The sequence below is a fragment of the Shewanella sp. 10N.286.51.B2 genome (assembly GCF_041469265.1).
In the GTDB taxonomy this organism is placed as follows: Bacteria; Pseudomonadota; Gammaproteobacteria; order Enterobacterales; family Shewanellaceae; genus Shewanella.
Genome location: NZ_JBFRKH010000067.1, coordinates 1 through 49,635 on the forward strand (window position 1 = coordinate 1; position 49,635 = coordinate 49,635).

The window sequence follows — 49,635 nt, forward strand, 5'->3', positions numbered from 1 at the left end:
ACAAAATTAGTTACAGCCTCGATGATAGATCTGATATCACGAGCATTCACTTGTTCAATTTTCATATCACCAATTGATGGCTTTATGTCTTTTACATAAACACGCATAGGGATGCGTGGGTGCTTTAATCGCTTACCAATATCGTTGTCATACCAATCCTGAAAAAGGTCATCGACTAAACGAATAGATTGTTCTTTGATGCGCCTTCTTGCAATAAGTGGGTCGGCTCCAGTCTTTACTTCACGTTTTTGAATTGCTGCATCGGCTTTGGCATCTGCTAGCGAAAGATCTGGATACTGACCAATTGTCATTTCTTTACGCTTGCCGTTCGATGTGTAGCGTAGCATCCAGTATGGAGTAGCATTATTTCTAACGACTAGATAAAGCCCGCCTCCAATAGGGTGGCGCTTGGGTTCACCTTTAACGAATGATTGAATTTGCTTTGCCGTGATAGTTGCCATACAGTCCTCTTGCCCACCATTGGTATTTTTTGTGATGTAAATGCCCACCACATTGCCCACCACAAACTATACAACTAACGGAAACGGATGGAAATGGATAGAAACAAAAAAGCCCCAATAATCGGGGCTTTATGATTTTAGATGTAGCGAGGAAAAGCTTGGAAATATTATTCTACGTTCTGAATTTGTTCTCTCATTTGCTCAATCAAGACTTTAAGTTCTACCGCTGCGGCGGTGACTTCTGCACTGATTGATTTAGACGCTAGGGTGTTAGATTCGCGGTTAAACTCTTGCATCATGAAATCTAAGCGGCGGCCTTGTGCGCCACCTTTTTTGAGGATTAAGCGCGTTTCTGCAACGTGTGCATCAAGGCGATCCATTTCTTCTGCGACATCCATCTTTTGTGCAAGTAGCACCATTTCTTGCTCCATACGAGCAGGATCAAGTTCGCCGGTGATTTCTGCTAAACGGTTGGTTAGCTTGTCACGTTGCCATTGCATCACGGCTGGCATGTGCTCGCGCACGATGGCCACTTGTTCAACAATTTGGTCTAGGCGGGTTTGCAACATAGTATTGATTGCTTCACCTTCACGGCCGCGAGCTTCGATAAATTGCGCTACAGCGCCATCAAAAGCCACCAGTAAGTCTTTATTGATGTCGCCCATGTCTTGCTCGGCACCTGCCATTACACCAGGCCAGCGTAGAATGTCGGCTAAGTTAAGCTCGCCATGGCTAGATTCTTTCTTTAACCAATCTGCTGCGTTAAGTAGTTGCTTGGCTAAGTCTTGGTTTAGGCGCATTTCACTGCTGCCAGACTCAGAAAGTTCATAACGTAAGTTGACCTCAACCTTGCCGCGGTTTAATCGCTTACGAAGGCGATCACGCAATACTGGCTCAAGGCTTCGCATTTGTTCTGGTAACCGTAAGTAGGTTTCCAAGTAACGTTGATTGACTGAGCGAAGTTCCCACGAGGCAGTGCCCCAATCGGCTTTGTGCTCGATACGAGCGTAGGCGGTCATACTTTGGATCATTGTGAACCCTGATTAATTAGCAACGTAATAGTGTGTCGATTATAGTCTGCTGATTGTGAAGGTCAAAGCTTAGCAAGTTTTATCAACTGGCTTTTGGGCTATTTATACAAGTTAGTGTGCAACTTAAGCGGCTTTTATCAGTCACAGCATTGCGATTAAGGCACGAGTGTCGTCTACCTATCATGGAAATAGTCTGCTGTGGTGACCATAGTCATCGAATTAAGCGGATGAATTGTTTATAGTAGCGGCAATTATTTGCTCACGCCTGCTGCGTGAGTTGTTGTTAATGTTTGGAGTAGTCAATTGGACCATTTTGTGTGGAATCTCGACCCAGTATTAATTTCATTTATGGGTTTACAAGTACATTGGTATGGAGCTTTGTTTGCGTTAGCCATTGCCAGTGGTTTTCAAGTCATGAAGCACATGTACAAAAAAGAAGGTTTGGATGTCGCATCGTTAGATAATCTACTGACTTATAGTGTGGTTGGGATTATTGTTGGCGCCCGTTTAGCCCACTGTTTCTTTTACGATCCAAGTTACTATTTTGCCAATCCAATGAAGATTTTGGCCATTTGGGAAGGCGGCTTAGCCAGCCATGGCGGCGGTTTAGGTGCCATTTTAGCGCTTTACTATTACAAGCGTAAAACCGATATGCCGTTTTTGTTTTTACTTGACCGCTTAGCCATTGCCACTGCGATATTTGGCTTTTTTGTACGGATGGCGAACTTTGCGAACTCAGAGATTTTAGGGCTGCCGACCACCAAACCGTGGGGCATTATTTTCGAACGTATTGATATGCTGCCGCGCCATCCGGCGCAGTTATATGAGGCCATTAGCTATTTAGTTATCTTTATTGCTTTGTTTGCTGTGTATAAATTTACCAACTTAAAACAAAAGCACGGGGTTATTTTTGGACTGTTCTTGTGTAGCGTATTCAGCGCACGTTGGGCCATCGAAATGGTCAAGGTTAAGCAAGCCGCTTATGCCACAGATTGGACCATGAGTGCAGGGCAGTTATTGAGTATTCCATTTTTAGTGGTAGGTGTGGCGCTGTTGGTGCTGCCTATGATTAAAAAGACTAAGTAGATTTAGCGAGACTATTTACGACTATTAATTGTTTTAAGGCGTTAAAAAGCCGAGTTGGTTGCTGCATGCAGTGATGAGTTCGGCTTTTTTGTATCTAGCTGAAAGCAATGCTAGCGGTATATCAGGGCTAACTTTCTGTAAGTGCTGGCGCTATATAGGTGCGAGTTAAGCTCGGATCATGCGGTAAATCTCATCGATACTGATTGTCTTGCCTTGCTCTAATTTTTTAATTCCTGCGACTATGGCGCTGTTTACTGGGGTTGCCACTTGGTGGTTGAGCCCAAGCTTTACGACTGCGCCATTTAGGTAATCAATTTCTGTGGGGCGCTGTGCGTGTATATCTTGCCACATCGATGAACGTGCGTGAGGGTCGATTGCCAACATGGGTTTTGCTATCACGCTAAATAAGCTATCAGGTAGCGATAAAATCAGCGGTAGCAAGCAGGGTTTAACTTTGGCGAATTGGGCCAGTGGTAAGTGTGCTTGTTTGCAGACCTTAAGCCACTCTTGCATTGACATGGCCAGCAGTTTTCGAGTTTTACGCTGGGTTAATTGCTGCTTTATCGGTACATCACATATGGCGTTTAAGGCGTTATTGAGGTTGAGCAGTAATTTACCATTAATAATGGCCGTCATATCGGTTGCTAATGTGCAGCTGATATTTGCCTGTGCATTGTTCATCGCGGTTTCAATGGCGTGAGTTTGCGGGCATGTTTCGAAGGTAAATACGCCTTCAGTGCCTTTATGAAAGCTGGCGTTATCTTGCTGCAATACATTAAACGGGGTGATGCCCTGAAAGATTTGCCTTACTTGATTGCGGTCTTTAAAAGCTTGCTGAAGAATTTCAAGGCTACCTAGGCCATTTTGCATTAATACGATGGCGCTTTGCTGGGTTGATATTGCTAATAAGTCATCGATGATACTGGCGAGCTGATGGCATTTTAGGGTGACAAAGATGACATCGAATTTAGCGGTTTGCTCATTATCGCCGCTCTTATTAGCACTTTTATTACGGCTCTTATTAACAGACGGGTTGATATCGGTCATCAGTGCATCTGGCATGACGCGTTGATCTAAGCCTTGATAGTCGGTAAGCCGAATACCGTTATTTTCAATAATGCTGTGTTTAATCCGTGGCCGGCAAATAACACTGACATCAAGCAGAGCGAGTTTGAGTTCACCTGCTAAATAACAGCCTGTTGAGCCGGCACCAAAGATGGCAATTTTCATGTGTCTCACATCATTTAAACAATATTTAATCCCTCAGTGTGCCGTTTTGTTAATAAAAATCCAATAAGGGTTTTGTTAAGCGTGGCATCCACTGAAACAAGTCACTATAATATGCTGCGAAATTAAGTCATCAATTCCACACTATAGGAAATGCATATGCGTCCAAGCGACAGAACACCTGCACAATCTCGTCCAGTTACGATTACTCGTCAATTTACAGCTCACGCTGAAGGTTCGGTGTTGGTTGAATTTGGTGACACAAAAGTTTTATGTACTGCCAGTTTTGAAGAAGGCGTACCACGTTTTCTTAAAGGCCAAGGCCAAGGCTGGGTAACTGCTGAATACGGTATGCTACCGCGTTCGACTCATAGCCGTATGCAACGTGAAGCTGCTCGTGGCAAGCAATCTGGTCGTACTCAAGAAATCCAACGCTTAATCGGCCGTTCATTACGTGCAGCTGTTGATATGAAAGCATTGGGTGAAAACACTATCGTTATCGATTGTGACGTGATTCAAGCTGACGGCGGTACACGTACTGCTGCTATTACTGGTGCTTGTGTTGCATTAGTTGACGCGCTGAACTGGGCTCGTGGTAAAGGTATTTTAAAAACTAACCCGCTTAAGTTCCTTATTGCTGCTGTTAGTGTTGGTATTTATAAAGGTGAGCCAATCTGCGATTTAGAATATATCGAAGATAGTGCTGCTGAAACTGACATGAACGTAGTTATGACAGAAACCGGTAAGATGATTGAGATCCAAGGTACTGCTGAAGGCGAGCCATTCAGTCATGAAGAGCTATTAAGCTTACTTGAGTTAGCCAAGCACGGCATCCGCGAAATCGTGGACATTCAGAAAGCGGCATTAAGCTAAAAATTGATTTGAATTAAGGGCCCATTAGGGCCCTTTTTTAAAATGTATTCTACAAAAAATGATAACAGTATAAAGGAGATAATGTGAAAGCATATCAACGTGAGTTTATTGAATTTGCGCTTGAGCGTCAGGTATTACGCTTTGGTGACTTTACCCTGAAATCAGGCCGTACTAGCCCATACTTTTTTAATGCGGGTTTATTCAATACGGGTCGTGATTTAGCACGTCTTGGTCGCTTTTATGCTGCTGCATTAGTTGATTCTGGTATCGATTACGATTTAGTGTTTGGTCCAGCTTATAAAGGCATTCCAATAGCAACGACCACAGTGGTTGCCTTGTGCGATCATCACGATAAAGATGTGCCATATTGCTTTAACCGTAAAGAAAAGAAAGAGCACGGCGAAGGCGGTTCATTAGTTGGTAGCGAGCTGACGGGCAAAGTGATGTTAGTGGATGATGTGATCACCGCTGGCACCGCAATTCGTGAATCAATGGAAATCATTGCTGCACATGATGCAAGCCTTGCAGGCGTATTGATTGCCCTAGACAGACAAGAAAAAGGCAAAGGCGAGTTATCAGCGATCCAAGAAGTTGAGCGTGACTTTGGCTGCGCCATTGTATCAATCATCAAACTGGGTGATTTGATTAACTACCTTTCTGAGAAGTCAGGAATGGAAGCAGAACTTGCTTCAGTTAGCGCTTATCGTGAGCAATACGGTATTTAATCTGTTTTGTATTAATAGCTAAAAAGCAAAAGCCAGACATCATGTCTGGCTTTTTTGTGTTTCTCTTGCAGTGAGCAGAGTTAATGATTGCTTACTAACACTTTGACTGATGTAAAAACTCTGCGCGGGTAGCAGGATTTGATTTGAACACCCCACCTAACGCTGTGGTGGTGGTTGAACTGGTTGAGTCCATTACGCCACGGGATTTAACGCAGTAATGCACAGCATCCATTTTTACCGCCACATCTTTGGTTTCAAGCAAGGTTTGTAATGCCACTAACACTTGCTGGGTCAGCCTTTCTTGCACTTGAGGGCGCTGGGCAAAAAAGCGCACAATGCGGTTGATTTTCGATAAACCAATAATCTTAGTGTGCGGTAAATACGCCACGGTGGCATAGCCATCAATGGTCACTAGGTGGTGCTCACAGGTACTGGTGAGGCTGATATCTTGTACTCGCACCATTTCATCAACGCCCATCTTATTATCGATGACAGTGATTTTAGGGAAGTTCTGATAATCAAGCCCTGAGAAAATCTCATCAACATACATTTTGGCAATGCGGCGTGGTGTGTCCATCAAGCTATCATCAGAGAGATCCAATGACATTAATGTCAGGATTTCTTTCATGTGATGCTCAATTTTCTGTTTACGCTCTTCTGGTGTGCGAGTTTGAGGCAACATGGGGGTTTCAAGCCCTTGCTCAGTAAGTGCTGCTTGAACTTTTAACGCGGCTTCACTTAGTGCCATCTTATCCTCCAACCACAGGGGTAATACTTAATGAGTGTATGCTAAAAATGACGTTAACGCTTTATGGGCAAGCGCTGAGTCAAAGATCAGGGACAGGATAATAACGTGATTTAGATCAAATTAATATTATAGAAATGAAAAAAGCCGACCTTTTTAGTCAAGTATCGGCTTTGCTAGGGGCGATTAAAATTACAACTTGAGATTATCTTTCAAAAAACTCATCATCTTATTGTAATACTTGGCTCTATGTTCATCGTTATAAAAACCATGTCCTTCATCATCCATCACCAGTTTTTCATAGGGATAATTGTGTTGCTTCAAGCCTTTTTCTAATGATTCTAACTGCTCAATGGGTGCTCTCTCATCATTGCCGCCATGAACGAGTAATAAGCTGGCTTTAAGCTTATCGGTATTAAAGGCGGGTGACATGGCTTTAAGTTGTTGAGGGTTTTCCCCAAGCACATCTTTTAAATAGCTAGTGCCACTTCGAGATTCTTGTACATCACCTTCTTCAAACATCATTTCTAAATCGTAAACACCGGCAAAGCCAATGGCGCACTTAAATAAATCAGGCTCAATAATGGCACTTTGTAGGGCGCTGTAGCCGCCAAAACTGCCGCCCACAATACAAATGCGATCTTTATCTGCAAAACCTTGGTCAACTACATATTTGGTGCCATCAATGATGTCGTATTGAATCTCAGAGCCCCACTTTTGATAACCGTCTTGTTGAAATTGTCCACCAAAACCACCTGAACCTCGAAAGTTAACCTGTAATACCGCCATGCCTTGATTCGCCAGTAACTGATTTTGTGGGTCAAAGCCCCAATTGTCGCGGATATAATGTGGGCCGCCATGGGGGTTAACAATCAGAGGCAAATTTTTAGCTTCTTTGCCTGCGGGTAAGGTGAGGTAACCAGAAATCGTTTTGCCATCACGACTGGTGAAGCTGATAGGTTTCACTTCAGCCATGGCATCAGGATTTAGCCAGCTTTTCTCAGACAAAAGATATTCAAGTTTGGTTTTTTCGGTATCAAATAAGTAGTAATCACCAGGGTTGCGGTCATTAAAGGCTTTAACTATCGAGAGTTTAGCATCGTTAGTTTCACTGACTATTTGGATTTGATGTCCAGGTAGTGATGCCAGCAATTGTTTAACTAGTTTGGAGTGGGGATCTTGTTTATCTACAAAGGCATAAGTTGGATATCCGCTATCGAATTCGACGGCATAAAGCTGTTTGGTTTTTTTATTAATCCAATAGTTGCTTGGGTCAACATCTTCATCTTGAACAACCAGTTGCTTTTCGCCGCTAGTTAAATCAATTTTATACACCCCCAAGGTGTGATTGTCTTCTCTGCCTGCGGCAAAAATGGTGTCAGGGTTATTGGCGAATGAAATGGGATAAAAATCAGTCAAACCAAGATTAAGCTTGCTACTGTTCAGCCAATCGCCTTCATGGCGATAAAATATTTGGGTTTTATTTTGACTATCGATACCTGCTACAAATTTTACTTCGCCTGTATGATTGGTTAAAAAGCTAGCTTTACCTATGGGAGAGGTAACGATTTTGCGTCTTTTACCAGTATAGAGATCGACACGATATACATCTTGAAGGCTATCATAACCTCTCGAAAGCGCACTGCTCCATGGTATCGCATTGACCAGCATGTGTTTATTGTTTTCTGGCATTGGATCAAGTATGAATGCAGTGGCATTAATAGCGGTGTTTTTCTTTATATGGGAACCGGTTTGTTGCTCGCCACTGTTATAGCCAAATAAGTATTTTTTGCGTGAGCCATCAGCGTTAATAGCAAATAATTCGCCATAATATTGTGGGATGTCGGACCAACCTTTTAAATAGACTTTTTGTAGCACAATACGTTCATGGTTTGCCCATACATAATTGCCGACTTCGGCATTACCTGGAAAGTTGAGCGCATTGAGCAGTTTTTTGGTTTTTGTTTCTAAAATAACTAAGGTTTTTTTGCCATTGTGGCTAGTTAATGCACTGAGGTAATCACCTTCTGGAGAAATTTTGACATCGCTAAACTCTGCCCCTTTACTGAAAAGGCTCGCATCAGATAATGATGCCGCATGAGATATTGAGGGAATAAAGGCCAGCAGACAGGCTGCAATAACAGCAGTGTGTTTCATAAACATCCTTGTTAATTTTTGTAGTGGTAATATTTATCGATAGCTATCGATAAACTAAACCTAAAGTACGACATTTAATTAACAAATACAATTTATTGGCAATAAAAAACGCACCGAAGTGCGTTTTAGATATGTTGTTGTTTTGTGTTAATTCAACGACCATAATAAGCGATATTAGCAATGCTAATAGGTTAGCTTCTCAACAGTTGCTGCTGAATAAACTGCCACTGTTCATCGAAGTGCTTAGTGGGCTTTTGTTTGAACTCACTACGCACAAACTGAGCGATTCTTCCTTCTGCTACTGCAAGCAGTAGGTTGGCAAGTATGGCTTCGTCGATATTAAAACCTTTGCCTTCACGTAAGGTTTTTTCACGCAGTATTTGTTTGATTTGGGTTTCAATTTTGGCAAACAGTGCGCTAATGCGGCTGCGTAAACGTTCATTTTCACCTAAAAGTGCATCACCATTGAGGACTCGTGAAATCCCCGGATTACGCTCTGAAAACACCAGTAATAGTTGCAGTACTAGCTCACAGCGTTTCATGGTGTCTTTTTCTTCATCCATGATGATATTCAAGCGCGATAAAATCGCATCTTCAATAAACTCGATCAAGCCTTCAAACATTCTCGCTTTACTTGGGAAGTGGCGATATAACGCCGCTTCTGAAACACCAACTTCAGCTGCCAACTTAGCAGTGGTAATACGTTGACCAGGGCTGGTTTCCAGCATATGCGCAAGGCACTGTAAAATGTGCTCACGACGATTTATTTTTGGGCTAGCCGCCATTATTTATTCCTAGGATTGTGACTACTTGTAAAGGTTATTTGGTGCCAGAATGACCAAATCCACCTTCACCACGTTCTGAGGTGTCAAACTCATCGACTAAGGTAAACTGCGCCTGTACTACAGGCACAAAAACTAACTGCGCTAAACGATCGCCTATTTCGATGCTGTAGGCTTTATCGCTGCGGTTCCAGCAAGACACCATTAAGGGGCCTTGGTAGTCTGAATCAATTAAGCCGACTAAATTGCCTAATACGATGCCATGTTTATGACCTAAGCCTGAGCGCGGCAAGATCACGGCAGCTAAGCTTGGATCGGCAACATGTACAGCTATGCCAGTTGGGATTAATACGGTTTCACCTGGCTCGATAACCATAGTGGTATCAATCATGGCACGTAAGTCCATACCTGCACTGCCTGGGGTGGCATAAGCAGGTAAAGGAAACTCGCTGCCAATACGCGAGTCGAGAAGTTTAAGTTCTACAGGTGTTTTCATGATGTTTTAATCTTTGCTGCTATCAAAGTAAGTAATTGCGTTGCCAGTGTCAGTTTGTCTGTTGCGGGTAGTTTTTCACTACCGTCTTTCCAGAACACCTGCAGCGCATTGTTATCGGCGTTAAACCCTAGACCTGCAATTGATACGTCATTGGCAGCAATAAGATCTAATTTTTTGCGTTCAAGCTTGCCACGGGCATATTCTTCTACGTTATCGGTCTCTGCAGCAAAACCTACAGTGAAAGGTCGATTTTTTAGCGCTGAAACGCTGGCTAAGATATCAGGATTGCGAACGAGCGCAAGTTGCATATGCTCAGCCGACTTTTTGATTTTAGATTCAGCGACGGTGGCGATGCGGTAATCGGCCACTGCAGCGCAGCCGATAAAAATTGCTTGGTCTTCAATGTTTTCCATGACGGCATCTAACATCTGTTGTGCTGATTCGACATTGATGCGCTTAACGCCTGAAGGTGTGGCCAGATTAACAGGGCCGCTAATGAGGGTGACTTCAGCACCCATTTGGGTTGCGGCTGCGGCTAATGAAAAGCCCATTTTACCTGAGCTATGGTTAGAGATGTATCGAACCGGATCGATTGCTTCACGGGTTGGGCCCGCAGTCAGGATCAATTTGTAACCGTTTAATGGTTTTTCAGCTGGGGCGAAATACTGCACCAGTTGCTCAGCAATGGCCAAGGGCTCTTGCATTCGACCTGGGCCGACTTCGCCACAAGCTTGATCGCCACTGGCAGGCCCCCAAACGGTGATGCCTTTACGTTTAATGTTGGCAAGGTTCTCTTGGGTTGCAAGGTTGCGATACATTTGCTGGTTCATGGCTGGGCAAACGATAATTGGCGATTCAGTAGCAAGGCAGGTGGTGGTTAACAGTTCATCTGCCATACCTGCATTAATACGCGCAATGAGGTTAGCGGTCGCTGGTGCGACGATAACCACATCAGCCCATCTGGCGAGCTCAATATGTCCCATTGCGGCTTCAGCTGCTGGATCGAGTAAATCTGAGGCCACAGGATGACCTGATAGCGCTTGAATTGTCAGTGGGGTAATAAACTCCATGGCGCTTTGGCTCATGACCACACGAACATCAGCACCGCGCTCTTTAAGGCGGCGTATTAAGTCGGCACTTTTATAGGCAGCAATACCACCACCTATGCCTAGAAGGACTTTTTTATTTGTCAGCATGTTTTGCTCAATCCTGCTCATCGCGATATTGCGGCTAAGATATCACAATCTAAATAAGGATGATGATCCGAAATTAAAAATATAGACCATAATGATGTGCTAAGGGTCACAACAACTAAGGGTCACAACTCGCTATTTACAAAAAGTTATTGCTACCCACTATCTATAACTTACTCATACAAGTATGAGTGCCCCCACCACGGATGACATTAAACAAGGAGTGTTTATGGCGATTAAAGACTGGCCTGAAGGAGAAGGGCCAAGAGACAAATTATTACATTTAGGTGCAGGGCATTTATCGGATGCCGAGTTACTGGCGGTTTTACTGCGAAATGGCATAGCAGGTCAAAATGCGGTCGATCTTGCCCGAGATATGATTGGTCAGTTTGGCGGATTAAGGGCTTTATTTTGTGCACCGCGTAGTCAAGTTTGCCAATTGTCGGGTGTTGGGCCGGTAAAATATGCCCAATTACAGGCGGCATCGGAGATTTCTAAGCGAATTTCGCAAGAAAATCTGCGTAGAGGGCAAATTTTGGTAAATCCTGATTTAACTCGGGACTATTTAATGAGACAATTAGCAGACCGATCCTATGAAGTGTTTGCATTACTATTGTTGGATAGCCAACATAGAGTGATTCAATTTGTAGAATTATTCCGCGGAACGATTAATTCTGCATCAGTCTACCCACGTGAAGTGGTGAGCTTGGTGTTGGAAAAAAAAGCTGCGGCAGTCATAGTGTGTCATAATCACCCGTCTGGCATTGCAGAGCCAAGTCAGGCAGATCGGCAAATTACTGACAGATTAAAAAAAGCCTTATCTACTATCGATGTTTCTCTTTTAGATCATATGGTTGTAGGCGATCAGGAGATAGTTTCTTTTGCTGAACGCGGGTGGATAAATTAAACAACGCTTGACCTTATTTTTGTTATCGTGTATAAAATGCGCCCTCTTTGTGCCTCGGGCGACGGCCACACGAGGCACATAAATGCTCGAGCGTTTTAAAATTGTTTTTGGAGAAGATTGACATGTCAAGAGTATGCCAAGTTACTGGCAAGAAGCCTATGGTTGGTAACAACCGTTCGCACGCTAAAAATTCGACTCGTCGTCGTTTTTTACCTAACCTACAAAACCACCGTTTTTGGTTAGAAGAAGAAAAACGCTTCGTGCAACTACGTGTATCTACCAAAGGTATCCGTATCATCGACAAAAAAGGTATTGAAGTTGTTGTTAAAGAACTTCGTGCCCGCGGCGAGAAGGTATAATAGAAAATGGCTAAATCTAAAGGTAATCGTGAGAAGATCAAATTAGTATCTAGTGCTAAAACTGGTCACTTCTACACTACTGAAAAAAATAAACGTAACATGCCTGAAAAAATGGAAATCAAGAAATTTGATCCAGTTATTCGCCAGCACGTTATGTACAAAGAAGCTAAAATCAAGTAATTGATTTTGTTCTTTTAAAAAAGTCCCTTTATGGGGCTTTTTTTTTGCCTGTCAAAAATGTAATCCAGATCTCCGCGTTATCAATTTCAATCAGTTATGCTTTTCTCTTGCTTTATAAACAACGCCTTACAGTGATAGAGGTCGTTACGCTTATTTTGTCTTCATTATTCACTTATTGACGCTATATTGCCGCCTTATGCATAAACGCCATTTGAACTATTTGGCGGTTATGTGAGCTTATTTACTGCTTTATAGGCACTATTTATGGTCTAAAACTATTACTAATGCGATAAAATGCTTTTAAAGTGAATTTAAATGCAATATTATTGCGTAATTATATTTGTTGGTGGTTTTATCACTGACTGTTCTGATTGATTATTTGTTTAGGGGTTAATGTGCCTTTAAGAACCACAGAGCTGGTTGATGGTTTCCGCCATTCAGCGCCATACGTTAATGTTCATCGCGGAAAAACCTTTGTTGTCATGCTTGGCGGCGAAGCCCTGCTGCATAATCAATTTAGAGGCATCTTAAACGATGTCGCCTTGTTGCACTCCTTAGGGATTAAAGTGGTGTTGGTCTACGGCGCAAGGCCGCAAATTGATAGCGCCATGCACAGTGCGGGTATTGAACCGAGTTATCACAACGGCGTGCGCATTACTGATGAAGACTCATTAAAAGTGATTAAACAAGTTGCAGGCTCAGTGCAATTTGATATTACAGCAAGGCTGTCAATGAGCCTTGGCAACACCCCAATGCAAAATGCACAAATCAACCTTGTCAGTGGCAACTTTGTTATTGCTCAGCCTTTGGGAGTCGATGACGGGGTGGATTTTTGCCTAACGGGCAAAGTGCGTCGTATTGATACTCAAGGTATTGAACGCCAGCTGGAAAAAAATTGTATTGTATTGATGGGGCCTATTGCGGTTTCTGTCACTGGCGAATGTTTTAACTTAACCGCCGAAGAAGTGGCCACCAAAGTGGCTATAAAGCTTAAAGCCGACAAAATTATTGGTTTTAGTAATACCCACGGCATTTTGGGCAAAGACGGCGAGGTGATTGCTGAGCTGATGCCAAATGGCGCGCAGTCCATCTTGGATGAAATGCAAACGGCGGGTAAATCCTGTGTGGGCACCATGGCATTTTTAAAGGCCAGTATTGATGCTTGTCGTAATGGCATTCCACGTTGTCACTTGGTGAGCTACCTTGAAGATGGCACTTTGCTACAAGAGTTGTTCTCCCGTGAAGGTATTGGTACCCAAATTGTTACTGAAAGCGCTGAGCGCTTAAGACGCGCCACCATTGGCGATATCGGTGGAGTATTAGACCTTATTCGCCCATTAGAGGAGCAAGGGGTGCTAGTGCGCCGCTCCCGTGAGCAGCTGGAAATGGAAATTGAGCAGTTTATGTTGATTGAGCGCGATAGCTTAGTCATTGGCTGCGCGGCGTTATATCCCTTTGAAGAAGACAATGCCGGTGAGTTTGCCTGTTTAGTGGTGCATCAAGACTATCGTGATGCTGACAGAGGCAGTGTGTTGCTGAACAATATTATTGGCCAAGCACGGGTTCGAGGTTATTCGAAACTGTTTGCCTTAACCACCCGCAGTATTCATTGGTTCTTGGAGTTCGGCTTTAATATTGTTGATGTTGAACAGCTGCCTAACGCAAAAAAGAAGCTGTATAACTTCCAACGCAATTCAAAAGTTCTGGCGTTGGACTTGTAAGCTGTATTGCGATTGTGCCGTTATAGCAATGCCACCGTGGAGGTTACTTTACGGTGGCATTTTTGTGTATTTCAGATGTTAACTCATCATGGTTACTGATTTTTAGGCAAGATTTGGGGTGATAAAACTATGCCGGTCAGCATGTTATGAAGATTATGATAATATTGAAAAATGAATAAAGATGTATCCTTATAAAAACACATCACTAAGTAGGAAAAATGACTGAAATAGCATTAGCAGGATTAAGCAGTCACGGCATGTTCAATTTTGTCGGGGTGCTGGTTGGGTTAGTAGGGCTAACGGCGCTGATTTGGGTAAAGAAATTACCGAGCACTGCGTTGTATGTTAGCTACGGGATTATTTTATTCCTGTTTATGCTGTTCTCATGGACCCTGTATTAAACCAATAGTAGCCAGTTGACGCTAAAGCCTGACAATAAGCCTTTGACGTTATCGATCCCCCTTTACAGTCAGGATTTCAACACGGATGAATTACTTTGGCAGCAAGTGAGAGTAGTGGACTTAACAACTGAATTAGAATTAACGCCACAGTGGCGTACAAACGGCATAGGCATTGCCGGATACTCACTAGGATGGTTTACCCTTAAAAACGGCGATAAGGCGCTGGTGTCACTCACAAGGGACGATGCCTTGCTACTGCCAACCACTAGAGGCTATGTAATGCTAGTAACCCTAGAGGATAACGAGGCCGCAATGAAAGCCATTGCGGCAATGAAGCATTGAAAAGGCGATAGCTATTAGCTTTGCTTTAAGCGGCGACGGCGCTGCAGCGCCATATCAGCGGTAAACAACACTAATGCACTCCAAATAAAGCCAAATGTGACCCCTTTTTCAATATCAAAAGGCTCTTTGAATAAAAATATTGCCAACATGAACATGATACTTGGGCCAATATACTGGAAAAAACCCAGCATGGATAATGGGATACGAATGGCTGCCCCTGCAAAGCACAATAGTGGAATGGTGGTAACAATACCTGCGGCCACTAAGGTTAAGTTCATTCCAATATCGTTAGTGAGCATATTTGCCGATGCGGTATCAAGCGTTAGGGCTAAATAAGCTAATGCCACAGGCAGTAAAATAGCGGTTTCAACCAATAAACCCGCTTTAGCATCAATGTTGACTTTTTTACGTAATAAACCATAAAAACCAAATGATGCTGCCAGCGCTAAAGACACCAATGGGATAGAGCCAAAGGAGATGAGCTGGATGAGCACCCCGATACAGGCAAGCGCCACCGCAAACCACTGTAATTTTCGTAACCGCTCAGATAAAAATACCATTCCAAGCAATACGTTAAATAGTGGATTAATGAAATAACCTAAACTGGCATCGAGCATGTGGCCGTTGTTGATCGCCCAAATGAAAATCAGCCAATTAAGTGCAATCAGTACCGAGGTCAGCGCCAACACCAGTAATTGTTTTGGCTTTTTCAATAACAGTGTTAGGCGTGAAAATCCGCCAATAAACTGCATTAAAATGATGATAAAGATAAAGGACCACACCACGCGGTGAGCCAAGATTTCGAAGGCTGACACATCAGCCAGTAATTTAAAATACAGTGGTGCTATGCCCCATAAGCAATAAGCACAAATGGCGAGGATAATGCCTTTACGTGTTTCAATATCTTGCATGAATTTCCACAAACAACTGACAAAGAGAGGGCGATTGTAGGTTGCCTTTGCCGATCTCTCAAGCTAATAGCTGGATCATTTTTCAATAAGATCCACTAATTAGCCTCAGCATTATCGCAGTTGGTATAAATCGGCAAGCTAAGATGTTTTAAGTTTATGTTTATGTTCGTTTTTTATGGATTTAGTCCTAATGAGTTAACCCACCATATAGGTCCCAGTACCGAAGGCGATATGGGTACCTTGTTCGTTATGTAATTCCATGCGACAGACTGACACCCGATTGCCTGAACGAATGACGCAACCAGTGCCAGTAAATATTTCTCCACGTCCAGGGCGCAAAAAATCAACCCGCATATCAATAGTGCCTAAGGTGGTTAGACGTTGTTGTAATTGCTCCAAGGTCCAGTCGTCTCTGCTTGATACTAAGCCGGCAAAACAGGTCAGCCCGCCAACTACATCGAGCAAGGTTGCCGTCACTCCGCCGTGTAAAATATTTTGATGAATATTACCAATAAGCTCAGGCTTCATTTTAATCATCACTTCAACACCACTCTCATCATAGCGCTTAATCTCTAAGCCTAATAAATTATGAAATGGCACATGTTGGTCAAATATTTCAGCAACTTGCTTCAATGCTTGCAGTTGGACGTCAGTGGTCATATGCGGTCTATTCTCTATTGTTATTATTGTAGAGTATTTAATCTAGCCTAATAGCCTTGCTAAAATCAATGCTGCATATTTGAGCAGTTGTTGTTTGTGTGCAGACATAAGCGGCTCAGTGCTTTAAAATGCTGCATCAGATCTCAAGCCTTATTGATGGATAATCTTATTTCTAGCCCAGTCGAGTCTCAAGTTCCAGCGCAAGCTATTGTTTCTGCAACTCCTGTTGTTGAGGATGTGCTTGGACAGCAATTACAGCAAATTTTTGGTTATCGTGACTTTCGTGAAGGTCAGCGTGAGATCATTGAGCAGACCTTAAGTGGCCAAGATACCCTAGTGATTATGCCTACGGGTGGTGGTAAGAGCATGTGTTATCAATTACCGGCTTTGGTGCTTCCAGGATTAACCATTGTGGTATCGCCGCTGATTTCATTAATGAAAGATCAGGTTGATAGCTTGACTCAGTCAGGCGTTGCCGCCGCTTATTTGAATTCTTCTTTGCCTCGCGATGAAACCGTTGAGATTCTAAAACGTTTACACAAAGGTGAAATTAAACTGCTTTATGTATCACCAGAGCGTTTGCTACGGCCTGATTTTATTGAGCGAATGGAAGAATTGCAGATATCATTATTTGCCATTGATGAGGCTCACTGTATTAGTCAGTGGGGTCATGACTTTAGACCTGAATATGCCGCTCTTGGTCAACTAAAGCAGTTATTCCCCTATGTACCACTGATGGCATTAACGGCAACGGCCGATCAGGCCACCCGTGAAAGTATTTGTCAGCGCCTACAAATCAGTCCTTTTTGTTTATTATCCAGTTTTGATCGCCCCAATATTCGCTATACCGTAGTTGAAAAGCTTAATGCGGCTAATCAGCTTAAGCAGTTTTTACAGTTACAAAAAGGCAGTAATGGCATCATTTATTGCAGTAGCCGTAGACGAGTCGATGAAGTTGCCGATCGTTTGAAACTGCAAGGTTTCAGCGCCGCTGCTTATCATGCGGGGATGACCCAACAAGAGCGCGGCACGATTCAAGATAAGTTTTTAAAAGACAAAATCGATATTGTGGTCGCCACTGTGGCATTTGGTATGGGGATTAACAAATCCAACGTCCGCTTTGTGGTGCATTACGATATCCCCAAAAGTGTAGAGTCTTATTATCAAGAAACAGGCCGCGCCGGCCGTGATGGTTTAGATGCCGAAGCTTATATGTTGTTTGATCCTGCCGATATAGGCCGCGTTAAGCACTTGATTGAGCAATCAGAACCTGGCCCACAGCAAGACGTTGAATTACATAAAATGAATACCATGGCAGCCTTTGCTGAAGCGCAAACCTGCCGTCGACAAGTATTACTGCATTACTTTGATGAAAGTGGCTCAAAACCTTGTGGTAACTGTGATATTTGTCTCGACCCTCCTAAGCGTTATGATGGCAGCGAAGATGCCAAAAAAGTGCTGTCGTGCATTTTTAGACTCAATCAATATTTCGGTGTTAACCAAGTCATTGATGTATTGCGGGGCTCAAAAGCTGCCAACGTGATGGATCGCGGCCATAACAAGCTGTCCACTTGGGGCATTGGTAAAGATCACAGTCATGAATATTGGCTCAGTGTGATTAGGCAACTTATTCATTTAGGTTTAGCTAGCCAAGATATTACTCGCGGCTCTTCAGTAAAGCTAAATGAATCAGCACGACCAATATTACGCGGGGAAGCCAGCTTACAGCTAGCTGAACCTCGCATTCAATTAGTGACTACTAAGCGCCGCACCAGTTCATCACGTGCACCGCAGCAATATGATCGTAAATTGTTTGCCAGGCTCAAGCTACTGCGTCGTGAACTGGCTGAAAAACATGATGTGCCACCATACTTGGTGTTCAATGATGCCACCTTAGCGGAAATGGCGGCGATGGTGCCCACCAGTGCCGGTGAAATGCTGGCAGTAAATGGTGTCGGTGAGCGAAAGCTAAGTCGCTTCGGCGGTGATTTTCTTGATGAAATTAGTCAGTATTTGATTGAGAATTAACTCACTCGCCTTCAAGGCTATGTTAATTGCTTTAGCTTAACCTGCTTATCTGCAGCATTGGCGGTGACTACTTAGCCGCTAATGCTGGTTCTAGTTCCTTATAAACACTCCTACCTAATCATTTGATGGCTTTGATTGCCCTAGTCTGTTTGCATTTTAAAACAAGCATGTCATGGTTTATCTTCCTCGCTTAGCCTCGTAAAGAGCTAAGCTTCTTTGTGCTTAGATATAACTAAAGCCTTCCTTTAAACAGATTAATATTAGAAATTTCAAATCCATTTTTTTGCATATTAATAAAGTCAAAAATAAACGATAAATTACGTGTAAACAGCAGTGTACGGGCATGTGGGGATTTATTTGTGCTTAAAAGCGATGAGTAAATCAGGCTTTTAAGCTGCAGTGTTGCACAAAAGATGAATAAATTGGGGTTGACACAGCCAGCTGGTCAGGATAAAAAGTGGGTATAGATAAATTAATCGCAGAATAATTAGTTAAATAAAATGAATATTTATAGTGGTAACATTTTACTGGGTCTCCTTCTTCTCTTACGCAATATTTGCGCGGAGTCCTTTGTGTTACAAGCTAAATAAGTTTACTAGTATTCACAAACCCCGCGCTAATAGCCGCGGGGTTTTTTGTTTCTGCCTCTGATTGATTTATATAACAAACAAAAAGTCTAATGAACTAAATGAGCAAAGCACTCAAATCCATTAGCAAAGCGAACAAACTTTAACGTGAATAACCAGGTTCGATGGAGAAAAAGATGTCCGATAGAGTCATAATATTTGATACCACATTAAGAGACGGCGAGCAGGCGTTAGCAGCCAGTTTAACGGTTAAAGAAAAGCTGCAAATTGCATTGGCTCTTGAGCGTTTAGGTGTTGATGTTATGGAAGTGGGCTTTCCTGTGTCATCGCCTGGTGATTTTCAGTCAGTGCAAACCATTGCAAAAACCATTAAAAATAGCCGAGTGTGTGCCTTATCTCGTGCATTAGAAAAAGATATCGATGCCGCAGCGCAAGCATTATCTGTTGCTGATCAGTTTCGAATTCATACCTTTATTTCAACCTCAACCATTCACGTTGAAAGCAAATTAAAGCGTTCATTTGATGACGTATTAGAAATGGCAGTGAGTGCGGTTAAATATGCCCGCCGCTTTACTGACGATGTTGAGTTCTCTTGTGAAGATGCTGGGCGTACCCCCATTGATAACCTTTGCCGTATGGTAGAAGAAGCTATTAAAGCGGGTGCTAGAACCATTAATATCCCAGATACCGTGGGTTACACCGTCCCAAGTGAGTTTGGCGGCATTATTCAAACCTTATTTAACCGAGTGCCGAATATCGATCAAGCGGTGATTTCGGTGCATTGTCATGATGATTTAGGTTTATCGGTAGCGAACTCAATTACTGCTGTTGAGCATGGTGCTCGCCAGATTGAATGTACGGTTAATGGTATTGGTGAGCGCGCTGGTAATTGTTCATTAGAAGAAATAGCGATGATTTTGGCAACCCGCAAGAATTTACTCGGGCTTGAAAACAACATTAATGCCAAAGAAATTCACCGCACTTCATCCCTTGTAAGCCAGCTATGTAATATGCCGATTCAGGCTAATAAAGCGGTAGTGGGGACTAATGCATTTTCGCATTCATCGGGTATTCACCAAGATGGCATGCTAAAAGCTAAAAATACCTATGAGATCATGACGCCTGAAAGCATTGGCCTTAATCGTAATAACTTGAATATGACTTCGCGCTCAGGTCGCCACGTGATTAAGCACCGCATGGAAGAAATGGGCTATAAAGAAACCGATTATGATATGGACAGTCTTTACGATCAGTTTTTGAAATTGGCAGATAAAAAAGGCCAGGTATTTGATTATGATCTTGAAGCCTTAGTGTTTATCGAAGCGCAATCTCAAGATGATGATAAGTACTCACTGCAACATTTAATGGTGCACTCAGATTCAACTGAAGGTGTAGCCACTGCCACGGTGCGTATAGTGGTTGATGACAAAGAAATAACCGAAGCGGCAACCGGTAATGGCCCAGTCGATGCAGCATACAATGCTATTGCCCGTGCAACTGGTCGCAGCATCAATATTACTAATTACAAATTAAGCGCTAAAGGCGAAGGGCAAAACGCCTTAGGCCAAGTGGATATTACAGCTGAATACAATCAGCAAACATTCCATGGTGTCGGCTTGGCAACAGATGTTGTCGAGTCATCGGCTCAAGCGTTAGTTCATGTCATGAACTTAACCTATCGCGCCGATAAAGTGGCTGATTTTAAACAACAGATTCATAAAGAAAGGGAGTTAGGTGGAGTATGAGTTATCAAATAGCTGTATTGGCCGGAGATGGTATTGGGCCAGAAGTCATGGCTGAGGCACGTAAAGTGCTTAATGAAGTTGAAGCCCGATTTGCGCTGGACATTGAATATGCTGAGTACGATGTGGGTGGTATTGCCATTGATAACCATGGTTGCCCGCTGCCTGATGCAACCTTAAAAGGCTGTGAAGCCTCAGATGCCATTTTATTCGGCAGTGTTGGCGGGCCTAAGTGGGAAAACTTAGCCCCCAATGATCAGCCAGAGCGTGGCGCATTATTACCGCTACGTGGTCACTTTGAACTGTTTTGTAATTTACGTCCGGCAAAATTACACGCAGGGCTTGAACATATGTCACCATTGCGAAGTGATATATCTTCACGTGGCTTTGATGTGTTATGTGTGCGTGAATTAACGGGTGGCATTTACTTTGGTAAGCCAAAAGGTCGTCAAGGCGAAGGCCTGGATGAAGAAGCCTTCGATACCATGCGCTATAGCCGTCGTGAAATAGAGCGTATTGCCCGAATTGCGTTTCAGTCTGCTCAAGGTCGCCGCAAAAAAGTCACCTCAGTAGATAAAGCTAACGTATTAGCCTGTTCAGTGTTATGGCGTGAAGTGGTTGAAGAAGTGGCTAAAGACTACCCTGATGTGGAGCTTGAACATATCTACATCGACAATGCCACCATGCAATTATTACGTCGCCCAAATGAATTTGATGTGATGCTGTGTTCGAACCTATTTGGTGACATAGTGTCAGACGAAATTGCCATGTTAACCGGCTCAATGGGGCTATTATCTTCAGCAAGCCTTAACAGCAGTGGTTTTGGTATGTATGAACCTGCTGGTGGCAGTGCACCTGATATCGCAGGCCAAGGCATTGCTAACCCTGTGGCGCAAATTCTATCTGCAGCCTTATTACTACGTCATAGCTTAAAACTTGAAGATGCCGCGAGTACGATAGAACGCGCAGTAGGTAAAGCCTTATCAGCTGGCTATTTAACTGGTGAGCTATTAAGTAGCGATGAGCGTCATAATGCAAAATCAACCAGTGAAATGGGTGACTATATCGCTAATGCTATTAAGGAAGGTGTCTAATGGCAGCAAAAACCTTATATGAGAAAGTATGGGATGCCCATATTGTCGCATCACCTGACTCAGAAGCGCCGATTGTTTATGTTGACCGTCACTTGGTTCATGAAGTGACATCACCACAGGCTTTTAGTGGTTTAAAAACAGCGGGTCGTAAATTACGCGCCCCTGAAAAAACCTTTGCCACTATGGATCATAATATTTCGACCTTAAGTGCTAGCCTTGATGCCATGAGCCCAATGGCGCGTATTCAGGTGGAAACCCTAGCGCAAAATTGTAAAGAATTTGGCGTGAAGCTATATGACATCCATCATCCAAATCAAGGCATAGTCCATGTCATGGGGCCAGAGCTTGGTATTACCTTGCCCGGTACTGTGATTGTTTGTGGTGATTCACATACAGCAACCCACGGCGCTTTTGGCGCATTAGCATTTGGTATTGGCACCTCTGAAGTTGAGCATGTGTTAGCCACCCAGACGTTACGTCAGTTAAAAGCTAAAACCATGAAAATTGAAGTCCGTGGTCATGTGGCTGAGGGCATTACGGCTAAAGATATTGTATTGGCTATCATTGGCCGTTTGGGTATGGATGGCGGTACCGGTTACGTGGTTGAGTTTTGCGGCGAAGCCATTGAAGCTTTATCAATGGAAGGGCGCATGACCTTATGTAATATGGCCATTGAAATGGGCGCCAAAGCTGGCATGGTCGCACCTGATCAAACTACTTTTGATTATCTTGAAGGTCGTGAATTTGCCCCTAAAGCTGATGCTTGGACGCAAGCAGTTGCAGATTGGACCGCACTTAAAACGGATGCTGATGCAGTATTTGATGCCGAAGTGGTACTTGAAGCTGCAGAAATCGCGCCGCAGTTAACTTGGGGCACTAATCCAGGCCAAGTGGTATCTATTGATGCACAAGTGCCTAACCCTGAGTCTGAGCCCAATGCAACTGTGCGTGACAGCATGGAAAAAGCGCTTGAGTATATCGGCCTGACTTCTGGCACCAATATGGTGGATATTGCGGTTAATAAAGTCTTTATTGGCTCATGTACTAACTCCCGTATTGAGGATTTACGTGCCGCAGCCCATCATGCTAAAAACCGTAAAGTGGCCGAAGGCGTCACCGCTATTGTGGTACCGGGTTCTGGACAGGTGAAACTGCAAGCAGAAGCGGAAGGTTTAGATAAAATATTCCTAGAGGCAGGGTTTGAATGGCGCTTGCCTGGTTGCTCAATGTGCCTGGCAATGAACGATGACCGTTTAGAGGCTGGCGATCGCTGTGCATCTACTAGTAATCGTAACTTTGAAGGTCGCCAAGGGCGTGGCAGTCGAACTCACTTAGTGAGCCCTGCTATGGCTGCAGCTGCAGCGATTGCCGGTCACTTTGTTGATATTCGTAAGCCTTATTAATTGCCAACCCACTAGGAGAAACAGATGCAAGCTTTTACAGCACATACGGGTTTAGCGGTTGCAATAGATAGCGCAAATATTGATACCGACCAAATTATCCCGAAGCAATTTTTATCAAAAGTCACTCGTGATGGTTTTGGGGTGCACTTATTTCATGATTGGCGTTATTTAGATGACGCGGGCGAGCAGCCTAACCCGACTTTTTCACTTAACTTACCGCGTTATAAAGGCGCGTCTATATTGCTAGCACAAGAAAACTTTGGCTGTGGATCAAGTCGAGAACATGCACCGTGGGCATTAGCTGACTTTGGGCTACGGGTGATTATCGCGCCAAGTTTTGCAGATATTTTTTACGGTAACTCCATTAACAATGGCTTATTACCTGTGAAGTTAACCGCAGCGGAAGTGAGCCAATTAATGGCTGAAGTTGATGCTCAAGAAGGAGCTGAAATCAGTGTTGATTTGCAAGCTCTTACTGTAACGTCACCACAAGGCAGTACATTTAGCTTTTCATTGGCAGAGTCAGCAAGGCACAAGCTGCTTAATGGTTTAGATGCCATCGGCTTAACGCTGGAATTTGCTGCGGCAATTAGCGACTATGAAGCCAATATTCCTGCTTGGCGTGGCTGATGTAAGAGTGACGAGTCAATTGTAAGTTCAACATTGGCGATTAACATTTAAGCTTACACTTGTACCAACGTGGTATTAAATAAAGCCTTCTAGCTAACCCTAGAAGGCTTTTTTATGTGTCTCAACAATAATTTACTATATATCACATTGTATTTATTGGTTTATTTATTCATAAGATTTGGCGGTTTATATCGGTAGTTAAAAAAACTATAAAATTCAGCGCAGGTTTGTGAGTTGTATATTCTTTAGTAAGTTATTGAATATCAATATTAAAAATATTTTGGTTAACTATTTTTAATATGCTTCAGCGAATCAATTAGTGTAATTGACGCTTTTTTCTCGCTTGGTGTGTGATCCTTATCACTTAAAAATATTGCAAACACCGAAAAGGTAGTTATTTCTTCTGTTTTTAGGCATTTAGTTGTAAATATATTCTGCATCAGTACACTTGCCCCGATTTCAAATTGAGCTATTGCTCTAATGATGTAAGAGATTAAGCAAATAATAAATTTGCATACCCGGGGACAAATGATGAAAAAGAAATTATTAACCGTGGCAGTAAGCGCCATGCTTTTAGGGGCAACGACTCAAGTAAGTGCAGCAGGCTTTCAATTAGCTGAATATTCTTCTACAGGTTTAGGCCGTGCTTTTGCTGGTGAAGCTGCGATGGCAGATAATGCTGGCGCCCAAACTAAAAACCCTGCCATGTTGACTTACCTTGAAGGTCGCCAATTATCTGCAGGTGCTATTTATATTATGCCTAATGTCGATGTGCTGGGTGATGTTAATCTTCATTTGAGCGGTGACCCTATCGTGATCCCGAGCAACGCCATTGATTTTGCTGGTGATGCACTTATCCCAAATTTTTATTACTCGAATCAGTTAAACGATAACTGGACGTGGGGCCTGGCTTTTCATTCAAATTACGGTTTAGCGACAGAATTGGATGCAACTCATTCAGCAGCGATATTTGGTGATGATACTGCAATCACCACCGTAGAATTTAACCCAAACATTGGCTATAAAATCAATGATGCGGTTAGCATTGGTGCGGGTCTGCGTATTGTTTACGGTGAAGGTAATGTTGGCGCATCAATGCCAGGTTGGATTGATGGTATTAAAGCTCAGTTGCCTGATTTAGCACCTATGCTTCCGGCTGCTGGCACAAGTCTTAAGTACATGGAAGGTGATGATATTGCCATCGGTTGGAAAATTGGTTCTAGCTGGCAGATTAATGACAAGCACCGTTTAGGTTTTGCTTATCACAGTGGGGTAGAGCTAGAACTGGACGGCCATGCGTCTGGGCTACTTTATGACGGTGGTCAAAATGTTAGTATTGAAGGTTACTTACCGATTGAGATCCCTGCATTTGCAGAGCTTGCATCTCATCACCAATTAACTGAAAACTGGGCCATGCACGCCAGCGTTAACTGGACTCAGTGGAGTGTTTTTGATGAGTTGGTAGCATACTTCCCTGGCGAAACTAAGCCAATTGACTCAACAACGGGTTTACCATTGGAGTCTGATTTAGTTAAAGAAGAAAACTTCAAAGATAACTGGCGCTTTGCACTAGGTACCACTTACCAGCTCAATGACAAGTGGTTAGTTCGTGGCGGTATGGCACTAGATCAAGGTGCTGCGCAAGACGAATACCGTTCAACAACAATCCCAGATTCAGATCGTTTATGGTTTAGTGCCGGTGCGGGTTATCAAGCCAGTAAAAACCTTACGGTTGATTTTGCCATCACTTACATCAAAGGCATTGGTGATGCACCAATTGATGAGACTCAAGACTTATTAGGTTTAGCGTCTGTGAACTACAGCGGTGATGTTGAAGCCGATGTGTGGTTAGCAGGTGTGCAGTTTAGCTACAAAATGTAGTCGACAGTATTATTAATACATTTAAAGCCTCGCAATTGCGGGGCTTTTTGTTATTTGAAAATCATAAGACTAATATCGATACGCCAGCTATATTTGACAAGCCAAAGTATGAAGTAAAGCCATCGTCATATGCTAAGTTATTAGGTGCTTACTGGCTTTACCCCAAAGTGACATAGCATGTCTAGGTAGAATAAACCCTTATAACTGTGATGACAGCACAAGCATTGCAATGTAAAGCATGATAAATCACATAAATAAACGGGTAGTTGATTCACTACTTTCAGTTTATGTGAACAAACTAAAATAAATAATATGAGATAGTGATATGCAAGCTAAGAAATACATTATTGCATTAGATCAAGGCACAACCAGCTCTCGTGCCATTGTATTTGACCATAAAGCCAACATGGTTGCGGTAGCGCAGCGTGAGTTTACCCAGATTTATCCTCAGGCCGGTTGGGTCGAGCATGATCCAATGGAGATTTGGTCATCTCAAAGTTCATCATTGATTGAAGTGCTATCTCGAGCAGCTATTAGCGGTGATGATGTTGCCGCTATGGGCATCACCAACCAACGTGAAACCACCGTAGTGTGGGATAAAAAAACCGGCAAGCCGATTTATAACGCCATTGTGTGGCAGTGTCGTCGCAGCCAAAGTATATGCCAGCAACTCAAAGCCGATGGTTATGAAGCTTATATTAAATCCGCCACAGGCTTGGTGCTCGACCCGTACTTTTCCGCCTCAAAAATCAAGTGGATTCTAGATAATGTTGAAGGTGCAAGAGAAAAGGCCGAGGCCGGTGAGTTGTTATTTGGCACCATAGATACCTGGCTGGTGTGGAAGCTCACAAAAGGCAAAGTACATGTTACTGAACCCACCAACGCCTCACGGACCATGTTGTTTAACATCCATCAGCAGCAGTGGGATGACAAGTTATTAACGGCCTTTGGTATTCCGGCTTCGATGTTACCTGAAGTGAAACCCTCTTGTGCGGTCTACGGTTCAACCAGCATTGTCGGTGGCGATATTACCGTGGCGGGTATGGCAGGGGATCAGCAATCGGCATTATTTGGTCAATTATGTTTTGAACCTGGAATGGCCAAAAATACCTATGGCACAGGCTGTTTTTTACTGATGAACACCGGTGATAAGGCAGTGGTATCGGATCATGGCCTATTAACCACCATTGCTATAGGCGCTGATTTAAAGGTTAACTATGCCCTTGAAGGGGCAGTATTTATGGGCGGCGCGGTGATCCAATGGCTGCGGGACGAAATGGGCTTGATCCAAGATGCTCATGACACTGAATACTTTGCCAATAAAGTGGACGACACCAATGGGGTATATTTAGTACCAGCCTTTGTCGGCTTGGGCGCTCCGTATTGGGAAGCGGATGCCAGAGGCGCGATTGTCGGACTTAGCCGCGGGGTTAATCGTAGCCATATTATTCGCGCAGCGTTAGAAGCCATTGCATATCAAAGCAAGGATTTACTCGAGGCAATGATACAAGACTCAGGGGTCGAACTTAAACAAATCCGCGTTGATGGTGGCGCAGTGGCAAATGAGTTTTTAATGCAGTTCCAAGCCGACATCAGCAATGTTGATGTGATCCGTCCGCAAGTGACTGAAACCACAGCCATGGGAGCAGCCTTTTTAGCAGGTCTTGCGGTTAACTTTTGGCAGTCTACAGAAGAGTTACAAAACATTGCCGTGGCTGATAAGCATTTTTCACCAGCAATGGATGATAGCTGTCGTCAGGATTTGTATCGCGGATGGAAAAAAGCGGTTAGGCAAACAATTGGATAAAGTGTATTTTTAAATCACTGGTAAACGATTAAATTTCAATATCAATATGCTTGAAGTTTGTATCGTCGTTAGTGGGCGGGTTTGCATCATCGGTGTTGTTGGTTTGAGTAAGCTGTTTTCTGGTTAATGGCGCTGGTGGCAATTGTGTTTGCGGCGCTTCATGACTATCAGCACTGATAACGGCTGAGTCAGTGACTTTTTTCACCTCTTTTTTGGGCGTGGTGACTTGTCTAGGTGGTCTGGCAGTGACTGCATAAAGAATATCTAGGTTCATTATTACCTCCTTCAAGGCTGTATTCAGTATATCTTGTTATCGGCCGTTTTGATTGTAAATTGAGCGGCTATTGGTTTGAATATATGACGCCAGCAGTCATCCTTGTTTGAGGATGTTTTAGCGTAAAGGCAATATTAAAAGTTTGGAATTTGCTTAGGTTTAAAAGCGCAAGGCAGCAATAAAATTTGTTGAACTGGTTTTTCTCACATCGTGAGTGAATATTTATTATACAAGATATAACTTTGATACAGTGGGCATTGTCATTTTAAGATGATAATGGTCAATTTTTAGCACATTTTAGTCACATTTTACTCGATAGAGTCGTTGTTATGTGTATGGTTTCGTTCATTTAGCCCCATAAAATCCACTTTCCTCCACCTAGAACAAATTAAATCAAATTTGCTGCGAACCCGCTTCAGAACTGGATTTAATTAATCTTCTCATCCCTTGACAATACTTGTGTTGTGTCCCTAAACTTAAGGGTTGTGGGGAATTGTGGATTTTTGTGGGAATTTTAATAACAAATCATAGGGATTAATGATCGTGTTTCGGGGCGCCAGTGCGATAAATATGGATGCAAAAGGACGGATCGCAATACCAATGCGATACCGAGAATCCTTGCGTGTTGAGCACAGTGGCATTGTCGTCATCACCGTTGATATCCAATCAGCTTGTTTATTGATTTATCCAATCCATGAATGGGAACTGATAGAAGCAAAACTAATGCAGCTGTCAGACACCAATCACATTGAACGATCCATGAAACGAAGATTATTAGGCCACGCTCATGAATGTGAGTTAGATGGTAATGGTCGTGCGCTCGTTCCCCCCGCATTAAGACAATTTGCCAGCCTGCAAAAGAAAACCATGCTGGTGGGTTTGCTGAATAAGTTTGAGTTGTGGGATGAAGCCGCTTGGCAGTTGCAGATGGACGAAAGTCATCAGCTAATTCAAGCAGAAGATCTCACTAGCCATGAAAGATTAGCTAATTTTTCATTATAAATAATTAATTAAGAAGAGTCTGATGAGCCAAGAATTTGCCCATTTATCTGTACTGCTACAAGAAACCGTTGATGGTTTAAATATCCAAGCGGATGGCATCTATATTGATGGCACCTTTGGTCGTGGTGGTCATTCAAGGCATGTGCTGAGTCAGCTCGGTGAAAACGGCCGCTTGATTGCCATCGATAGAGATCCGCAAGCCATTGAAGCGGCTAAACAGTTCGCCGATGATCCTCGCTTTCAAATTGTGCATGGTGGCTTTGGCCAGTTGGCCGAATACGTTACTGAGTTAGGTTTGAAAGGCAAAATCAATGGCGTGTTATTGGATTTAGGCGTGTCTTCACCGCAATTAGATGATGCTGAGCGTGGTTTTAGTTTTTTACGTGATGGTCCATTGGATATGCGTATGGATAACAGCCAGGGTCAAACGGCCGCTCAGTGGTTAGCGAGAGCTGAAATTGAAGATATGGCTTGGGTATTTAAAACCTATGGCGAAGAGAAAAACTCGCGTCACATCGCTCGCTGTATTGCTGCTGATCGAGATGAAAAACCCTTTTTAAGAACCAAAGATTTAGCTGACCTTATTGCCCGAATTACTAAAAATAAAGAGCGTAATAAGCATCCTGCAACGCGGGTGTTCCAGGCGATTAGAATTTATATCAATAGTGAATTAGAGCAAATTGATCAAGCCCTTGAAGGTGCTGTGTCGGTACTGGCCCCAGAAGGGCGTTTATCGGTGATCAGTTTCCATTCATTAGAAGATCGTATGGTGAAGCGCTTTATTCGTCGCCATAGCCAAGGTGAAAGCGTACCTCATGGCTTGCCCATCACTGAAGCTGAAATTAATAAATCTAAAAAGTTAAAAGCCATTGGTAAGGCGATGAAGCCTTCTGATGTCGAAATTGAACAAAACCCACGAGCAAGAAGCTCGGTGTTGCGCGTTGCGCAGCGACTTGATTATTAATTACTGAGGTTATATTGGCACCGTCATCAATCAATTTATCCCGCATTGTGTTAGCCGATATTTGGCAGCACAAGTGGATATTATTGCTGACGCTAATTGTAGTCGGCAATGCGATGAGTGTGGTGTATACCAGCTATGCGACCCGAAAACAGACCTCGCAATTAGATCAGCTATTACAAGAACGTGATCGTTTAGATATTGAATGGCGCAACTTGTTGCTGGAAGAGCAATCTAAGTCAGAACACAGTCGAGTGACAAGGATCGCCACTAAAGATTTAAAAATGGTGCGACCACTACCTAAAGAAGAAGTGGTTATAAGGCTGCAATGAGAAAGGAATAATGAGCAGACAAGCTAAACGTAAATTAAACCCTGAACTGATCCCATGGCGACTATTCGTTGTGGTGGGTTTTGTGCTGCTGCTGTTTACTGCGTTAATTGCCCGTGCCGCCTATATTCAAATTATTGAGCCTGAAAAACTACGTCACGAAAGTGACATGCGCACCTTACGCACCACCAGTAATCAAGTACAGCGCGGCCTAATCACCGACAGAAATGGTGAAATGCTGGCAGTGAGTGTGCCAGTACGAGCTGTGTGGGCTGATCCTAAAATATCCCACGATAAAGATGCATTTAAAGATATGCGCCGCTGGAAAGCGCTGGCAGATATTTTACATGAGCCAGTTGATGAGATTGTGAGTAAGGTGCAGCGCGACCCTAAAAGGCGCTTTATTTACCTTAAGCGTCAAGTGACCCCTGCGGTAGCGGAATACATCAAGCAACTGAAAATTGCTGGCATCTATTTAAAGTCTGAATCACGCCGCTATTATCCCGCAGGTGAAACTGCCGCCCAGCTAGTGGGTTTAACTAATATTGATGATGTAGGCATTGAAGGCATCGAAAGTGCTTACGATAGCTGGCTTACTGGTACCCCTTCAAAACAAAAAGTCCGTAAATCCCGCGATGGTAAAGTAGTACAGCGTTTAGATATGGTGGAAGAAGGCGAGAGCTCAAATGATTTAGTCTTGAGTATCGATCAACGCATTCAGCAGCTAGCTTATCGCGAATTAAAACGCGCCACAGAAATAAACCAAGCCACTTCAGGCTCAGTGGTGGTACTTGATGTACACACCGGCGAAGTACTGGCGATGGTGAATACACCGTCATATAACCCCAATTCTCGAGAAAACTTACAATCTCACCGCATGCGCAACCGCGCCTTAACCGATACTTTTGAGCCGGGCTCCACTGTAAAACCTTTTGTGGTCGCAGCTGCGCTGCAAGCGGGCACTGTTGAACGTGATGATATGATTAACACCTCACCAGGCTGGATGCGTGTTGGTGGCCGTCAAGTGCGTGATACGGTTAATTACGGCAATATGACCTTAGATAAAATCTTGGTTAAGTCTAGTAACGTGGGGATCAGTAAAGTCTCTTTATCGATGCCCGTGCAAGAATTATTGGGGACTTACCAGTCAATGGGCTTGGGTAATTATTCAGGAATTAACTTAGCAGGTGAAAGCGCCGGCCTTATCCATGATCGTCGTCGTTGGTCTGACTTTGAACGCGCGACCTTATCTTATGGCTATGGTTTAACGGCCACCCCACTGCAATTAGCCAGAATGTATGCCACTTTAGGTAGCGGCGGTGTCTTGTATCCAGTATCAATTTTAAAGCTAAAACAAGCACCTAAAGGTGAACAAGTTATTTCACAGCAAGTCGCCCAAGATGTCATGGAAATGATGCTAGGGGTAACTGAACGTGGCGGCACCGCCACCAAAGCCCATATTGATGGTTATCCTATTGCGGGTAAAACGGGTACTAGTCGTAAGTCTGTCGCCGGTGGTTACGGTGATGATTATGTCGCACTGTTTGCCGGGGTTGCGCCAGTGCATAATCCCCGTTTAGCTATTTCTATTGTGGTTAATGAACCCAAAGGCGACCGTTATCACGGTGGCGATGTGGCAGGCCCCGTATTTGCAAAAATTATGTCTGGTGCGTTACAGATGCTGAATGTAGAACCATTAAATGAACAAGAAAAAGTTAAATTGGCCGCCATTGCTAAGAGGGCTGAATAATGCTGCTTAGTGATTTATTAGCACCCTGGTTTCATTATGCTGGCGTTGAGTCAGTGGATACGCTGAGCCTTGATAGCCGCCAAGTATCCCAAGGTGGTTTATTTGTCGCCTTGCCAGGCCACAAGGTTGATGGCCGTAAATTTATCAGTAAAGCCATTGAAAGTGGTGCAGTGGGGGCGTTAATTCATACCGATAACCCTGATGAACATGGTCAAGTTGAATACCAAGATAATGGCGCGGTGCTGATATCGTTTTTTCAATTAACTCGGCAGCTTTCGGCTGTTGCAGCGCAGTTGTATCCGGTTAATCATTCACCAATGGCGATTATTGGGGTTACGGGAACTAATGGTAAAACTTCTGTTAGCCAGCTTATTGCGCAATTGGTATCACTTAAACAGCAAAAAGCTGCAGTCATGGGTACATTGGGCAATGGTGTTTGGGGTCAATTAATCGATAGTGGCAATACCACTGCTGATGCCATTACTTTGATCCGTCAATTACACCAATTTCAAGCCGAACGGGTCAATGTGTGCGCCATTGAAGTCTCCAGTCATGGCTTAGTGCAAGGCCGAGTGGAAGCCGTGCCTTTTGATACTGCTATTTTTACTAATTTAAGTCGTGATCACCTTGATTACCATGGTGATATGGATGCTTATGGCGCAGCTAAAAAGCGTCTGTTCACCTTTTCCTGCGTCAAAAATGGTTTGATTAATCTTGATGATGGTGTTGGTCAGCAATGGTTCGATGAGCTAACAACAGATTCCATCTATGGCTTTAGCATTAGCGCCAATAAAACGGCGCAATTTTATACTGACAATATGCAGTTCAATGATGCTGGTGTGCAGTGTGATTTTGTTTACCCGCACCTGGATAATCACAGCAGCCAAAAAACGACTTTAGCACTACGCGGACGCATTGTTTCGCCTTTATTGGGTGACTTTAACTTAGCAAACCTTGTGGCAGCCCTAAGTGGCTTGTATTTGCAAGGTTATGACATGCAAGAGTTACTTGAATTAGTGCCACTATTAACGCCCGTTGCTGGTCGCATGGAGCGCTTTAATCAGCCAAAGGGGCCCACCTTGGTAGTTGATTATGCCCATACTCCGGATGCTATCGAACAAGCGTTAAAAGCGCTGCGGATTCATTGTAAAGGCAAGCTTTGGTGTGTCTTTGGTTGTGGCGGTGATAGAGATAAAGGCAAGCGGCCTTTAATGGCCCAAGCGGCCGAGCAGTTTGCTGATACTGTGATGGTCACCAGTGACAATGCTCGTAGTGAAAATCCTGCGGCCATTATTGAGGATGTATTAGCGGGTTTGGCATTTCCTGAGCGTGCACTAACACAAGTTGATCGCATTAAAGCAATTAACACCGTGGCTTCACTGGCTCAAACAGGCGATATTGTGTTGCTTGCAGGTAAAGGCCATGAAACCTATCAAGAGGCCAATGGCATCAGAACTGAATATGATGAAAGAGCACTGGCTATCGAACTCACTCAGCCAACGTCTAACATGGCATTAAAGGAGCGCTTATGATTGCCCTGATGCTTTCACAGCTGGCGCAAACCCTTAATGGCAAGCTCGTGGGCGATGACATTTGTATTGATGATGTCAGCAGTGATAGCCGAGCGATGCAAGCCAATACCTTATTTGTGGCGTTAAAAGGCTTACGTTTTGATGGCCATAGCTTTGCAAAAACCGCCATTGATAATGGCGCTAAAGCCTTATTGGTTGAACGTCAGCTTGAGCTTGATATTCCGCAAATTATAGTGGCAAATAGCCAAATAGCCATGGGCGAAATCGGCGCGTTAGTGCGCGCTAAGGTAAACCCTAAAGCCATCGCTTTGACGGGCTCAAATGGCAAAACTACAGTAAAAGAAATGGTGGCAGCTATTTTAAGCCAGCATCATAGCGTGCTTTATACCGCCGGTAATTTTAATAATGAAATCGGGGTACCGTTAACCTTATTGCGATTAACCCAAGAGCATGAATATGGCGTTTTTGAACTGGGCGCCAATCATCAAGGCGAGATTAACTATACTTCATCTTTGGTGATGCCTCAGGTGGCGCTGGTAAATAATATCGGCCATGCACACCTAGAAGGTTTTGGTTCAATTGAAGGCGTGGCTCACGCCAAGTCGGAAATCTTTAACCACCTCAGCGCAGATGGCACCGCCATTATCAATGCCGATGATGACTTTGCTGAGTTTATGGCGCAAAAATCAGCCGCATTTAAGCAGCTGCGTTTTTCTAAAGTAGCCACCACAGATGCAGATATTAAAGCATTAGCGCTTAAAGCTGATGCAAGTGGTTGTTATGCCTTTAATTTAGAAGTTTCTGGCCAGTCCCATTTTGTGCAGCTTCCTTTAGCAGGAGAGCACCAGGTCAGTAATGCTTTAGCTGCCAGCGCCATTTGTACTGCATTAGGCGTCGCCCTCAAAGATATTATTAACGGGCTTTCAAGCCTAACGCCAGTAAAAGGGCGAATGGTGCCGCACAAGCTGGGGCGTATTTTACTGGTTGATGATAGTTACAATGCCAACCCAACATCAGTGGACGCTGCGATTAACTGGTTAAAACAAACTCGAGGTTTTCGATGTTTAGTGCTGGGAGATTTGGGTGAATTGGGCGACAATAGCGCCCTTTTGCATGCCGAGGTCGGCCAACAAGCCAAATCAGCGGGTATTGATGCCTTGTTTTGTTGCGGACAGCTAAGCGCTGAAACCAGCAAAGCCTTTGGTTCTGAACACTTTAGTGATTCAAAATCCGTCGCGCAGGCAATGATTAAAAAAGTAAATCAGTTATCGGGTGAGGTAACTATTTTAGTTAAAGGTTCACGAAGCGCAGCAATGGAAACTGTAGTCGAAGTGTTGTTGGATGCCAATGGGCGTGGGGAGTTTGTGTAGATGCTGGCTTATTTAGCTGAGTATTTAACCCAATTTTATAGCGGGTTTAATGTTTTTTCATATGTAACGTTTAGAGCGATCTTAGGTTTGATGACAGGGCTTATTTTCAGCTTGTGGTTTGGTCCTAAATTGATCGAACGTTTGCAGTTATTACAAATTGGCCAAGTGGTCAGAAATGACGGCCCAGAGTCACATTTTAGTAAGCGTGGCACCCCTACAATGGGTGGTTTGCTGATCTTGGCAGGCATATTTGTCAGTGTTTTATTATGGGGTGATTTATCAAATCGATATGTCATCGTCATGCTATTTGTATTAGGTACTTTTGGCGCGATTGGTTTCTTAGATGATTATTTGAAAGTGGTAAAAAAAGACTCTAAAGGTCTGATTGCTCGCTGGAAATATGCATCGCAATCCATAGCGGCATTAGCGGTAGCCATCTATTTATATAGCTCGGCAACGCTGCCGGGTGAAACCCAGCTAGTGGTGCCATTTTTAAAAGATGTGATGCCGCAACTTGGACTGCTTTATATTGTTCTTGCGTACTTCACCATAGTGGGTGCCAGTAACGCGGTTAACTTAACCGATGGTCTTGATGGTTTAGCTATCATGCCAACTGTTATGGTAGCAGCTGCATTTGCATTGATTGCCTATTTATCAGGTCATGCACAGTTTGCGAGTTATTTACATATTCCACACTTGCCGGATGCTGGTGAACTAGTGATTGTATGTACCGCGATAGTCGGGGCTGGTTTAGGGTTTTTATGGTTTAACACCTACCCAGCGCAAGTGTTTATGGGTGATGTAGGCTCATTAGCATTAGGTGCAGGATTGGGCGCCATTGCAGTGTTAGTCCGCCAAGAAGTGTTATTGGTGATTATGGGCGGCGTTTTTGTGATGGAAACGGTGTCGGTGATTTTACAGGTGGGTTCATATAAATTGCGCGGTCAGCGGATTTTTAGAATGGCACCTATTCACCACCATTACGAATTAAAAGGTTGGCCGGAGCCAAGAGTGATTGTGCGCTTTTGGATTATTTCACTATTCCTAGTCATGCTAGGGCTGGCAACGCTTAAGTTAAGGTAGTTAGCAATGCAAACATGCTATTCACACATCGTATTGGGATTAGGCGCAACAGGTATTTCTGTTGTGCGCTACTTAATGTCCCAAGGTATTACCCCACTGGTGATGGATAGCCGCAGAACGCCGCCTGGAAGCGATACTCTGGCAGCAGAGTTCCCTGAGGTTGAACTAATTACTGGTGGCTTTATGTGCCGCTCTTTAGTGCAGGCGCAGCAAATTATTGTCAGTCCAGGCATCGCTATTGATACGCCGGAAATTCGCGCGGCGATGGACATGGGTATTGAAGTGATTGGCGATGTGGAGCTGTTTGCCCGTGCGGTTGCTGAAAAGTCACCTTGCGTGGTAGCGATTACTGGCTCAAACGGTAAAACCACTGTGACTACCTTGGTTTACGACATATTAAAAGCAGCCGGTAAAAAGGTCGCTGTTGGCGGCAATATTGGTATTCCAGTATTAGATTTACTGGCAACCGATGCGGATATTTTTGTATTGGAGCTATCTAGCTTTCAGCTGGAAACCACTTTTAGCTTAAATTGTGTGGCGGCAACCTGCCTTAATATTAGTGAAGATCATATGGATAGATATCATGATCTGCATGCTTATAGAGAAGCTAAGTTACGCTTATATCCACAAAGCCGCTTTGTGATGTTTAACCGTGATGACCCACTGACATTTCCTGATGAGCCAACAAACCAAAATACCTTTGGTTTAGGTGTACCTGAAGGCGATGCTTGGGGGATTGCTGATGGCAAGATTTTCCACGGTGAAAGTGAAATTATGAATCTGCATGAGGTCAGTTTAATCGGCAGTCATAATCACGCCAATTTACTTGCTGCTATGGCACTAACCGATGCTTGCGGTATTGATAAAAAGTTTATGACCGAGGTTGCCAGCAACTTTAAAGGTCTTGAACATCGTTGTGAAATGGCGGGTATTAAGCAAGGCGTTACCTATATAAATGACTCTAAGGCGACTAATGTTGGTGCAACTGTAGCGGCATTAAATGGCTTAAGTGATCATTTAGGTGACTTAGTACTGATTGCTGGCGGAGACGGTAAAGGCTCAGACTTTAAAGAGCTGAGGGAGTCGCTCAATAACGTCACTCAATTAATTACCTTTGGTAAAGATGGTGCAAAAATCGCAGCTTTAAAGGCTGATAGTATTCAGGTCAGCGATCTTGCTGCAGCGGTCAATAAAGCCGTAGAAATAACGTTCTCAGGCGATATCGTATTGTTGTCACCAGCTTGTGCGAGTACTGATATGTACAAAAACTTTATGGAACGCGGCAATGACTTTAAGCAATTAGTGGAGCAAATTGCCGATGGCGAAGGCTGAGCAGCAACTTAGCTTATTCCAACAAGTCCTCAAGCGGCCGTGGCCTAATATCTTGTCTGAGAGTGGGCCTAGTGAGCAGCTATATGACCGCAGTTTATTGGTTGCGGTAATGGGCTTGATTGCATTTGGTTTTGTGATGGTGATGTCTGCCTCAATGCCAGAAGCGCAAAAACTGACAGATAACCCATTTCATTTTATTTATCGTCATGTGGCGTATTTAATGGGTTGTGGCGTGATTGCTTACGCTGTGCTCAATATAGAAATGAAAACCTGGGAACGCTATAGCGCGTATTTGGTGCTGGCTGTGTTACTGATGCTGGTTGCAGTCTTGATTGTCGGAACCACAGTTAATGGCGCGACGCGCTGGTTAAGTGTTGGACCGGTGCGAATTCAAGTGGCTGAAATCGCAAAGTTTGTGTTTATTGTTTACATGGCGGGATATTTAGTCCGTCGTCATGGTGAATTAAGGGAGAACAGTAGGGGTTTTATTAAGCCTATTATCGTATTTACCTTATTCGCAGTATTGATTTTAGCGCAACCAGATTTAGGTACCGTAGTGGTATTGTTCGTCTGCACTGTAAGTCTGTTATTTCTTGCTGGTGCACGGATTTTAGACTTTTTAGTGTTGATGTTTTTTGGTATTGGCTCGTTTATCTTTTTGGTGATTTTTGAGCCTTACCGGATGCGGCGGGTAACCTCATTTATGGACCCGTGGGAAGACCCATTTGGTAGCGGATATCAGTTGACTCAGTCATTAATGGCTTATGGCCGTGGTGACTTATTCGGTCAAGGTTTAGGTAATAGTATTCAAAAATTATCTTACCTGCCTGAAGCGCATACCGACTTTATCTTTGCCGTGATTGGTGAAGAGTTAGGCTTCGTAGGTATTGTTTGTGTATTAACAGTATTGTTTTTTGTGGCATTTAGAGCCATTCGATTGGGCAATTTATGTTTGAGTATTCAACGCCCGTTTGAAAGTTATTTAGCCTACGGTATTGGTATTTGGATTTGTTTCCAAACAGTGGTTAACGTTGGCGCCAGTATCGGTATGTTACCGACTAAAGGCTTGACGTTACCTTTTATTAGTTATGGTGGCAGTAGTTTGTGGGTGATGACAGCGGCAGCGATGTTATTGATCCGCATCGACCATGAACGGCGAATAAGTTTGATTCAAGCGGTGCAAGGGAGAGTAAAAAAATGAGCCCTAATATGACCAACGCACCGAAATTATTGGTAATGGCGGGCGGTACAGGTGGACATGTGTTCCCTGCATTAGCGGTAGCTAAAGCGTTAGCAGATAAAGGTTGGCAAGTTCGTTGGTTAGGGACGGCCGACAGAATGGAGGCAAGGTTAGTGCCTCAGCATGGGTTTGATATTGAGTTTATCGATATTAAAGGGGTGCGAGGCAATGGCATTATTCGAAAATTAGCCGCGCCTTTTAAAATTTTACGTTCAATCATTCAGGCAAAAGCCTTTATTAATGAATATAAGCCCGATGTTATTTTAGGCATGGGTGGCTTTGCCAGTGGCCCTGGCGGGGTTGCGGCTAAATTATCAGGCATTCCACTGGTGCTGCATGAGCAAAATGCCATCCCAGGAATGACCAACAAGTTGTTATCTAAGATTGCCAGCAAAGTATTGTGTGCATTTCCCAATACATTTTTGCCCGCAGTTAAAGCGGAGGTGGTCGGTAACCCTATTCGTCAAGAGTTGCTTGAGTTAGGACAAAGCGCCAAATTTGCTGAAGATGAAGCCTTAAAAGTATTAGTGGTGGGCGGCAGTTTAGGCGCCAAAATTTTTAACGATGTTATGCCAGCTGTTGTGGCGCATATTAGCCTGCATCATTCGGTGACCGTTTGGCATCAGGTGGGCAAAGGCAATGAAGCGAAAGTAAAAGCGCTTTATCAAGATAAAGGTCAAGCTGCTAGCGTCAATGTAGCTGAGTTTATTGATGATATGGAAGCGGCTTATCGCTGGGCAGATGTGGTTGTTTGCCGTTCTGGTGCATTAACCGTATCAGAGCTGGCAGCCGTAGGACGCGGCAGTATCTTGGTGCCTTATCCACATGCTGTGGATGATCACCAAACTAAAAATGCTTCAGTATTAGTTGAAGCAGGAGCGGCATTTTTATTACCGCAAACCATATTAAATGCAGATAATTTAGCTGAGAAGTTAACCCTCTTTGCTGAAAACCGACAAGTTGTTTCACAGATGGCACATCAAGCCAGAAGTGTTGCTGTATTAGATGCAACCCAACGAGTCGCGAGTATTTGTGCTGAATTAGCACGAAAGGATTGACATGACCAAGACAGAAAAGTACGCCCAATTACGCACCATGATCCCAGAAATGCGACGGATTAAGAAAATCCATTTCGTCGGTATTGGCGGTGCTGGTATGGGTGGAATTGCAGAAGTATTAGTGAATGAAGGCTACCACATCAGTGGATCTGACATCGCTGAAAACACAGTGACACAAAGGTTAGCCAGTTTAGGCGCTAAGATTATTATTGGCCATCAGGCGCAAAGCGTGGTTGATGTGGATGTGGTGGTCGTGTCAACGGCTATTAACAACGAGAACCCAGAAATCATTGAAGCGAAGCAGCGCCGCATTCCTATAGTGCGCCGTGCTGAAATGCTTGCTGAGTTAATGCGTTATCGCCATGGTGTAGCCATTGCAGGCACGCACGGTAAAACCACTACAACTAGCTTAATTGCCAGTGTTTATGGCCAAGCTGAGCGCGATCCGACATTTGTGATTGGCGGCTTATTAAATAGTGCTGGTACTAATGCGCGTTTAGGCACTAGTCGTTATTTGATTGCAGAAGCCGATGAAAGTGATGCCAGCTTTCTGCATTTGCAGCCAATGGTGAGTGTGGTTACCAATATTGAAGCTGATCATATGGATACCTATGGCGGCGATTTTGAAAAATTGAAAACAACCTTTGTCGACTTTTTACATAACCTGCCTTTTTATGGTGTTGCGGTGATGTGTATTGATGATGAAGTGATCCAAGAGATTATGCCAAGAGTTGGCCGTCAGGTTGTGACTTACGGTTTCAGTGAGCAAGCAGATGTACAGGCGCTTAACTTTAAGCAAGTTGGTCATCAAAGCCAATTTAGCGTGCGCCGTAAAAACCGTGATGATTTAGATATCGTGTTAAATCTACCTGGCGAACACAATGTACTTAATGCGCTTGCTGCTATTGCAGTGGCATCAGAAGATGAAATAGATGATGAAGCGATTGTAACAGCCCTTGCTGACTTTGAAGGCATTGGGAGACGTTTTCAGCATCTTGGCGAGTTTGATACCGCTAATGGCAAGGTGATGCTAGTTGATGATTACGGTCATCACCCAAGTGAAGTATTGGCAACGATTAAAGCCGCTAGAGCAGGTTGGCCAGATAAGCGTTTAGTGATGGCCTATCAGCCTCATCGTTACAGCCGTACTCGCGACTTATATGATGACTTTATCGAGGTGCTGTCACAGGTAGATGGACTGCTATTACTGGATGTCTATGCCGCTGGCGAAAGTGTCATTCCTGGTGCAGATGGACGCGCTTTATGTCGCTCTATCCGTTTAAGAGGTCAAGTGGAACCGATATTTGTGGCTTCACCTGAGCTATTAACCGATGTATTGCCTGACGTATTGCAAGAGGGTGATTTATTGCTAACCCAAGGTGCAGGTAATATCGGCGCTTTGTCCAAATTGCTAGCTACAACCAATTTAGGTTTTGATAATTTAAACAATGCTAAAAGTGGTGAGTAATTTTTGCACTATAAATGATTGTAAAATAGATACTTTATTACAATCGGTATGCTAGATATAATGGTGAATTGGCCAATGAAAGTGACATTGTACATTGTGGAGTTACAGTAACCGTGGCGTGGAGTGATAAAGCCCGTCAGTTACGAAGCCATTTGAGTGAAATCAACTGGTACTTGTATACCGGGTTATTGTTTTTGCTCATGGTGTTAATGACCATTGTCTGGGCCAGTTTAAAGTTAAATACGCTGCTTAATGATGCAGATGCCTTGCCCATTGAGGCCGTAGCAATTCACGGCGAGCGTTTATATACCAGTGACGCAGATATTCAAGCGGCGCTACAGGCCTTGATGCAGAGCAGCTTTTTTAGTGCCGATGTGGTTGAAGTGCAGCACGCTTTAGAGGCTTTACCTTGGGTATATCGCGCCTCAGTCAGACGCGAATGGCCAGCTAAGTTGAAAGTGAACTTGCAAGAGCAACAAGCGGTAGCGCATTGGAATGGCAATGATTGGCTTAATGTGGACGGTGAAGCGTTTAAAGCCCAGGCCCATCCCATGATTAATGCCTTGCCTATGTTGTCAGGTCCTGAGGATATGTCAGCTGAAGTGTTAACTAGCTATCAGCAATTAGCAGATTTATTAAGTATTAATGGCTTTACCTTAGCAAGTTTAAGTTTAAGCCCACGCCATGCTTGGCATGCAACATTAGATAACGGCATTCTTCTTGAATTAGGTCGAGAAGATAAGATGTCTAGAATACAAAGATTTATAAATGTTTACCCTGAAATAATACAAAATAAAAAGCCAATAGCGACAATTGATTTGCGCTATGACACAGGTGTCGCAGTTGGCTGGGATGATACTAAAACAGAGAGTCGACATTAATGACCAAGAATCAGGAAAGAAATCTTATCGTAGGCTTAGATATCGGTACATCTAAGGTCGCAGTTATTATTGGCGAAGTACTGCCAGATGGCGAGATAAGCGTGGTTGGTTTAGGTAATCACCCTTCTCGTGGTATGGACAAGGGCGGCGTAAATGATCTGGATTCGATTGTAAGAAGTGTACAACGTGCATTAGACCAAGCTGAATTGATGGCCGATTGCCAAGTATCATCAGTGTATTTAAGTATTTCAGGTAAACATATCGCCTGCCAAAACGAAAACGGCATGGTGTCAATTAATGACGAAGAAGTTACCCAAGAAGATGTGGACAATGTCATCCATACAGCTCGTTCGGTGAAAATCCCGACAGAGCGAAGAATTTTGCATGTGTTACCACAGGAATACTCAATTGACGTTCAAGACGGGATAAAAAGCCCAATTGGTATGTCGGGTATGCGAATGGAAGCCAAAGCGCACATCGTTACTTGTGCTAACGACATGGCGAAAAATATTACTAAGAGCGTTGAGCGCTGCGGCCTAACTGTTGATGACTTGGTGTTTGCAGGTATTGCATCAGCTGACTCAGTGCTGACCAATGATGAAAAAGATTTAGGCGTGTGTATTGTTGATATCGGTGGTGGCACCACAGATATTGCGGTTTATACCAACGGTGCACTAAGGCATTGCGCAGTGATATCAGTCGCAGGCAATCAAGTCAGTAGTGACATAGCTAAAATATTTAGAACACCGCTGACCCATGCAGAGCAAATCAAAGTACAGTTTGCCAGCGCCAGAAGCGCTATGGTTAGTCGCGAAGATAGCATTGAAGTCCCCTCAGTTGGTGGCAGACCTTCTCGCAGTATGTCACGTCATACGTTAGCAGAGGTTGTCGAGCCAAGGTATCAAGAGCTATTTGAATTAGTGCTTAAAGAATTAACTGACAGTGGTTTAGAAGATCAAATTGCTGCAGGGATCGTGTTAACAGGCGGTACATCAATGATTACCGGCGCGGTGGATATTGCTGAAGCAACATTTGGCATGCCAGTAAGGGTTGCATCACCGCTACCAGTTAAAGGATTAAATGAATATGTAGATCAACCTATTTACGCTACAGGAATAGGTTTGCTTCATTACGGCGCCAGACGCGTAATCGAACGTCAGTTCGAACGTCCTGAACGTCAAGGGGTTACCAGTCTTTTGAATCGGGTCAAAAGCTGGTTTAAGGGTGAATTTTAATAACGCAGACAAACGGAGATCAGACTATGTTTGAGATCATGGACACTCATAACGACGAAGCGGTGATTAAAGTCATCGGCGTCGGTGGTGGCGGCGGTAACGCAGTCGAACATATGGTAAAGCACAGCATCGAAGGTGTTGAATTTATCGTAACTAACACGGATGCTCAGGCATTACGTAAGTCAGGTGCTGGTTCAACTATTCAATTGGGGCGTGATGTCACCAAAGGTTTAGGTGCTGGAGCAAACCCTGATGTTGGTCGTCAAGCGGCAGAAGAAGATAAAGAAAACATTCGTGCAGCAATCAAAGGATCTGACATGATCTTTATTGCCGCAGGTATGGGCGGTGGTACCGGTACTGGTGCAGCCCCTGTTGTGGCTGAAATTGCCCGTGAAGAAGGCATTTTAACCGTTGCTGTAGTCACAAAGCCTTTTCCATTTGAAGGCAAAAAACGCATGTTATTTGCTGAGCAAGGTATTGCAGAGCTGGCAAAGCATGTTGATTCATTGATTACTATACCTAACGAAAAGTTATTGAAAGTATTGGGCCGTGGTACATCATTATTAGATGCATTTGCTGCAGCTAATAACGTATTGCTAGGCGCAGTGCAGGGTATTGCTGAGTTAATTACTCGTCCTGGTTTAATCAACGTGGATTTCGCCGACGTTAAAACGGTTATGTCTGAAATGGGTAATGCCATGATGGGTACAGGCGTTGCAACTGGTGATGATCGCGCTGAAGAAGCGGCAGAAGCTGCTGTGGCTAGTCCATTACTAGAAGATATTGATCTTGCTGGCGCTCGTGGCGTATTGGTGAATATCACCGCTGGTTTAGATATCAGTATTGAAGAGCTAGAAACAGTGGGTAACCACGTTAAAGCTTATGCATCTGATAACGCAACAGTAGTAGTCGGTGCAGTAATTGATCCTGAAATGAGCGAAGAGCTACGCGTAACTGTAGTTGCTACAGGTATCGGCGCAGAGAAAAAGCCTGATATTCAATTAGTGACAAAACCAGTTTCACGCCCAGAGCCTGCACCAATTGAAGTTAAAGCTGAGCCAGTTGAAGAGCAAGTTGCGGCAACAAATTATGTTGCACCAACAGGTAATGCTGTTCCTGCTCAGCAACCAGTAGCACAGCCAACAGCTCGCGCAGATGGTGACTATTTAGATATCCCAGCATTTTTACGTAAACAAGCTGATTAATTACAGTTTGGTAGTAAAGTTAGAATGTTGAATGCATAAGATGTTGATAAAATGTTGCTTGTGTAAGTAGAGGCGTATTAAAAACCACTAAATGGTACTTTTTTTGTGAAAAGGCAATTTTATGGTAGTATACCGCCTCAGCTTGCTGGGTAAACTCAGTATATATAGCGCATGAATGTTTATTTTAAAGTGATTAAAACGGGTAACTGAATGATTTTTCAAAGAACTGTTCAAAAGATGGTGAAGAGTACTGGTGTCGGGCTTCATTCCGGCAACAAGGTCACTCTGTGCATTATGCCCGCACCTGTCAATACTGGTATCGTACTTCGTCGTACAGATTTAAGCCCTGCAGTGGAAATTCCTGCTAAGGCTCATCTTGTGCGTGAAACAACTATGTGTACTGCATTAGTTAATGATGAAGGTGTTCGCATTTCAACTATCGAACATTTATTTGCAGCACTTGCAGGCCTTGGCATTGATAACGCAGTTATTGAAGTTGATGCTCCTGAAATCCCGATTATGGATGGCAGTGCAAGTCCGTTTGTTTTTTTACTGCAAAGTGCAGGTATTAAAGAGCAAGCAGTCGCTAAAAAATATATCAAAATCAATAAAACTGTGCGTGTTGAAGACGGCGATAAATGGGCAGAGTTAAAGCCATTTAAAGGCTTTAGAGTGGATTTTAAAATCGACTTTAATCACCCAGAAATCTCTCGTAGTCAACAGCATATGGTTATGGATTTTTCAACATCTGCATTTGTGAAAGATATCAGCCGTGCAAGAACATTTGGTTTTATGCGAGATATTGAATATCTTCGAGCCAATAACTTAGCACTGGGTGGCAGCATGGAAAATGCCGTCGTGCTTGATGAATATCGTGTCCTTAACCCTGATGGTCTGCGTTATGAGGACGAATTTGTTAAGCACAAAATTCTTGATGCTTTTGGTGATTTATATGTCGCAGGGCATGCCATTGTTGGTGAGTTCTGTGCGTATAAAACGGGTCATGCTTTAAATAACCAATTGGTTAGAGCGTTATTAGCCCAACAAGAAGCGTGGGAGTTAGTCAGCTTTGAAAATGAAGTCGATGTACCGTTAAGCTTTATGGTACCCGGCGCAGCGTCTTTCGCATAATATAGTTAAGATTGCCTATTACGGCTGGCCAATGCAGCCAGCCGTTTTAGTTTTTCACCTAGTGACCCTTCAACATGATCAGCCAACGTTTGTAAATGTTCTGCCGCGACAGGGCTAATAGTTGCGTAATTAGTTGAGGTTTTGCTTGGTGATATTGCTAACCCTGGGTTAACTTTAACCTCTATAGCGGTAAGCATTGGAAGGGTTTCTTCCTTAAGTTGTTGCAGTAATTTGGTCTTTTGGAAGTTTATTCTAGCAGCCCAAGCAGCCGATGTAGTTTCAATTACAAGAACACCCTGCCGAAGATTAGCGACTTTAAGCTGTTCAACAACAGGACCTGTTAAACTCTGCTTTACGTAATTATTAAGTTGATTTAATAGTTCTGCTTTTTCAGCCAATGCCGGTAATTGTCCAGATTGATGTAGTAAGCTACTGAGATCTTGCGGGGGCTTTTTCATATGATAATAAGATGGCTGAGTTAGGCTATGAGTGTAACAGTTTTTATCCAAGGTCGAAACGGAGTAACTCGCTGGCATCCTAGCAAGCGTTGGTTACTTCTACCTATCCTATTAGTTGTAGCGGGAACCGGCATCTATCAACAAAGTGCCGATCGTTTTGCTGAGCAACAAACCAAAGTTGATGAAAATAAAAAGTTGCGCGAGCAACAAAAGCAGCAAGTCATTAGCCTCAAACAAGCAACAGAAACCCAATTAGCCACATTGGTGACTCATGTCGCCTCTATGCAAGCAAAAATTACCCGCCTCGAAGCCCTCGGTCAGCAAGTTGCTGAAAATAATTTACTCGAAGATCAATTCGACTTTGCCACAGAAGTGGGTGTCGGAGGATTGAGTGAAATAGGCACAGGCGTGGAAATAAACCAACTGTTAAATGATATGACCCAGTTGGTATCAAGAATTGATAATAATAATGTTCAGCTGTCTCTACTTGAAACAGTGTCAACTAATCTCCATATAGATGAAGAACGTTATATATCAGGGCGGCCAATCGTAAAAGGTTGGTTATCTTCGCCCTACGGTTTACGGAATGACCCTTTTAATGGTCGTAGAACAATGCATAAAGGTATTGATTTTGCGGGCACTGAAGGCGGCGATGTTATTGCAACTGCTGCAGGTGTAGTAACGTGGTCTGGAAATATGCTTGGATATGGTGGGTTAGTCGAAATTGATCATGGAAATGGTCTTCGAACCCGCTATGGACACAACAAATCTATGTCAGTAAACCTAGGTGACGTCGTTGCCAAAGGCGATAAAATTGCCAGTATGGGAAGCACAGGCCGTTCAACTGGTCCCCACGTGCATTACGAAGTTTTGCGAAACGGACAGCAAATAGATCCAAGAAAGTTCGTCTATCGCAAAGCGAGTTAATAACATTTTCGGTTAAGTCGCTCATTTGAGCTCAACCTACAAGAGATAAGTGATTAAGATGTTAGGCAAATTACTGACAAAAGTATTCGGCAGTCGTAACGACCGTACCTTGAAAGGTTTAGGTAAAGTTGTAACTAAAATTAATGCATTAGAAGCTGAATATGAAAAGCTGACAGATGAACAACTAAAAGCAAAAACAGACGAGTTCCGTCAGCGTATTGAAAATGGTGAAACCTTAGATGCGCTTATGGCAGAAGTATTTGCCACAGTGCGTGAAGCATCTAAACGTGTTTTCGAAATGCGCCACTTCGATGTGCAATTACTCGGTGGTATGGTACTTGATAGTAACCGCATCGCTGAAATGAGAACCGGTGAAGGTAAAACCTTAACCGCAACTCTGCCAGCATATTTAAATGGTATTACCGGTAAAGGCGTCCACGTCATTACCGTGAATGATTACCTTGCGCGTCGTGATGCGGAAAATAACCGTCCATTATTTGAATTCCTAGGGCTTAGCGTTGGTATTAACGTGGCAGGCCTTGGTCAAGCAGAAAAGAAAGAAGCGTATAACTCTGATATTACCTACGGAACTAACAACGAGTTTGGTTTCGATTACCTGCGTGACAACATGGCGTTCTCTCCTCAAGAGCGAGTTCAACGTCCGCTGCATTACGCACTGATTGATGAAGTTGATTCAATCTTAATTGATGAAGCGCGTACACCATTGATTATCTCTGGTGCAGCAGAAAATAGCTCTGAGCTATATATCAAAGTAAACACCCTTATTCCTAACCTTATCGTTCAAGAGAAAGAAGATACAGAAGATGAGATTGGTGAAGGTGATTTCAGTATCGATGAAAAAGCCAAACAAGTTCATTTTACAGAGCGTGGCCAAGAAAAAGTTGAATTACTGTTAGTTGAGCTAGGTGTGCTCAATGAAGGTGATTCACTGTATTCAGCAGCTAACATCTCATTACTGCATCACGTAAATGCAGCATTAAGAGCGCATACCTTATTTGAACGTGATGTTGATTACATTGTTCAAGACGGTGAAGTGATTATTGTTGATGAACATACTGGCCGTACCATGCCAGGTCGTCGCTGGTCAGAAGGTTTACATCAAGCTGTTGAAGCAAAAGAAGCAGTCAACATTCAAAATGAAAACCAAACATTAGCGTCAATCACATTCCAGAACTACTTCCGTCAATATGAGAAGCTAGCAGGGATGACAGGTACAGCTGACACTGAAGCATTCGAGTTCCAACATATTTATGGACTTGATACCGTCGTGGTACCAACTAATAAGCCAATGGTACGTAATGATATGCCTGATTTGGTTTATCTTACAGCAACAGAAAAATACAATGCCATCATTGAAGACATTAAAGGTTGTCGCGAACGTGGTCAGCCTGTGCTTGTGGGTACGGTATCAATCGAGCAATCAGAATTATTAGCGACCTTATTAAAGCAAGCTAAGATCCCACATTCAGTATTGAACGCCAAGTTCCATGAAAAAGAAGCAGACATTGTTGCTCAAGCAGGTAGCGCTGGAGTAGTGACTATCGCAACTAACATGGCCGGTCGTGGTACCGATATCGTGTTAGGTGGCAACTGGAAAGTTGAAGTTGATGCATTAAAGGATCCAACTGAAGATCAAATCGCTCGCATTAAAGCAGAATGGCAAGTTCGTCATGATGCAGTTATTGCTTCGGGTGGTTTACACATTTTAGGCACCGAGCGTCACGAGTCACGTCGTATCGATAATCAGCTTCGTGGTCGTGCAGGCCGTCAAGGTGATGCGGGTTCATCGCGCTTTTATCTTTCAATGGAAGATAGCTTAATGCGTATCTTCGCATCTGAAAAAGTATCTGGCATGATGAAAAAACTGGGTATGGAAGAAGGCGAAGCCATCGAACATCCTTGGGTATCTCGTGCAATTGAAAATGCGCAACGTAAAGTAGAAGCGCGTAACTTCGATATTCGTAAGCAATTACTTGAATATGATGATGTCGCTAACGATCAACGCCAAGTTGTTTATTCTCAGCGCAATGAGTTAATGGACGCAGAAAGCATTGAAGACACCATTTCAAATATTGAACAAGATGTCGTTAGTGGTGTGATTGATCAATATATTCCACAGCAGTCTGTAGAAGAATTGTGGGACGTACCAGGTCTAGAGCAGCGTCTTGCCCAAGAGTTTGGTCTTCAACTAACCATTCAACAATGGTTAGATACAGAAGATGACCTTCACGAAGAAACTTTACGTGAGCGTATTGTATCAAGCTGGAGCGAAGCATATAAAGCTAAAGAGCAGATGGTTGGTGAGCAAGTGCTACGTCAGTTCGAAAAAGCAGTCATGCTACAAACATTAGATGGTCTGTGGAAAGAGCATTTAGCAGCAATGGATCACTTGCGCCAAGGTATTCATTTACGTGGTTACGCACAAAAGAATCCAAAGCAAGAGTATAAACGTGAATCATTTGAGTTATTCCAACAAATGTTGGAGTCACTAAAACACGATGTCATCAGTGTACTCTCTAAGGTACAGGTTCAAGCACAATCAGATGTTGATGATATGGAGCAGCGTCGTCGTGACGAAGAAGCCAAGATCCAACGCGAATACCAGCATGCAGCATCAGAATCGCTAACAGAGAATAAAGAAGCTGAAGCAGCAACGCCAAGAACTGTGATTAGAGACGGTGAGAAAGTTGGCCGTAATGACCCTTGTCCATGTGGCTCAGGTAAGAAGTACAAGCAGTGTCACGGTAAACTGACCTAAAACACCGCAATATTTAATAATTTAAAAGGCAGCTATTTTTAGCTGCCTTTTTTGTACCTAATAAATAGTATAAAAAACAGTCGTCTCAAGTGTTTTTGTGGATAACACTGGGGGTAAAATCTGGGTAACGTGTGATTAATAAAAAAGATCGCAAATAATGCGAAAAACTTTTAAAAAGCCCTTGCACCAAT

General features: G+C 43.5%; 45 protein-coding genes. 33 read left to right on the top strand and 12 right to left on the bottom strand.

Annotated elements, in window-relative coordinates; genetic code table 11:
- Both AB4140_RS17000 and AB4140_RS17005 read right to left on the bottom strand, forming a co-directional pair.
- Positions 1 to 461: Arm DNA-binding domain-containing protein (locus AB4140_RS17000; protein ID WP_372001880.1), on the bottom strand; the 461-nt coding region annotated here is incomplete at its 3' end.
- A gap of 167 nt (positions 462 to 628) precedes the next feature.
- On the bottom strand, positions 629 to 1,492 hold the full coding sequence (locus AB4140_RS17005; protein ID WP_372001881.1) for a YicC/YloC family endoribonuclease: 864 nt from the start codon (positions 1,490 to 1,492) through the stop codon (positions 629 to 631).
- A 303-nt stretch (positions 1,493 to 1,795) separates the two neighbouring features.
- Between AB4140_RS17005 and lgt the strand changes: the two genes are divergently transcribed.
- Positions 1,796 to 2,578, top strand: a complete 783-nt coding sequence (lgt, locus tag AB4140_RS17010) for a prolipoprotein diacylglyceryl transferase (RefSeq protein ID WP_372001883.1) — start codon at positions 1,796 to 1,798, stop codon at positions 2,576 to 2,578.
- A 165-nt stretch (positions 2,579 to 2,743) separates the two neighbouring features.
- Here the strand turns inward: lgt and AB4140_RS17015 are convergent, their stop codons facing one another.
- The gene (locus AB4140_RS17015; protein WP_372001885.1) at positions 2,744 to 3,808 is read right to left on the bottom strand and encodes a 2-dehydropantoate 2-reductase; all 1,065 of its coding nucleotides are present in this window, start codon (positions 3,806 to 3,808) and stop codon (positions 2,744 to 2,746) included.
- A gap of 156 nt (positions 3,809 to 3,964) precedes the next feature.
- Here AB4140_RS17015 and rph point away from each other — a divergent pair, with 156 nt between their 5' ends.
- Together rph and pyrE are read left to right on the top strand one after the other, a co-directional pair.
- Positions 3,965 to 4,678 (top strand): ribonuclease PH, encoded by a 714-nt coding sequence (gene rph, locus AB4140_RS17020; protein ID WP_102440192.1) that lies wholly within the window; start codon positions 3,965 to 3,967, stop codon positions 4,676 to 4,678.
- 83 nt (positions 4,679 to 4,761) lie between these two features.
- The gene (pyrE, locus tag AB4140_RS17025; RefSeq protein ID WP_372001887.1) at positions 4,762 to 5,403 is read left to right on the top strand and encodes an orotate phosphoribosyltransferase; all 642 of its coding nucleotides are present in this window, start codon (positions 4,762 to 4,764) and stop codon (positions 5,401 to 5,403) included.
- 94 nt (positions 5,404 to 5,497) lie between these two features.
- Here the strand turns inward: pyrE and folE are convergent, their stop codons facing one another.
- From folE to coaBC, 5 genes are all read right to left on the bottom strand, one after another.
- Positions 5,498 to 6,151, bottom strand: coding sequence for a GTP cyclohydrolase I FolE (gene folE / locus AB4140_RS17030; protein ID WP_372001889.1), 654 nt, complete (start codon positions 6,149 to 6,151; stop codon positions 5,498 to 5,500).
- Between the two features lie 189 nt (positions 6,152 to 6,340).
- Positions 6,341 to 8,305 (bottom strand): alpha/beta hydrolase family protein, encoded by a 1,965-nt coding sequence (locus AB4140_RS17035; protein ID WP_372001891.1) that lies wholly within the window; start codon positions 8,303 to 8,305, stop codon positions 6,341 to 6,343.
- 191 nt (positions 8,306 to 8,496) lie between these two features.
- Positions 8,497 to 9,090 (bottom strand): nucleoid occlusion factor SlmA, encoded by a 594-nt coding sequence (gene slmA / locus AB4140_RS17040; protein WP_076538032.1) that lies wholly within the window; start codon positions 9,088 to 9,090, stop codon positions 8,497 to 8,499.
- A 34-nt stretch (positions 9,091 to 9,124) separates the two neighbouring features.
- Positions 9,125 to 9,583, bottom strand: coding sequence for a dUTP diphosphatase (gene dut / locus AB4140_RS17045; RefSeq protein WP_076538029.1), 459 nt, complete (start codon positions 9,581 to 9,583; stop codon positions 9,125 to 9,127).
- The gene (gene coaBC, locus AB4140_RS17050) at positions 9,580 to 10,779 is read right to left on the bottom strand and encodes a bifunctional phosphopantothenoylcysteine decarboxylase/phosphopantothenate--cysteine ligase CoaBC (protein ID WP_372001893.1); all 1,200 of its coding nucleotides are present in this window, start codon (positions 10,777 to 10,779) and stop codon (positions 9,580 to 9,582) included. Before coaBC ends, dut begins: the two co-directional genes overlap by 4 nt.
- A 226-nt stretch (positions 10,780 to 11,005) precedes the next feature.
- Here coaBC and radC point away from each other — a divergent pair, with 226 nt between their 5' ends.
- The 6 genes from radC to AB4140_RS17080 all read left to right on the top strand — a co-directional run bounded on the left by radC (position 11,006) and on the right by AB4140_RS17080 (position 14,686).
- Complete coding sequence (radC, locus tag AB4140_RS17055; protein WP_102440196.1) at positions 11,006 to 11,683, top strand: DNA repair protein RadC; 678 nt, start codon at positions 11,006 to 11,008, stop codon at positions 11,681 to 11,683.
- A 122-nt stretch (positions 11,684 to 11,805) separates the two neighbouring features.
- Complete coding sequence (gene rpmB / locus AB4140_RS17060) at positions 11,806 to 12,042, top strand: 50S ribosomal protein L28 (RefSeq protein WP_055025225.1); 237 nt, start codon at positions 11,806 to 11,808, stop codon at positions 12,040 to 12,042.
- Positions 12,043 to 12,048: 6 nt separating this feature from the next.
- Positions 12,049 to 12,222, top strand: a complete 174-nt coding sequence (gene rpmG, locus AB4140_RS17065; protein WP_011494790.1) for a 50S ribosomal protein L33 — start codon at positions 12,049 to 12,051, stop codon at positions 12,220 to 12,222.
- Positions 12,223 to 12,617: 395 nt separating this feature from the next.
- Positions 12,618 to 13,943 carry an amino-acid N-acetyltransferase gene (argA, locus tag AB4140_RS17070; RefSeq protein WP_102440197.1) on the top strand — a complete coding sequence of 442 codons (1,326 nt, stop codon included), beginning with the start codon at positions 12,618 to 12,620 and terminating at the stop codon, positions 13,941 to 13,943.
- Between the two features lie 218 nt (positions 13,944 to 14,161).
- On the top strand, positions 14,162 to 14,344 hold the full coding sequence (locus AB4140_RS17075) for a hypothetical protein (RefSeq protein ID WP_372001895.1): 183 nt from the start codon (positions 14,162 to 14,164) through the stop codon (positions 14,342 to 14,344).
- Between the two features lie 114 nt (positions 14,345 to 14,458).
- Entirely contained in the window at positions 14,459 to 14,686 is a 228-nt protein-coding gene (locus tag AB4140_RS17080; protein WP_372001897.1) for a PH domain-containing protein, read from the top strand.
- 14 nt (positions 14,687 to 14,700) lie between these two features.
- Here AB4140_RS17080 and rarD read toward each other — a convergent pair whose 3' ends face one another.
- Together rarD and AB4140_RS17090 are read right to left on the bottom strand one after the other, a co-directional pair.
- Complete coding sequence (rarD, locus tag AB4140_RS17085; protein WP_102476562.1) at positions 14,701 to 15,597, bottom strand: EamA family transporter RarD; 897 nt, start codon at positions 15,595 to 15,597, stop codon at positions 14,701 to 14,703.
- 195 nt (positions 15,598 to 15,792) lie between these two features.
- Positions 15,793 to 16,257: a thioesterase family protein gene (locus AB4140_RS17090; RefSeq protein WP_102476561.1), complete on the bottom strand. Its 465-nt coding sequence runs from the start codon at positions 16,255 to 16,257 to the stop codon at positions 15,793 to 15,795.
- A gap of 156 nt (positions 16,258 to 16,413) precedes the next feature.
- Between AB4140_RS17090 and recQ the strand changes: the two genes are divergently transcribed.
- The 7 genes from recQ (at position 16,414) to glpK (ending at position 27,429) form a co-directional block, all read left to right on the top strand.
- A complete protein-coding gene (gene recQ, locus AB4140_RS17095) occupies positions 16,414 to 18,285 on the top strand; it encodes a DNA helicase RecQ (RefSeq protein ID WP_372001899.1) in 1,872 nt (623 codons plus the stop codon).
- Positions 18,286 to 19,048: 763 nt separating this feature from the next.
- Positions 19,049 to 20,617 carry a 2-isopropylmalate synthase gene (gene leuA / locus AB4140_RS17100; RefSeq protein ID WP_102440202.1) on the top strand — a complete coding sequence of 523 codons (1,569 nt, stop codon included), beginning with the start codon at positions 19,049 to 19,051 and terminating at the stop codon, positions 20,615 to 20,617.
- Positions 20,614 to 21,708, top strand: a complete 1,095-nt coding sequence (gene leuB / locus AB4140_RS17105) for a 3-isopropylmalate dehydrogenase (RefSeq protein ID WP_372001901.1) — start codon at positions 20,614 to 20,616, stop codon at positions 21,706 to 21,708. The genes leuA and leuB overlap by 4 nt, the downstream gene beginning before the upstream one ends.
- Complete coding sequence (leuC, locus tag AB4140_RS17110) at positions 21,708 to 23,111, top strand: 3-isopropylmalate dehydratase large subunit (protein WP_102476554.1); 1,404 nt, start codon at positions 21,708 to 21,710, stop codon at positions 23,109 to 23,111. Before leuB ends, leuC begins: the two co-directional genes overlap by 1 nt.
- A 24-nt stretch (positions 23,112 to 23,135) precedes the next feature.
- Positions 23,136 to 23,741, top strand: a complete 606-nt coding sequence (gene leuD / locus AB4140_RS17115; protein WP_102440205.1) for a 3-isopropylmalate dehydratase small subunit — start codon at positions 23,136 to 23,138, stop codon at positions 23,739 to 23,741.
- 531 nt (positions 23,742 to 24,272) lie between these two features.
- Positions 24,273 to 25,622 (top strand): outer membrane protein transport protein, encoded by a 1,350-nt coding sequence (locus AB4140_RS17120; protein WP_372001904.1) that lies wholly within the window; start codon positions 24,273 to 24,275, stop codon positions 25,620 to 25,622.
- A gap of 325 nt (positions 25,623 to 25,947) precedes the next feature.
- Entirely contained in the window at positions 25,948 to 27,429 is a 1,482-nt protein-coding gene (gene glpK / locus AB4140_RS17125) for a glycerol kinase GlpK (protein ID WP_372001905.1), read from the top strand.
- 28 nt (positions 27,430 to 27,457) lie between these two features.
- On the opposite strand, the gene AB4140_RS17130 is transcribed toward glpK, so the two are convergent.
- Complete coding sequence (locus AB4140_RS17130; protein WP_372001907.1) at positions 27,458 to 27,703, bottom strand: hypothetical protein; 246 nt, start codon at positions 27,701 to 27,703, stop codon at positions 27,458 to 27,460.
- Positions 27,704 to 28,246: 543 nt separating this feature from the next.
- On the opposite strand from AB4140_RS17130, the gene mraZ reads away from it, so the two are divergent.
- The 15 genes from mraZ to lpxC all read left to right on the top strand — a co-directional run bounded on the left by mraZ (position 28,247) and on the right by lpxC (position 45,280).
- Positions 28,247 to 28,705 carry a division/cell wall cluster transcriptional repressor MraZ gene (gene mraZ / locus AB4140_RS17135; protein ID WP_102440224.1) on the top strand — a complete coding sequence of 153 codons (459 nt, stop codon included), beginning with the start codon at positions 28,247 to 28,249 and terminating at the stop codon, positions 28,703 to 28,705.
- Between the two features lie 22 nt (positions 28,706 to 28,727).
- Positions 28,728 to 29,669: a 16S rRNA (cytosine(1402)-N(4))-methyltransferase RsmH gene (gene rsmH / locus AB4140_RS17140; RefSeq protein WP_102440209.1), complete on the top strand. Its 942-nt coding sequence runs from the start codon at positions 28,728 to 28,730 to the stop codon at positions 29,667 to 29,669.
- A gap of 14 nt (positions 29,670 to 29,683) precedes the next feature.
- Positions 29,684 to 29,998 (top strand): cell division protein FtsL, encoded by a 315-nt coding sequence (gene ftsL / locus AB4140_RS17145; protein WP_102440210.1) that lies wholly within the window; start codon positions 29,684 to 29,686, stop codon positions 29,996 to 29,998.
- A 10-nt stretch (positions 29,999 to 30,008) separates the two neighbouring features.
- On the top strand, positions 30,009 to 31,745 hold the full coding sequence (locus AB4140_RS17150; RefSeq protein WP_102440211.1) for a penicillin-binding protein 2: 1,737 nt from the start codon (positions 30,009 to 30,011) through the stop codon (positions 31,743 to 31,745).
- Complete coding sequence (gene murE / locus AB4140_RS17155) at positions 31,742 to 33,277, top strand: UDP-N-acetylmuramoyl-L-alanyl-D-glutamate--2,6-diaminopimelate ligase (protein WP_372001912.1); 1,536 nt, start codon at positions 31,742 to 31,744, stop codon at positions 33,275 to 33,277. The genes AB4140_RS17150 and murE overlap by 4 nt, the downstream gene beginning before the upstream one ends.
- The gene (gene murF, locus AB4140_RS17160; protein WP_372001909.1) at positions 33,274 to 34,647 is read left to right on the top strand and encodes a UDP-N-acetylmuramoyl-tripeptide--D-alanyl-D-alanine ligase; all 1,374 of its coding nucleotides are present in this window, start codon (positions 33,274 to 33,276) and stop codon (positions 34,645 to 34,647) included. The genes murE and murF overlap by 4 nt, the downstream gene beginning before the upstream one ends.
- Complete coding sequence (gene mraY / locus AB4140_RS17165) at positions 34,648 to 35,730, top strand: phospho-N-acetylmuramoyl-pentapeptide-transferase (protein ID WP_102440214.1); 1,083 nt, start codon at positions 34,648 to 34,650, stop codon at positions 35,728 to 35,730. It abuts the gene before it with no gap.
- 6 nt (positions 35,731 to 35,736) lie between these two features.
- On the top strand, positions 35,737 to 37,062 hold the full coding sequence (murD, locus tag AB4140_RS17170; protein ID WP_102440215.1) for a UDP-N-acetylmuramoyl-L-alanine--D-glutamate ligase: 1,326 nt from the start codon (positions 35,737 to 35,739) through the stop codon (positions 37,060 to 37,062).
- Complete coding sequence (gene ftsW, locus AB4140_RS17175) at positions 37,049 to 38,263, top strand: cell division protein FtsW (protein WP_102440216.1); 1,215 nt, start codon at positions 37,049 to 37,051, stop codon at positions 38,261 to 38,263. The genes murD and ftsW overlap by 14 nt, the downstream gene beginning before the upstream one ends.
- Before the next feature lie 8 nt (positions 38,264 to 38,271).
- Entirely contained in the window at positions 38,272 to 39,360 is a 1,089-nt protein-coding gene (gene murG / locus AB4140_RS17180; protein ID WP_102440225.1) for an undecaprenyldiphospho-muramoylpentapeptide beta-N-acetylglucosaminyltransferase, read from the top strand.
- 1 nt (position 39,361) lies between these two features.
- Positions 39,362 to 40,828, top strand: coding sequence for a UDP-N-acetylmuramate--L-alanine ligase (gene murC / locus AB4140_RS17185; RefSeq protein ID WP_102440217.1), 1,467 nt, complete (start codon positions 39,362 to 39,364; stop codon positions 40,826 to 40,828).
- A 152-nt stretch (positions 40,829 to 40,980) separates the two neighbouring features.
- Positions 40,981 to 41,709 (top strand): cell division protein FtsQ/DivIB, encoded by a 729-nt coding sequence (locus tag AB4140_RS17190; RefSeq protein ID WP_076538400.1) that lies wholly within the window; start codon positions 40,981 to 40,983, stop codon positions 41,707 to 41,709.
- A complete protein-coding gene (gene ftsA, locus AB4140_RS17195) occupies positions 41,709 to 42,944 on the top strand; it encodes a cell division protein FtsA (RefSeq protein WP_076537973.1) in 1,236 nt (411 codons plus the stop codon). Before AB4140_RS17190 ends, ftsA begins: the two co-directional genes overlap by 1 nt.
- 26 nt (positions 42,945 to 42,970) lie before the next feature.
- A complete protein-coding gene (gene ftsZ / locus AB4140_RS17200; protein ID WP_102440219.1) occupies positions 42,971 to 44,149 on the top strand; it encodes a cell division protein FtsZ in 1,179 nt (392 codons plus the stop codon).
- A gap of 210 nt (positions 44,150 to 44,359) precedes the next feature.
- On the top strand, positions 44,360 to 45,280 hold the full coding sequence (lpxC, locus tag AB4140_RS17205) for a UDP-3-O-acyl-N-acetylglucosamine deacetylase (RefSeq protein WP_076537968.1): 921 nt from the start codon (positions 44,360 to 44,362) through the stop codon (positions 45,278 to 45,280).
- Between the two features lie 5 nt (positions 45,281 to 45,285).
- On the opposite strand, the gene AB4140_RS17210 is transcribed toward lpxC, so the two are convergent.
- Complete coding sequence (locus tag AB4140_RS17210) at positions 45,286 to 45,738, bottom strand: DUF721 domain-containing protein (protein WP_076537966.1); 453 nt, start codon at positions 45,736 to 45,738, stop codon at positions 45,286 to 45,288.
- Between the two features lie 27 nt (positions 45,739 to 45,765).
- Between AB4140_RS17210 and AB4140_RS17215 the strand changes: the two genes are divergently transcribed.
- Both AB4140_RS17215 and secA read left to right on the top strand, forming a co-directional pair.
- Positions 45,766 to 46,665, top strand: a complete 900-nt coding sequence (locus tag AB4140_RS17215; RefSeq protein WP_102440220.1) for a M23 family metallopeptidase — start codon at positions 45,766 to 45,768, stop codon at positions 46,663 to 46,665.
- Positions 46,666 to 46,723: 58 nt separating this feature from the next.
- Positions 46,724 to 49,444, top strand: a complete 2,721-nt coding sequence (gene secA, locus AB4140_RS17220; protein ID WP_102440221.1) for a preprotein translocase subunit SecA — start codon at positions 46,724 to 46,726, stop codon at positions 49,442 to 49,444.
- Positions 49,445 to 49,635 lie beyond the last annotated feature (191 nt).

What these genes read in the sequence shown, in the direction of transcription:
- leuC (WP_102476554.1), top strand. Translation starts at nt 21,708, where the DNA reads ATGGCAGCAAAAACCTTATATGAGAAAGTATGGGATGCCCATATTGTC.
- glpK (WP_372001905.1), top strand. Translation starts at nt 25,948, where the DNA reads ATGCAAGCTAAGAAATACATTATTGCATTAGATCAAGGCACAACCAGC.
- rph (WP_102440192.1), top strand. Translation starts at nt 3,965, where the DNA reads ATGCGTCCAAGCGACAGAACACCTGCACAATCTCGTCCAGTTACGATT.
- AB4140_RS17210 (WP_076537966.1), bottom strand. Translation starts at nt 45,738, where the DNA reads ATGAAAAAGCCCCCGCAAGATCTCAGTAGCTTACTACATCAATCTGGA.
- leuB (WP_372001901.1), top strand. Translation starts at nt 20,614, where the DNA reads ATGAGTTATCAAATAGCTGTATTGGCCGGAGATGGTATTGGGCCAGAA.
- murG (WP_102440225.1), top strand. Translation starts at nt 38,272, where the DNA reads ATGACCAACGCACCGAAATTATTGGTAATGGCGGGCGGTACAGGTGGA.
- rpmG (WP_011494790.1), top strand. Translation starts at nt 12,049, where the DNA reads ATGGCTAAATCTAAAGGTAATCGTGAGAAGATCAAATTAGTATCTAGT.
- ftsW (WP_102440216.1), top strand. Translation starts at nt 37,049, where the DNA reads ATGGCGAAGGCTGAGCAGCAACTTAGCTTATTCCAACAAGTCCTCAAG.
- rpmB (WP_055025225.1), top strand. Translation starts at nt 11,806, where the DNA reads ATGTCAAGAGTATGCCAAGTTACTGGCAAGAAGCCTATGGTTGGTAAC.
- ftsA (WP_076537973.1), top strand. Translation starts at nt 41,709, where the DNA reads ATGACCAAGAATCAGGAAAGAAATCTTATCGTAGGCTTAGATATCGGT.
- AB4140_RS17015 (WP_372001885.1), bottom strand. Translation starts at nt 3,808, where the DNA reads ATGAAAATTGCCATCTTTGGTGCCGGCTCAACAGGCTGTTATTTAGCA.
- murF (WP_372001909.1), top strand. Translation starts at nt 33,274, where the DNA reads ATGATTGCCCTGATGCTTTCACAGCTGGCGCAAACCCTTAATGGCAAG.
- AB4140_RS17005 (WP_372001881.1), bottom strand. Translation starts at nt 1,492, where the DNA reads ATGATCCAAAGTATGACCGCCTACGCTCGTATCGAGCACAAAGCCGAT.
- murD (WP_102440215.1), top strand. Translation starts at nt 35,737, where the DNA reads ATGCAAACATGCTATTCACACATCGTATTGGGATTAGGCGCAACAGGT.
- AB4140_RS17215 (WP_102440220.1), top strand. Translation starts at nt 45,766, where the DNA reads ATGAGTGTAACAGTTTTTATCCAAGGTCGAAACGGAGTAACTCGCTGG.
- radC (WP_102440196.1), top strand. Translation starts at nt 11,006, where the DNA reads ATGGCGATTAAAGACTGGCCTGAAGGAGAAGGGCCAAGAGACAAATTA.
- coaBC (WP_372001893.1), bottom strand. Translation starts at nt 10,779, where the DNA reads ATGCTGACAAATAAAAAAGTCCTTCTAGGCATAGGTGGTGGTATTGCT.
- recQ (WP_372001899.1), top strand. Translation starts at nt 16,414, where the DNA reads ATGGATAATCTTATTTCTAGCCCAGTCGAGTCTCAAGTTCCAGCGCAA.
- AB4140_RS17150 (WP_102440211.1), top strand. Translation starts at nt 30,009, where the DNA reads ATGAGCAGACAAGCTAAACGTAAATTAAACCCTGAACTGATCCCATGG.
- AB4140_RS17075 (WP_372001895.1), top strand. Translation starts at nt 14,162, where the DNA reads ATGACTGAAATAGCATTAGCAGGATTAAGCAGTCACGGCATGTTCAAT.
- rsmH (WP_102440209.1), top strand. Translation starts at nt 28,728, where the DNA reads ATGAGCCAAGAATTTGCCCATTTATCTGTACTGCTACAAGAAACCGTT.
- AB4140_RS17120 (WP_372001904.1), top strand. Translation starts at nt 24,273, where the DNA reads ATGAAAAAGAAATTATTAACCGTGGCAGTAAGCGCCATGCTTTTAGGG.
- leuA (WP_102440202.1), top strand. Translation starts at nt 19,049, where the DNA reads ATGTCCGATAGAGTCATAATATTTGATACCACATTAAGAGACGGCGAG.
- ftsZ (WP_102440219.1), top strand. Translation starts at nt 42,971, where the DNA reads ATGTTTGAGATCATGGACACTCATAACGACGAAGCGGTGATTAAAGTC.
- folE (WP_372001889.1), bottom strand. Translation starts at nt 6,151, where the DNA reads ATGGCACTAAGTGAAGCCGCGTTAAAAGTTCAAGCAGCACTTACTGAG.
- rarD (WP_102476562.1), bottom strand. Translation starts at nt 15,597, where the DNA reads ATGCAAGATATTGAAACACGTAAAGGCATTATCCTCGCCATTTGTGCT.
- AB4140_RS17090 (WP_102476561.1), bottom strand. Translation starts at nt 16,257, where the DNA reads ATGACCACTGACGTCCAACTGCAAGCATTGAAGCAAGTTGCTGAAATA.
- dut (WP_076538029.1), bottom strand. Translation starts at nt 9,583, where the DNA reads ATGAAAACACCTGTAGAACTTAAACTTCTCGACTCGCGTATTGGCAGC.
- mraY (WP_102440214.1), top strand. Translation starts at nt 34,648, where the DNA reads ATGCTGGCTTATTTAGCTGAGTATTTAACCCAATTTTATAGCGGGTTT.
- slmA (WP_076538032.1), bottom strand. Translation starts at nt 9,090, where the DNA reads ATGGCGGCTAGCCCAAAAATAAATCGTCGTGAGCACATTTTACAGTGC.
- lpxC (WP_076537968.1), top strand. Translation starts at nt 44,360, where the DNA reads ATGATTTTTCAAAGAACTGTTCAAAAGATGGTGAAGAGTACTGGTGTC.
- secA (WP_102440221.1), top strand. Translation starts at nt 46,724, where the DNA reads ATGTTAGGCAAATTACTGACAAAAGTATTCGGCAGTCGTAACGACCGT.
- leuD (WP_102440205.1), top strand. Translation starts at nt 23,136, where the DNA reads ATGCAAGCTTTTACAGCACATACGGGTTTAGCGGTTGCAATAGATAGC.
- murC (WP_102440217.1), top strand. Translation starts at nt 39,362, where the DNA reads ATGACCAAGACAGAAAAGTACGCCCAATTACGCACCATGATCCCAGAA.
- AB4140_RS17035 (WP_372001891.1), bottom strand. Translation starts at nt 8,305, where the DNA reads ATGAAACACACTGCTGTTATTGCAGCCTGTCTGCTGGCCTTTATTCCC.
- AB4140_RS17130 (WP_372001907.1), bottom strand. Translation starts at nt 27,703, where the DNA reads ATGAACCTAGATATTCTTTATGCAGTCACTGCCAGACCACCTAGACAA.